Origin of the sequence: Luteibacter yeojuensis (assembly GCF_000964085.1) — a bacterium.
In the GTDB taxonomy this organism is placed as follows: Bacteria; Pseudomonadota; Gammaproteobacteria; order Xanthomonadales; family Rhodanobacteraceae; genus Luteibacter; species Luteibacter yeojuensis_A.
The window spans coordinates 1-57,671 of record NZ_JZRB01000021.1; the positions used below are offsets into that span (position 1 = coordinate 1).

41 protein-coding genes (1 of these 41 running past the window's edge) are annotated in these 57,671 nt (G+C 68.1%); 11 read left to right on the forward strand and 30 right to left on the reverse strand.

Translation table 11 applies throughout. From position 1 onward, the window contains the following. A partial coding sequence (locus VI08_RS10195; protein ID WP_045829480.1) for a DNA ligase LigA-related protein occupies window positions 1–679 on the reverse strand: 679 nt, incomplete at its 3' end. Window positions 680–780: 101 nt separating this feature from the next. On the opposite strand from VI08_RS10195, the gene VI08_RS10200 reads away from it, so the two are divergent. Both VI08_RS10200 and VI08_RS10205 read left to right on the forward strand, forming a co-directional pair. After that, window positions 781–2,232: an MFS transporter gene (locus VI08_RS10200; RefSeq protein WP_045829481.1), complete on the forward strand. Its 1,452-nt coding sequence runs from the start codon at window positions 781–783 to the stop codon at window positions 2,230–2,232. A 54-nt stretch (window positions 2,233–2,286) separates the two neighbouring features. Further along, window positions 2,287–3,465 carry a cation:proton antiporter gene (locus VI08_RS10205; protein ID WP_045829482.1) on the forward strand — a complete coding sequence of 393 codons (1,179 nt, stop codon included), beginning with the start codon at window positions 2,287–2,289 and terminating at the stop codon, window positions 3,463–3,465. Between the two features lie 118 nt (window positions 3,466–3,583). Here VI08_RS10205 and VI08_RS10210 read toward each other — a convergent pair whose 3' ends face one another. Next, on the reverse strand, window positions 3,584–5,005 hold the full coding sequence (locus VI08_RS10210) for a cryptochrome/photolyase family protein (RefSeq protein ID WP_045829483.1): 1,422 nt from the start codon (window positions 5,003–5,005) through the stop codon (window positions 3,584–3,586). A gap of 123 nt (window positions 5,006–5,128) precedes the next feature. Between VI08_RS10210 and VI08_RS10215 the strand changes: the two genes are divergently transcribed. Then, window positions 5,129–5,578: a glycine zipper 2TM domain-containing protein gene (locus tag VI08_RS10215; RefSeq protein ID WP_052697818.1), complete on the forward strand. Its 450-nt coding sequence runs from the start codon at window positions 5,129–5,131 to the stop codon at window positions 5,576–5,578. Between the two features lie 147 nt (window positions 5,579–5,725). Here VI08_RS10215 and lpxK read toward each other — a convergent pair whose 3' ends face one another. The 9 genes from lpxK to VI08_RS10260 form a co-directional block, all read right to left on the reverse strand. Then, window positions 5,726–6,610, reverse strand: coding sequence for a tetraacyldisaccharide 4'-kinase (gene lpxK / locus VI08_RS10220; protein WP_332308630.1), 885 nt, complete (start codon window positions 6,608–6,610; stop codon window positions 5,726–5,728). Window positions 6,611–6,705: 95 nt separating this feature from the next. Beyond that, the gene (gene msbA / locus VI08_RS10225; protein ID WP_045829602.1) at window positions 6,706–8,466 is read right to left on the reverse strand and encodes a lipid A export permease/ATP-binding protein MsbA; all 1,761 of its coding nucleotides are present in this window, start codon (window positions 8,464–8,466) and stop codon (window positions 6,706–6,708) included. A 17-nt stretch (window positions 8,467–8,483) separates the two neighbouring features. After that, window positions 8,484–8,912: an ExbD/TolR family protein gene (locus VI08_RS10230; protein ID WP_045829485.1), complete on the reverse strand. Its 429-nt coding sequence runs from the start codon at window positions 8,910–8,912 to the stop codon at window positions 8,484–8,486. 3 nt (window positions 8,913–8,915) lie between these two features. Beyond that, complete coding sequence (locus tag VI08_RS10235; RefSeq protein WP_045829486.1) at window positions 8,916–9,581, reverse strand: MotA/TolQ/ExbB proton channel family protein; 666 nt, start codon at window positions 9,579–9,581, stop codon at window positions 8,916–8,918. Between the two features lie 185 nt (window positions 9,582–9,766). Then, window positions 9,767–13,120 carry a GH92 family glycosyl hydrolase gene (locus VI08_RS10240; protein WP_045829603.1) on the reverse strand — a complete coding sequence of 1,118 codons (3,354 nt, stop codon included), beginning with the start codon at window positions 13,118–13,120 and terminating at the stop codon, window positions 9,767–9,769. Window positions 13,121–13,227: 107 nt separating this feature from the next. Then, window positions 13,228–15,537 (reverse strand): DNA internalization-related competence protein ComEC/Rec2, encoded by a 2,310-nt coding sequence (locus VI08_RS10245; protein ID WP_232309517.1) that lies wholly within the window; start codon window positions 15,535–15,537, stop codon window positions 13,228–13,230. 99 nt (window positions 15,538–15,636) lie between these two features. Further along, window positions 15,637–16,251, reverse strand: a complete 615-nt coding sequence (locus tag VI08_RS21755) for a hypothetical protein (RefSeq protein ID WP_157006608.1) — start codon at window positions 16,249–16,251, stop codon at window positions 15,637–15,639. 108 nt (window positions 16,252–16,359) lie between these two features. Continuing rightward, complete coding sequence (locus VI08_RS22555; protein WP_157006612.1) at window positions 16,360–17,265, reverse strand: histone H1-like repetitive region-containing protein; 906 nt, start codon at window positions 17,263–17,265, stop codon at window positions 16,360–16,362. 146 nt (window positions 17,266–17,411) lie between these two features. Next, entirely contained in the window at window positions 17,412–18,020 is a 609-nt protein-coding gene (locus VI08_RS10260; RefSeq protein WP_045829488.1) for a rhomboid family intramembrane serine protease, read from the reverse strand. A 96-nt stretch (window positions 18,021–18,116) separates the two neighbouring features. Between VI08_RS10260 and VI08_RS10265 the strand changes: the two genes are divergently transcribed. Then, entirely contained in the window at window positions 18,117–18,992 is an 876-nt protein-coding gene (locus VI08_RS10265) for a PhzF family phenazine biosynthesis protein (RefSeq protein WP_045829489.1), read from the forward strand. 3 nt (window positions 18,993–18,995) lie between these two features. Here VI08_RS10265 and VI08_RS10270 read toward each other — a convergent pair whose 3' ends face one another. The 4 genes from VI08_RS10270 to VI08_RS10285 form a co-directional block, all read right to left on the reverse strand. Continuing rightward, on the reverse strand, window positions 18,996–19,850 hold the full coding sequence (locus VI08_RS10270; RefSeq protein WP_045829490.1) for a dimethylarginine dimethylaminohydrolase family protein: 855 nt from the start codon (window positions 19,848–19,850) through the stop codon (window positions 18,996–18,998). Between the two features lie 62 nt (window positions 19,851–19,912). Continuing rightward, window positions 19,913–20,194: a hypothetical protein gene (locus tag VI08_RS10275; RefSeq protein ID WP_045829491.1), complete on the reverse strand. Its 282-nt coding sequence runs from the start codon at window positions 20,192–20,194 to the stop codon at window positions 19,913–19,915. Window positions 20,195–20,292: 98 nt separating this feature from the next. Then, window positions 20,293–21,171 carry an NAD(P)-dependent oxidoreductase gene (locus VI08_RS10280; RefSeq protein ID WP_045829492.1) on the reverse strand — a complete coding sequence of 293 codons (879 nt, stop codon included), beginning with the start codon at window positions 21,169–21,171 and terminating at the stop codon, window positions 20,293–20,295. Between the two features lie 14 nt (window positions 21,172–21,185). Next, window positions 21,186–22,364 (reverse strand): NAD(P)/FAD-dependent oxidoreductase, encoded by a 1,179-nt coding sequence (locus VI08_RS10285; protein WP_045829493.1) that lies wholly within the window; start codon window positions 22,362–22,364, stop codon window positions 21,186–21,188. Window positions 22,365–22,452: 88 nt separating this feature from the next. On the opposite strand from VI08_RS10285, the gene VI08_RS10290 reads away from it, so the two are divergent. Next, complete coding sequence (locus VI08_RS10290; RefSeq protein WP_045829494.1) at window positions 22,453–22,935, forward strand: YajQ family cyclic di-GMP-binding protein; 483 nt, start codon at window positions 22,453–22,455, stop codon at window positions 22,933–22,935. Between the two features lie 250 nt (window positions 22,936–23,185). After that, window positions 23,186–24,352: a M35 family metallo-endopeptidase gene (locus VI08_RS10295; protein WP_045829495.1), complete on the forward strand. Its 1,167-nt coding sequence runs from the start codon at window positions 23,186–23,188 to the stop codon at window positions 24,350–24,352. Between the two features lie 413 nt (window positions 24,353–24,765). On the opposite strand, the gene VI08_RS10305 is transcribed toward VI08_RS10295, so the two are convergent. From VI08_RS10305 to VI08_RS10325, 5 genes are all read right to left on the reverse strand, one after another. Continuing rightward, window positions 24,766–24,975: a cold-shock protein gene (locus VI08_RS10305; RefSeq protein ID WP_045829497.1), complete on the reverse strand. Its 210-nt coding sequence runs from the start codon at window positions 24,973–24,975 to the stop codon at window positions 24,766–24,768. A gap of 242 nt (window positions 24,976–25,217) precedes the next feature. Beyond that, window positions 25,218–28,316: a ligand-binding sensor domain-containing protein gene (locus VI08_RS10310; protein WP_045829498.1), complete on the reverse strand. Its 3,099-nt coding sequence runs from the start codon at window positions 28,314–28,316 to the stop codon at window positions 25,218–25,220. Then, window positions 28,306–29,850: a putative bifunctional diguanylate cyclase/phosphodiesterase gene (locus VI08_RS10315; RefSeq protein ID WP_052697821.1), complete on the reverse strand. Its 1,545-nt coding sequence runs from the start codon at window positions 29,848–29,850 to the stop codon at window positions 28,306–28,308. The genes VI08_RS10310 and VI08_RS10315 overlap by 11 nt, the downstream gene beginning before the upstream one ends. A gap of 130 nt (window positions 29,851–29,980) precedes the next feature. Next, the gene (locus VI08_RS10320) at window positions 29,981–32,044 is read right to left on the reverse strand and encodes an alpha/beta hydrolase family protein (RefSeq protein WP_045829499.1); all 2,064 of its coding nucleotides are present in this window, start codon (window positions 32,042–32,044) and stop codon (window positions 29,981–29,983) included. A gap of 60 nt (window positions 32,045–32,104) precedes the next feature. After that, complete coding sequence (locus VI08_RS10325; RefSeq protein WP_084621435.1) at window positions 32,105–32,395, reverse strand: GNAT family N-acetyltransferase; 291 nt, start codon at window positions 32,393–32,395, stop codon at window positions 32,105–32,107. A gap of 128 nt (window positions 32,396–32,523) precedes the next feature. Here VI08_RS10325 and VI08_RS10330 point away from each other — a divergent pair, with 128 nt between their 5' ends. The 4 genes from VI08_RS10330 to VI08_RS10345 all read left to right on the forward strand — a co-directional run bounded on the left by VI08_RS10330 (window position 32,524) and on the right by VI08_RS10345 (window position 36,202). Beyond that, on the forward strand, window positions 32,524–32,949 hold the full coding sequence (locus VI08_RS10330; protein ID WP_045829500.1) for an OsmC family protein: 426 nt from the start codon (window positions 32,524–32,526) through the stop codon (window positions 32,947–32,949). Window positions 32,950–33,068: 119 nt separating this feature from the next. Continuing rightward, window positions 33,069–33,974: a CorA family divalent cation transporter gene (locus VI08_RS10335; RefSeq protein WP_045829501.1), complete on the forward strand. Its 906-nt coding sequence runs from the start codon at window positions 33,069–33,071 to the stop codon at window positions 33,972–33,974. Window positions 33,975–33,977: 3 nt separating this feature from the next. Then, complete coding sequence (locus VI08_RS10340; RefSeq protein WP_045829502.1) at window positions 33,978–34,928, forward strand: oxygenase MpaB family protein; 951 nt, start codon at window positions 33,978–33,980, stop codon at window positions 34,926–34,928. A gap of 200 nt (window positions 34,929–35,128) precedes the next feature. Next, window positions 35,129–36,202 (forward strand): GGDEF domain-containing protein, encoded by a 1,074-nt coding sequence (locus VI08_RS10345; RefSeq protein WP_045829503.1) that lies wholly within the window; start codon window positions 35,129–35,131, stop codon window positions 36,200–36,202. Window positions 36,203–36,270: 68 nt separating this feature from the next. Here the strand turns inward: VI08_RS10345 and sodC are convergent, their stop codons facing one another. The 4 genes from sodC to VI08_RS10365 form a co-directional block, all read right to left on the reverse strand. Beyond that, window positions 36,271–36,801: a superoxide dismutase family protein gene (gene sodC, locus VI08_RS10350; protein ID WP_045829504.1), complete on the reverse strand. Its 531-nt coding sequence runs from the start codon at window positions 36,799–36,801 to the stop codon at window positions 36,271–36,273. 199 nt (window positions 36,802–37,000) lie between these two features. Then, window positions 37,001–37,699, reverse strand: coding sequence for a pseudouridine synthase (locus VI08_RS10355; RefSeq protein WP_045829505.1), 699 nt, complete (start codon window positions 37,697–37,699; stop codon window positions 37,001–37,003). Further along, a complete protein-coding gene (locus VI08_RS10360) occupies window positions 37,696–38,817 on the reverse strand; it encodes a class I SAM-dependent methyltransferase (RefSeq protein ID WP_157006615.1) in 1,122 nt (373 codons plus the stop codon). Before VI08_RS10360 ends, VI08_RS10355 begins: the two co-directional genes overlap by 4 nt. Before the next feature lie 144 nt (window positions 38,818–38,961). After that, on the reverse strand, window positions 38,962–40,515 hold the full coding sequence (locus VI08_RS10365) for a protein adenylyltransferase SelO (RefSeq protein ID WP_045829506.1): 1,554 nt from the start codon (window positions 40,513–40,515) through the stop codon (window positions 38,962–38,964). Between the two features lie 121 nt (window positions 40,516–40,636). Here VI08_RS10365 and VI08_RS10370 point away from each other — a divergent pair, with 121 nt between their 5' ends. Beyond that, window positions 40,637–41,260 (forward strand): hypothetical protein, encoded by a 624-nt coding sequence (locus VI08_RS10370; RefSeq protein ID WP_157006618.1) that lies wholly within the window; start codon window positions 40,637–40,639, stop codon window positions 41,258–41,260. On the opposite strand, the gene VI08_RS10375 is transcribed toward VI08_RS10370, so the two are convergent. The 6 genes from VI08_RS10375 to VI08_RS10400 form a co-directional block, all read right to left on the reverse strand. Continuing rightward, complete coding sequence (locus VI08_RS10375; protein ID WP_045829508.1) at window positions 41,245–42,918, reverse strand: putative bifunctional diguanylate cyclase/phosphodiesterase; 1,674 nt, start codon at window positions 42,916–42,918, stop codon at window positions 41,245–41,247. The genes VI08_RS10370 and VI08_RS10375 overlap by 16 nt on opposite strands. A 129-nt stretch (window positions 42,919–43,047) precedes the next feature. Continuing rightward, window positions 43,048–43,974: a general secretion pathway protein GspK gene (locus VI08_RS10380; RefSeq protein ID WP_052697822.1), complete on the reverse strand. Its 927-nt coding sequence runs from the start codon at window positions 43,972–43,974 to the stop codon at window positions 43,048–43,050. Then, window positions 43,971–44,615, reverse strand: a complete 645-nt coding sequence (locus tag VI08_RS10385; RefSeq protein WP_052697823.1) for a prepilin-type N-terminal cleavage/methylation domain-containing protein — start codon at window positions 44,613–44,615, stop codon at window positions 43,971–43,973. The genes VI08_RS10380 and VI08_RS10385 overlap by 4 nt, the downstream gene beginning before the upstream one ends. Then, complete coding sequence (locus VI08_RS10390) at window positions 44,612–45,049, reverse strand: prepilin-type N-terminal cleavage/methylation domain-containing protein (RefSeq protein WP_045829510.1); 438 nt, start codon at window positions 45,047–45,049, stop codon at window positions 44,612–44,614. Before VI08_RS10390 ends, VI08_RS10385 begins: the two co-directional genes overlap by 4 nt. A 100-nt stretch (window positions 45,050–45,149) precedes the next feature. Beyond that, the gene (locus VI08_RS10395; RefSeq protein WP_045829511.1) at window positions 45,150–46,529 is read right to left on the reverse strand and encodes a substrate-binding domain-containing protein; all 1,380 of its coding nucleotides are present in this window, start codon (window positions 46,527–46,529) and stop codon (window positions 45,150–45,152) included. Between the two features lie 190 nt (window positions 46,530–46,719). Next, window positions 46,720–57,671: the 3' portion of a filamentous haemagglutinin family protein gene (locus VI08_RS10400; RefSeq protein WP_045829512.1), read on the reverse strand. Its footprint extends 1,873 nt past the window's final position; 10,952 of the gene's 12,825 nt are visible here — the last part of the coding sequence; its start codon lies beyond the right edge, outside the window — the gene reads right to left on this strand; it ends in the stop codon at window positions 46,720–46,722.

Genomic DNA, 57,671 nt, shown 5'->3' on the forward strand with positions numbered 1-57,671 from the left:
AACCCGCGCAATGGCGCAGCGACCCCGCCGCGCCATTGCGCGGGTTGGCCAGCGGCTTCTCGCCAGCGGCACGGGCCCGCTCGTTGAACGCCTCGAACGCGGCGCGCGGCATGATGACCTCGCCACGCACCTCCAGCACGCGCGGCCAGCCTTCGCCACGCAGGCGCAGCGGTATGGCTTTTACCGTGCGCAGGTTCGCGGTGACGTCCTCGCCCACCGCGCCGTCGCCACGCGTGGCGCCCTGCACGAACACGCCGTCTTCGTAGCGAAGGCTGATGGCGAGGCCATCGAGCTTCGGCTCTACGGAGAACACGGGCTCGCGGCGGCCCAGCGTCTGTTCGATGCGGCGTTCGAAGTCGGCCACTTCGCGATATTTCTCGCGGTCGCCCTCGCCCTCGGTTTCAAACGCGTTGCCCAGTGAGAGCATCGGCACCGCGTGGGTCACTTCCGCGAAACCACCGTGCGCGCGGGCACCGACGCGGCGCGTGGGCGAATCGTCGGTGGCGAGGTCCGCGTACTGGCTTTCCAGCGCCTCGAGCTCGCGCATGAGCTTGTCGTACTCGGCATCCGGTATCTCCGGGTTGTCGAGCACGTGGTAGCGGTAGTTCGCGTCTTCGATGCGGCGGCGCAGCTCGGTGGCACGCGCGATGGCGTCGACGGGGGCGATGGCTTGGGGCATGGGCTGGGTCCGTGGAGGGTGCGCGAGGCGGACGCGACTGCAAAGGGTCGGCCGAAGGCGCGCCAAATGCAACAAGCGGCTTCCGCTATAATGCCCCGGAGATGCCCCTCGCCGACGAAGTCCACGCCCTGCCCACCGATCCGCCGGCGCTCGCCCCGGCCGAGCCCTCCAGCCGCACGCGGTACCGCGGCCTGATCTGGCTGGTGGCGGCGGGCTTCTTCATGCAGGCGCTGGATTCCACCATCGTCAACACGGCCGTGCCCACCATCGCCCGCGCGCTGGAGGTCACCCCGCTGAGCATGCGCACGGCGCTCACCAGCTACGTGCTCACGCTGGCCATCTTCATCCCCATGAGCCCGTGGCTGTGCGATCGCTTCGGCACGCGGCGCGTCTACGGCGGCGCCATCCTCGTATTTGCCCTGGGCTCGCTGCTGTGCGGCATCGCGCAGTCGCTGCCACAGCTGGTCGCCGCCCGCGTCATCCAGGGCCTGGGCGGCGCCGCGCTCATGCCGGTGGGCCGCTACGTGCTGGTGCGCAGCATCGACCGACGCGAATTCGTAAGCGCCATGAGCACGGTCGCCACGTTCGGCCTGCTTGGCTCGGTGTTCGGCCCGCTGCTGGGGGGCGCCATCGTCGAGTACACGCACTGGCGCCTCATCTTCCTCATGAACGTGCCCGTGGGCCTGCTCGGGCTGTGGCTGAACCGCCGCGAGATGCCCGACTACCGCCCCGACCGCGCCAACCCCTTCGATACCGTGGGCTTCCTCCTGTTCGCGGGCGCCTCCGCCATGGCCTTGCTCGTGGCCGAGACCCTGGGTGGCCACGGCAAGCCCCAGTGGATCGCCCTGTGCCTCGTCGGCGCCGTGCTGCTCGCGGTGCTCTATGTCCGGCACAGCCGGCGTACGCCCTACCCCGTCAGCGACCTGGGCCTGCTGAAGGTGCGCAGCGTGTGGGTCTCGCTGGCCGGCAACCTGTTCACCCGGCTGGGTGTGTCGGGCATGTACCTGTTGCTGGTGTTGTTCCTGCAGATCGGCTGTGGCTGGTCGCCCCTGGTCGCCGGCCTCATGATGGTGCCCCAGGCGCTGGGCTCCATCACGGTCAAGCCGTTCATCCACCGCCTGCTCACCGCGTTTGGCTACCGCCGCCTGCTGCTGGGCAACACGATCCTGGTCAGCGTGGTGCTGTGTGCCTTCGCGCTGCTCGACACCGATTCGCCCACCTGGCTCATCGCCGGGTTCGTGTACGTGTACGGCATGGTCATGTCGGTGCAGTACACCTCGATGAACACGCTGGCCTACGTGGACGTGGACGTGAAGCAGGCCTCCATGGCGTCGTCCATGGCATCCACGGCGCAATACCTTTCCATGAGCTTCGGCATCGCCCTCGCCACGCTGCTCATGGCCGGCTTCCTCGGCAGTTCCGCGCACCACCCGTACGTGTGGGCGTTCCGCTGGTCGGTGATCGTGCTGGGCCTCATCACGCTCGCCGCCAGCTGGGTCTTCAGCCGCCTGCGCGATACCCGCGAGCCAAGGGTCGCCACGGCCGCCGGTTGACGCTAGGCTCGTCGGGCCGCGCCTTTCGGCGGCGCTTGATCAGGAACGATCCCCATGCACGACTCCGCCGGCATCCTGCTGACCCTTTTCCTCATCTTCGTCGCCGCGCTGGTCGGCGGCGAAATCGCGCAACGCCTTAAATTACCGGCCGTCGTCGGCGAAATCGCCGCGGGCTGTGCCATCGGCCCGAGCGCCCTGGGCTGGGTCGCGCTGCCGGATATCGCGACCGGCACCCCACTCGATGTGCTCGCGGAAATCGGCGTCATCTTGCTACTTTTCTCAGTGGGTCTGGAAACACGGCTCGATGATCTGAAGAAAGTGGGCGCCAGCGCCTTCCTCGTCGGCGTGCTCGGCGTGTTCATCCCGTTCGGCCTGGGCGCGCTGTGGGCGCACGGTTCGGGCTTCGACTGGCTCCGCTCGATGTTCGTGGCCGCGGCCTTCGTGGCCACGTCGGCGGGCATCACGGCGCGCGTGCTGCAGGAACTGGGCGTGCTGCAACGGCAGGAGGCCCGGATCATCCTCGGCGCCGCGGTGATCGACGACATCCTCGCCATGCTTCTGCTCGGCGTGGTTTCCTCACTGCAGGGCGGCGGCGCGGTGGATATCGCCGGCCTCGCCGGCACGCTGCTCGGCGCGGTGGGTTTCGTCGCGGTCATCGGCTGGGGCGGCACGCGCGTGATGCGCCGCGGCTCGGGCTGGCTCGACAAGCCCAGCAACCCGCTTTCGCCGCTGGCCATCGTGCTGGCGCTGTGCCTGGGCCTGGCCTACCTGTCGATGCGTTTCCACCTCGCGGCCATCATCGGCGCGTTCCTGGCGGGCATGATCGCCTCCGAGACCCGCCAGCGGCACCAGCTGGAGGAACAGGTGGCGCCGCTGCTGGCGTTCCTCACGCCGTTCTTTTTCGTCGTCACGGGCGCGAAGGTGAACCTGGCGGCGCTGGGCTCGGGCGCGGCGCTGTGGTCGCTGCTGGTGGTGACGGTGATTGCCATCGTGTCGAAGCTGGCGGGTGGGTTCCTTGGTGCGCTGAAGCTGGGCCGGCGTGGCGCCACGATCGTGGGTTTCGGCATGGTGCCGCGCGGCGAGGTAGGCGTGGTGATCGCAAGCCTGGGCTTGGCCGCGGGCGTGTTCGACGAGACGATCTACGCGGTGATCGTGGCGATGTCGTTGCTGACGGCGATGGTGACGCCACCCATCCTGGCGTTGTTGTTGCGCGAGCGCTCGTCCCCCGCGTAACCGCCCTTACCGTAGGAGCCCGCTTGCGGGCGACATCTTTTCGCGAAAGAGCCACAGGGCCTGCTGCGATTCGCGAGAAGCCATCGCGCGCAAGCGCGCTCCCACAGGATGGGGCCGGTCAGGATTTGGACTTCTGGTAGGCCAGCAGTGCCTCTTCGCGTGTCGCCTTCAGGTCGACTATGGGCTTCGGGTAACCCGACTTCTTCAGGAACGCCTCGTCTTCCCACGGCGCATGCACCAGCCTGCCCGGTGCATCGCGCAGCTCCGGCACCCATCGCCGTATGTACGCGCCATCCGGATCAAATTTCTCCGACTGCGTCACCGGATTGAAGATGCGGAAATACGGTGCGGCGTCCGCACCACTGCCCGCCACCCACTGCCAGCCCATCGCGTTGTTCGCCAGGTCCGCGTCCACCAGCGTATCCCAGAACCACTTCTCGCCCAGCAGCCAGTGCTGGCGGAGGTTCTTCGTCAGCAGGCTTGCCACCAGCATGCGCACGCGGTTGTGCATCCAGCCGGTGGCCCAGAGCTCGCGCATGCCGGCATCGACGATGGGGATGCCGGTCTTGCCTTGTTTCCAGCGGCGTAGCGCGTGCGCGTCGCGTTTCGCCCATTTGAACGCGTCGAACTTCTTGTTGAAGTTCTTCTTCGGCGTATCAGGAAAATGCCACAGCAGGTGGTGGCCGAACTCGCGCCAGCCCAGCTGGCGCAGGTACGGCTCCAGATCGGGGGCGTTCTTGCGGCGGGCGAAGTGGGCGCGGAGCTGCTGGGCCACCTGCGGGGGCGAGATTTCGCCGAAATGCAGGTGGGGACTCAGGCGTGACGTGCCGTGGCGCGCTGGCAGGTCGCGGCCCTCGCTGTAGTGGCCCACGGCGTCGTCGGCGAAGAGGCCGAGCATGTCGTGGGCACCGCTTTCGCCCGGGGTCCACTCATGGAAACCCTTGTCCCAGTCCAGGGTCGGCAACAGGCCCAGCTTGTCGATCGGCAACGACTTCTTGAGCGCCTGGGGGTGAAGCTTAGGCTCCGCGAGCGGTTCACGCTCGTCGATGCGCGTGCGCAGGTTGCGCCAGAACGGCGTGAACACGCGGTAGGGCTCGTCTTCCTTCGTCGCGATCTCCCACGGATCGCACCACAGGTTGGCGTTGAACGAGGCGACATCCACGCCATCGTCCTCCAGCGCCTTGCGCACCGCGGCATCGCGCTTGCGAATCGCCGGGTCGTACAGCAGGTTGAAATACACCGCCGCCGCACCCGTCTCCCCAACCACCTGCCTGAGCACTTCCAAACTCCCTGTGGGAGCCCGCTCGCGGGCGATAGCCACCTGCAGCCCACCGCGATGTCGCCCCAGCCCCTTATCCAGCGCCACCAGCGAATGATGCAACCACCACCGGCTGGCGGCCCCCGGCGCCCACTCGCCCTCCTCGTCCGGGGCATGGATATAGAGCGGAATCACCTTCTCATGCGCCTCGGCGGCGGCCACGAGGGCGGGGTTGTCGGCAAGGCGAAGGTCGCGGCGGAACCAGACGATGGCGGTAGTCATCCGCCTAGTATCCACGACGTGCGTGAAATGCGAATGCCGTTCAAGACGGTTCAGACGGAATCCTTAGACTGGGGCCCACGCGCGGCTTCCTAGTCCCTGTCGTGCCCGCGAAAAGGAGAATCCATGAATACCAAGACCGTCCTCGCCATCCCCCTGGCCGCCCTGCTCGCCTCCGCCTTCGCCCTGCCGGCGTCGGCCGCCACCCTGACCCGCCCCGACGGCATCTATATCCGCTGCGACCAGTGCGGCGTGGTGCAGAGCATCGAAACCAACATCACCCAGGGCCGTGACCACGGCACGGCGGGTGCCGTCATCGGCGCCATCGCCGGCGGCGTGCTGGGCAACCAGGTCGGCAAGGGCAAGGGCAAGACCCTGGCCACGGTGGGCGGCGCCGTCGGCGGCGGCTTCGCCGGCAATGCCATCGGCAAGGGCGGCGGCGGCGAGAGCTACACCCTGCGCGTGAAGATGGGCACCGGCGGCTATTCCAACGTCACGGTGAAGGATGCTTCGGCCATCCGCCAGGGCGATATCGTCGTCATCGACGACCAGGGTAATGTGCAGCGCGTGCAGTAACGTCTGAGCGTTGGTTGCATCGAGAAGGCCGCGAGTCATCGCGGCCTTTTTTTGTTGCAGCCAGGCCCATCGCCCGCGAGCGGGCTCCCACAGAGCGGTAAGCGGGCGGCATCGCCGTTGTGGGAGCCTGCTTGCAGGCGATGCCCTTCAAGAACCGCGAATCTTGGCGGCAACAGCATCCCAAAACGCATCCGGCATCACGGCCCTTACCGGCACTCGCCACCAGTTGGCCCGCGCGAACTCCCGGCACTTCACGGCGTCCTTATCCGTCATCAACACGGGGCAGCCATCGGCGAAGGTGAAATCGTCGCGAGTGAAGGCGTGGTGGTCGGCGAAGGGGTGGCCGTCGACGGCGATGCCGTGGGCCGCCAGGCTGGCGAAGAAGCGTGCGGGGTTGCCGATGCCGGCGACGGCGTGGGCCGGGCGGCCAGCGAAATCCGACAAGGGTGCGGTGAGCGTCGGGTCGTCCATGTTCACGGCGGTGCCACCTTCCAGGCGCATGGGCACCTCGCTGCCCTGCGGCGTACCGCCATTGACGACGATGAAGTCGACGTCGGCCAGCCTTGAAGCCGGCTCGCGCAGCGGGCCCGCGGGTAGCAGGTGGCCGTTGCCCAGGCGGCGCTCGCCGTCGATGACACAAATCTCGACGTCGCGGCCCAGGCGGTGGTGTTGCAGCCCGTCGTCGGCCAGCACGAGGTCGCAGCCTGCGTCGATCAGCAGCTGCGCGGCTTCAGGGCGCTCGCGGCCGATGGCCACGGGCACGCCGCTCTGGCGGATCAGCGAGGGTTCGTCGCCGACCTTCGACGCAGCGTCGTCTTCCGACAACAGGTAAGGCCCACGCTCGCTGCCACCGTAGCCGCGGCTGACAACGCCCGGCCGGAAACCCCGCTCGGCCATGGCCTGGGCCAGGGCGACGATCAGCGGTGTTTTCCCGGTGCCGCCGATGGTGATGTTGCCCACGACGACGACGGGCACCGGCAGGCGGACGACCTTTGAGGGGTCACGCCGGAAATCGTTGGCACGGCGGCGCACCACGCCGGCATACAGGGCTTCGAGCGGGCGCGCCCACCACGGTGGCCGCCCCCCGCCATACCAACGCCGCTGTAACGACGCGCCCAGGGCCACGCTCAGCCCGCCGCGGCCTGCTCGTGGAACTGCATGCGATGCAGCGCCGCGTACTGGCCGCCGATATCGAGCAGCTCGCGGTGCGTGCCCAGTTCGACCACGCGGCCCTGCTCCATCACGGCGATCTGGTCGGCGTGCTCGATGGTGGAGAGGCGGTGGGCGATGACCAGCGTGGTGCGGTCGCGCATGAGGCGCGTGAGCGCATCCTGGATGAGGCGTTCCGATTCGGTGTCGAGGGCACTGGTGGCCTCGTCGAGCACCAGGATCGGCGCGTTCTTCAGGATGGCGCGGGCGATGGCCAGGCGCTGGCGCTGGCCGCCCGAGAGCGAGTTGCCGCCCTGGCCGATGCGCGTGTTGAGCCCTTCCGGCAGGCGCTCGATGAATTCCATGGCGTTGGCGGCTTCGGCCGCGGCGCGGATATCGGCCTCGGAGGCGCCGGCCATTTCACCGTAGGCGATGTTGGCGGCCACGGTATCGTCGAACAGCACCACGTGCTGGCCCACCCAGGCGATCTGCTTGCGCAGCGACGCCAGCGTGTACTGGGTGTAGTCGCGGCCGTCGATGAGGATGCGGCCCTTCGTCGGCTCGTAGAAGCGCGGCAACAGGCTGACAAGGCTGGATTTGCCGCTGCCCGAGCGGCCCACCAGCGCGGTGACGGTGCCCGGCGCGCAGGCCAGCGTGACGCCGCGCAGCGCGACGTGGTCGTTGCGCTCGTAGGTGAGGTGGATGTCCTCGAAGCGCACATCGCCCTTCGTGCGCTCGAGCACCACGGTGCCGGTATCCACTTCGGCCGGCTGGTCCATGATGTCGAACAGGTCCTCTGCGGCCGACACGCCTTTCTGCAGGCTTGCCTGGATGCCGGCAAGGCGCTTCAGCGACGGCATCATGGCGCCCATGGCGGTGAGCACGGCGGTGAAGATGCCGGGCGAGATGGTGTAGAGGATGTTCGGCCGCGTGGCGAGGAACACCAGGGTAGCGAGCGCCATGGCGCCCACGGTCTGGATGATGGCGCTGGAGGCCGCGCTGGTGGACGACACCTTTAGGTTGAGGTGGCGCTGCCGCTCGGCCACGCCGCCGAACCGCTCGGCCTCGCGGGCCTGCCCGCCGTAGATGCGCACTTCGCGGTTCGCGGCCACGGCCTCTTCCACGGCACTGGTCACCGTGCCCATGTTGCCCTGGATGCGCTTGCTGATCTTGCGGTAACGGCGGCTGATGACCGTCACCAGCGCCACCACGCACGGCACCAGCACGAGCAGGGCCATGGTGAGGTACGGGCTGTAGAACAGCATGACGCCCAGCATGCCGATGACCGTGAAGCCCTCGGTGATGGCCACCTTGAGCGAATCGGCCGACGCCGCCGCCACCTGTTCGCTGGTGTAGGTGACGCGCGAGATCTGCTGGCCCGAGGGTTCCTTCGCGAAGAAAGCCGACGGCAGGCGCAGGTACGCCGCGAACACGTCGATGCGCATGGCCTGCACCACGTTGCGCCCCACGTAGGCGATGCCGTAGTCGGTGATGTACGAGGCCACGCCGCGGACGAGGAAGATGCCGATGATCCAGATCGGCATCCAGAAGATCGTCTCCGGGTTCTTGTCGACGAACAGGTTGTCGATCATCGGCTTCAGCGAGCCGGTGAACACCGACAGGCAGATCGGGTCGATGACCATGCCGACGATGGCGATGTAACCGGCCGTGCGGAAGCGCCTGGTGTAACCCAGCAGGCGCTTGTAGGTTTGCCAGGTGCGGGCATCCCACACCGACACTTTCTTGGGGTTCGCGCTCACTTGCCGCCCGCCATCTCGGTCGGCGTGGTGGCGATGGAGAGCCGCGTGAAGCCTTCCTGCCCCAGGGCATCCATGGCGCGGACGACGTTCTGGTGCGGGGTCATGGCATCGGCACGGATGACGACAAGCCGGTCGCGGTTGTCGCCCGCGCCGCGGGCGATGGCGGCCTTGAGCGGCTCGATGCCCTCGCCCATCACTTCGTCGCTGCCCACGGAATAATGGCCATCGCGGTCGATGACCACGGTGAGCGCGTTATCGGTGGCATCGCGCGCCTCGGCATCGGCCTTGGGAAGGTTCACCTTCAGGCGCGAGTGCTCGATGAAGGTGGTGCTGAGCACGAAGAACATCAGCAGCGTAAGCAGCACATCGATGAGCGAGATGACATTGATCTCGAAATCATCCTCGCGACGGGCACCAATGCGCATGGATCAACCCGCCTGCTTGGCCGGGGCCGGGGCCTGCGCGTCGGTGGTGCGGCGGCGCGACGCCGGGGCGCGGGCCGAGAGATCGTCGAGCAGCGCGGTGGCTTCCTTCTCCATCTGCACCACGTAGCCGCCCACCTTCGAGCGGAAATAACGATGCAGCACATAGGCCGGGATGGAGACGATGAGGCCGAAGGCGGTGCAGATGAGCGCCTCGCCGATGCCGCCGGCCATCTTGGTCGGGTCGCCGATGCCACCCGCCATGACGTTCATGAACATGCGGATGAGGCCGATGACCGTGCCCAGCAGGCCCAGCAACGGGCCGATGAGGGCGATGGTGCCCAGCGTGTTGAGGTAGCGCTCCATGCGGTGGACCACATGGCGGCCGGTATCCTCGATGCGCTCCTTGATGATCTCGCGCGGGCGGTCGCGGACGGCCAGCGCGCCAGCGAACAGCTCGCCCAGCGGCGAGCCTTTCTCGAGGCTGGCAAGGTGGCTGGCATCCAGCTGGGCCGAGCGGGCCCATTCGCGAACTTCCTCGCCCAGGCCCGGCGGCAGCACGGCCGCGCGGCGCAGGGCCCAGAAGCGCTCCAGCACGATGGCCAGGGCGGCAAGGGAGCAGACCAGGATGGGCACGAGGGCCCAGCCGCCGGCAAGAAGGATCTCGAGCACGTGAACCCCGGGGGTACATTCAAGTCAGGGCGGCATGATAGCAGGGCCCGGCCGGGGGACTGCGTCGGCCTTCACATTGGCTGAATCTTCGAGGATAGGCAAAAACCATGTGGGAGCGCGCTTGCGCGCGATGGGGGTCACGGGACGCCCCATCGCGCGCGAGCGCGCTCCCACACACAAAAGAACTATTTTGCGAGCAGTTCCAGCTCGGAGATGGCGGCAGGGCCGGTGCCGTCGAGCGTGATGCGGTAGTGCGCGTAGCTGCCGGGCTGCGCGATGGCGAACGCGCGGGTCTGGTGGTGCCACGGGAAGGTTTCGCCGTGGCGCTCGTCAAGCACCTGCCACTTCTTGCCGTCGGCGGAGCCCTCAACCTTCCAGCCCTGCGGCACGGCGGCCTGGGCGCCGGAACTGAGGGTATACATCGCCACCGTGGCCGGCTTGGCGAGGCGGTCGACGATGACGGCCTTGCCCGTGGGCAGCGCCAGCTCGGTCGTGGAATCGTTATCGACGGCCGGGCCCAGCGTGCTGGCCTTCTTGCCATCGAGCGTGAGGTCGGCCGCCTTCATCACGTCGCGCAACGGCGAGGGCTTGGCGCCATCGGCCGTGATCGACGCCGGCAGCGCGTCGGCACCGGTGCCCCAGTTCGACGGCGTGGCACCCATCGTGAACTCCAGCGTGGCGCCCTTGGCCAGCAGCGCATGCGGCAGCGTGAGCTTGTTCCAGGGCTGGCCGTTGACCTTCAGCGACTGCACGTAGCGGTTCGTGTCACTGACGCCCGGCGCGCGGATATCGAGCGTGGCGCCGTTCTCGAGCTTCACGGTCATGCGCGGGAAGTACGGCGCGCCGATGACGTATTCCGGCGTGCCCATCTGCAGCGGGTAGAAGCCGGCGGCACCGAAGATCCACCACGCCGACATCTCGCCGTTGTCCTCGTCGCCCGGGTAACCCTGGCCGATCTCGCTGCCCACGTAGAGACGCGACATGGCGTCACGCTGCTTGTCCTGGGTCTTCCACGGCTGGCCGGCTTCGTCGTACATCCAGATGATGTGGTGCGACGGCTGGTTCGAGTGGCCGTACTGGCCCATGCGCACGTCGCGGGCCTCGAGCATCTCGTGGATGACGCCGCCGTAATCGCCCGTCTCGAAATTGCCCGGCGCGTTGAAGAACGCATCGAGCTTGGCGCCGAGCTTTTCGCGGCCGCCGTAGAGGCCGGCCAGGCCGGCGCCATCCTGCGGTGCGTCGAAGGCCATGTTCCAGGCGTTGGTTTCGGTGTAATCGCCACCCCAGCGGATGGGGCTGAACTCCTTCGCCGTCCAGCGCCACTTGCCCGCCGTGTTGCGGGCAATGAAGAAACCGGCGTCCTCGTTGAAGAGGTGGGTGTAGCCCACGGCGCGCGAGCGGTACCACTGTGCGTCGTCGGCGTAGTTCTTGTAGCTGCCGCCGTGCGCCGGGTCCTTCGCGAGGGCGGCGGCGAGATTGGCGATGCCGAAGTCGTTGATATAGCCCGCCATCGACCACGACAGGCCTTCCTTCACGTCGTCGTCCACGTAGCCGTTGAACTGCGAACGCTCGATGCCCTTGCGGCCCGCGCCCTTCACGTCATCGCTGCGGGTGGAGGCGTTGCGGATGGCCGACAGGTAGAAATTGGCGACGTCGAAGTTGTGGATGCCCTTCAGCCATGCGTCGGCGAAGGCGACGTCGGAGCTGGTGCCCACCATGAGGTCGGCGTAGCCCGGCGACGTCCAGCGGGCGATCCAGCCGCCGTCGCGGTACTGCTGCACGAAGCCGTCGATCATCTCGCCGGCTTCGGTCGGGGTGAACAGCGCGTACGCCGGCCAGGCCGTGCGGTAGGTGTCCCACAGGCCATTGTTGACGTAGGGCTTGCCGTCGACGATGCGCGCACCCGTGTGGGTATCGGTGTTCTCGCCCGTGGCGGCCGAGAACGGGCTGGCGTACTGATACTTCGGCGCATCCTTGGTGCCGGTGTTTTCCCAGGCCTCGTTCGGGTACATGAAGAGGCGGTAGAGGTTGGAATACAGGATGGTGCGCTCGTCGCGCGATGCGCCTTCGACCTGGAAGCGACCCAGGCGATCGTCCCACGCCTTGCGGGCGCGCTCGCGCACCGTATCGAACGTGTCGCCCTTCGCGATTTCCTGCTCGAGGTTGGCCTTGGCCTGGTCGACGCCGATGAGCGAGGTGGCGATGCGCATCACCACCTGCTTGCCGCCCTTCTTCGCCGTGTCGAAGCCGTACCACGCCGAGGCGTTGTCGCGGTTTTCGCCCGTCAGGCGGCCGTTCTCCGCCACCGGCTTGTCGAACTCGGCGTAGAAGAACAGGCGCGTGGCGCCGGTGGAGAGGCCGCTCTTCACATCCGACCAGCCATGGATGCTGCGGCCGGCCGGGTCGAGCACCACCGAAGCTTTGTCGTTGAGATTGTCGAACACCAGTTGCCCGCGCTTGCCCGTGAAGGTGAAGCGGAACATGGCGGCATGGTCGGTCGGCGTCATCTCGGTGCGGATGCCGTTGTCGAAGTGCACGCCGTAGTAATCCGGGTGCGCCGTTTCTTCGTCATGGCTGAACGAGAGCGCACGCGTCTCGCGCTTCAGCGCGGGCGCGCCGCTGTCGACCTGGGCGGGCATGACCTGGAACGTCTGGCGCTCGCCCATCCACGGGCTGGGCTCGTGCGAGAGGCTGAAGGCCTGGATGCGCGGGCGGTTATCGTCGCCGTTGCTTTCCTGGTACTGGTACAGCCAGTTACCGCCGGCCTTGGTCACCGGGGTCCAGAAGTTGAAACCGTGCGGCAGGGTCACCGCGGGGAAGTTGTTGCCGCGCGAGAAGTTCGGGTTCGCATTGGAACCGCGGCGGGTATCGACGTAATCGACCGGGTGGCTGCTGATGAACGCCGGCTGCGCCGCGATGCGCACGTCATCCACCCAGCCCTCGAATGCCTTGCCGGCGGGGGCATCGGTGCTGAGTTCGATCGACTTCACCTTGCGGCCCTTCGCCAGCGTGCCAAGGTCGACGCTGACGTAGTTCCACTGGTCGGGATACAGCACGCGGCCCTCGCCCTGCCCCTTCGCGGTGGCGGCGATGCGGTGCTGGTCGCGGGCGTCCTTCAGCGTGGAGAGCTTCGAGCCGTCATCGAAGGTGACGTCGATGCTGACGTAGTTCGAGGGGTTGCTGAGGTCGTCGCCGTTGGAACGCGGGAACACCAGCCAGGAGAGCACGGTATCGGCGGCGATGGGCACGTTCACGTCGAACAGCCTGGCGCTCAGCGCCGAGCCGGTGGAGGTGCCCGCGTAATGCAGCGAGTGCGTGCCGGTGAAGCCGACATCGGGCTTGGCGGTGAGCACCACGTCCTTCGACGGGCCGCCGGCGATCTTGACGTCCAGGCCGCCGAACGGGGCCGTGGCCAGCGTGGGGTCGCCCGCTTCGAACGAACTGCGGAAACCCTGCGTGGCGGCCAGGGCACCCGTGGGCGCCACGATGGTCGCAATGGCAAGGGCGAGCGCGGCCCTGCTAAATCCCAGCTTCGTCATGGCCACGTGCTGCTCCCCTGGATGGTATGGATTCCCAATTTAAATCGTTCTAAATCTGCAATGTCAAACCGCAACGCAACACCGCCGACCCACCCATGACCAATGGCCTATTCGCGCCAGTAGCGGCGCGCAGGCCGCCGCCACTCGCGCACGACGCGGGGTGCGCCCGTGGCCGGGACGTCGATGCGCAGCGCCCCGCTGCGGGCGGTGTCGTACACCTCCACGCCCTGCGCCGCGTGCCGGTCGACCACCAGCGGATGCGGATGGCCAAACCGGTTGCGCCAGCCTGTCGATGCCACCGCGATGCGCGGCCGCACCGCGCGCAGCCATGCGGGCGTGGATGAATGCCGGCTGCCGTGGTGCGCGATGGTCGTCACCGTGGGTAGGGGCGAGCGGAGTTCGCCCGCGGCCATGCGCGCCTCGGCCTTGCCGCTGATATCGCCGGTAAGGAGCAGCCGCCCCGCATGCCCTTCCACCGCGAGGACACAGGACTGGTCGTTCGCGCTGGCCTTGCCGCCCGACGGCATCGGCACCGCCATGAAATGAAAGCGCACGCCATCCCAGGCCCACGGGGGCGCACGCGCGCACGCCCCGGCAGGCAGGCGCAGCCGGCCCGGCTCACCCGAGACCACCGGCGCCGCCGGAAAGCGCCGGTGCACGGACGCCGCGCCACCGGCATGGTCGGCATCGCCATGGCTGACGACGAGCAGGTGGGCCGGTGCGATGCCGAGCGCACCCAGCGCGGGCAGCACCGTGCCCGCGCCCGCGTCGCCACCGCCGGCGTATGCCGGGCCGGTGTCGTACACCAGCGTGTGCGAGCGCGTGCGCACGAGCACCGCCAGCCCCTGCCCCACGTCCAGCACCCACGCGCGAAACGCGCCCTCGGCGGGATCGTCGCGGGGCGGGAACACCAGTGGCAGGCACCCGAGCAGCGCGAAGCCGCGTAGCGGCAGGCCACGCGGCGCGAAAGCCCAGGCGGCGCTGGCGGTGGCGAGCATGACCGGCACGAGCCCGGCCTCGGGCACGGTGGCGTGGGCGCCGGGGGCATCCGCCAGCGGCGACAAGACGCGCCACAGCCCGCCCACGAGTAAGGCCGCGCCCTGCAGCATGGGCCCGGACAACGCCGCCACCGGCAACGCCGCGCACCCAAGCAGCGTGAGGGGGATGACCGCGAAGCTGACAAGCGGCGCCGCGACGAGGTTGGCCGGGAAGGACCACAACGACGCGCTGCCGAAACACCAGAACGACAGCGGCAGCAGCGCCACGCTCATCACCGCCTGCGTGCGCAGCATGGCGGCGAGCCGTGCACGCCAGCCCTTGCCAGCCTGCACTACGCACGCCATGAGGAACGCGACGCCCGCGAAGGAGAGCCAGAACCCGGCGGACAACACGGCAAGCGGATCGACGACGAGGACGGCGACAAGCGCCAGCGCAAGCAGTGGCAGGCCGCCCATGCGCCGCCGCGAGGCGGCGGCGGCGACAAGCACCGCCACCATGAGCAGCGTGCGCACCGTGGGCAGCCCCATGCCCGCGAGCATGCCGTACGCGAACGCCACGCCGAGGCCCGCCATGCCCTGGGCGATGCGCCGCGGCAGCCGGGTGGCAAGCCACGGCAGGAGGAGATACAGCGCACGCACGGCGAGCACCCCGCCGCCCGCCGCCACCCCCACGTGGAACCCGGAGATGGCGATGAGGTGCGACGTGCCCGTAGCGCGCGCGATATCCCAGTCGGCCGCGTCGAGGCCACGGGTATCGCCGGTGGCCAGCGCCTTCAGGATGCGCGCGCCCTGCGGACCCAGCTCGGCATCAAGTTGCTGGCCGATGGCATCGCGCCAGCCATCGACGCAATGCCCTGCCGCGAGCCGCGCGTTGCCGGGCGAGGCACGGACATAGCCGGTGGCGGCGATATCGCGCTGGAGCGCGTTGCGTTCCGCATCGAAGCCGCCCGGGTTCACCGCGCCACGCGGGCGGCGCAGGCGCAGCGTGAACCGCCACGATTCGCAGGCCTCCGGCACGCGCGGCGCGCGATACCAGGTGAGGCGCAGGATGCCGCGCACGGGCGGCTCGCCAGCGCGTGGCAGCGGCTGGAACAGGAACGAGACATCGGCGCCCCGCCGGCGTGGCAGGTCGACGACGCGGCCGGTGATGACGACATCGCGCCCCTCCATGCCGGGCGACAGCCGATGCCCCATGCGCTGCGTGGCGTGCAGCGCGCCCCATGCCGCGAACGCAAGCGCCAGCGCCGGCAAGCGCGCCCACGGCCAGCGCTTCATGGCGGCGAGCACCGCCGCCACCGCGAGCGTGATGCCGAGCACGGGCCGCGACGGCAATGCAGGCAGCGCCGTCGCGGCCGCGCACCCCGCGAGCGCGGCGGCCGCGACGGCGCAAAGCGAGAAGGAAGGCGGACGAAGAGGCACGGCGACCGGCATGGACGAGTAGGATCGCCAGCCTAGGTCGCCATGCGCGGACGGTGGCCCTACGCGTCGTGTCGGCGCAGGGCGATACGTGGTGTCAGGTCAATCCGTCGTACTACGGAAACGGCTGCGGTCACGCCCAGAGCCGGCTTGCCCGGGCGATGGCCGCGGACGATCGCCGCCGCTGGACGGCTGCGACGGACGATCGCCGCCGCCGCGTGAGCCACCTGGCGGCGGCGATGGCCGGTCCCCGCCACCGTGCCAGCCGCCTGGCGGCGGCGACGGACGGTCATTACCACGCCAGCCGCCCGGCGGCGGCCGGTGGTCGTCGCCACGATCGCCGCGCCAACCACCCGGCGGCGGCGGGCGGCCATGGCCGTCGCGGTCGCCACGCCAGCCACCCGGCGGCGGCGGACGGCCATGGCCGTCGCGGTCATAGCGACGGTCGTAGCCATCGCGGTAACGGATGGTCGTGATGGGCGCCGCGGAGTAATACCCCGGCCCATAGCCGTAATAGCGATAACCCGGGTCGTCGTAATAGCCGTACCCGCCAACATAGCCGACGCCGCCCGACACCGTGGTGGTGGTCTCTTCCGTTCCGTAATAGGCATCCGCGCCCGTGCCGTTGCGCACGTAGCCGTAATCCGGGTCGTAATAGCAGCCGGTTAACGCGAGGCAGGCCGGCAGGGCCAGCAGTGACAGCGACCAACGACGCATGGTGACCTCGACGGGTGAGTGGTTACCACACTGCGCCGGATTCTTTGAACGCGCGTTAAAAAAGAAAAGGCCGCTCGCGCGGCCCTTCCCTTCCATTCAGCAGCCGACTCAGCCTTTGTTTTTCTGCTGGTCGCCGCGCTCGTGCGAGGCATTGGAGTAACTCGCCTCGGGCGAAGGCACCTTGGGTGCGGCCGTTTCATTGCCAGCCTGCGTGCCGGGGTTGCCATTGCGATCGCCCGAGGGCCACGTCGGCGGCTGGCGGTCGCGTTCTTTCTTGGCCTCGAGCAGCGCCTGGATATGCGCCACGGCCTCTTCCTGCGTGATGTGCGGCACGCTGTCGTCGGCCGGCGCGGCGGGCTTGGGTGCAGGGCGCGGACGCGGCGCGGTGCGCGCGGCCTTCGGTGCCGCGGGCGTGGCGGCCGGTGCCTGCGTGGCGGGTGCCTTGCGGGCGGCGGTCTTGGCGGCGGCGGTCTTCGACGTGGCGCTGACCTTCACCGGTGCCTTGGTGGCGGCCTTGCGCGATGCGGTCTTCGGCGCAGCGCTGACCTTCACGGGAGCCTTCTTCGCGGCCTTGCGGGCGGCGGTCTTCGGCGCGGCGCTGACCTTCACCGGGGCCTTGGCCGCCGTCTTCCGCGCCGCGGTCTTCGGTGCCGCGCGTTTCGCCGGGGCCTTCTTCGCCGCGCCCTTCTTCACCGCGGCGACCTTGCGGCCGGCGGTTTTCGGGGCGGCCTTGCGCGCGGCGGTCTTCGCCGTGGATTTCTTCGCGACGGCCTTTTTAGCGACGGCCTTCTTCGCGACCTTCTTGCTGGCCGCCTTCTTCACCGTGGATTTCTTCGGCGCCGCCTTCTTGACGGCGGCTTTCTTCGCGGCGGCTTTCTTCGGCGCGGCCTTCTTCGCGGCAGCCACCTTCTTCGCCGGGGCTTTCTTCACCGCGGCTTTCCTGGCGGCGGGTTTCTTCGTGGCCGATTTTTTCGCCGTGGACTTCTTCGCGGCAGCCTTACGGGACGTTGCCATGCGCTCACTCCTCCTGCGGTATTAGCCGACGCGAACCGCCCCCCTCCGGGGTAACCCGCGTTGCATGCCGGATGCTCCGGTTAATGCATGATCTAACAGCTTTGGGCGGAAGTCACATCAATTCGAAGAAAAAGTTCAGTTCCGCATCAGAAACCGCGCGGATTGGAAATGGCTTCAAGGAAATGCGGCAAGAGGCCCGGCTGTAGCGCGATGGTGAAAATGACACCGTAGGCCGCGCCCCACAGATGCGCGCCGTGGTTCACGTTATCGCCGCCACGGCGATCCATGTAGATGGAATACACCACGAAAAGAATGGCGTAGAGCACCGCGGGCATGGGGATGATGAAGACCAGGATGCGCGTCCAGGGCGCCACGAGCACGTACGCGAAGAGCACCGCCGACACGGCGCCCGAGGCGCCCAGGCTGGTGTAGCCGGCGTTCTTACGGTTCTGCATGTAGGTGGGCAGGATGGAGACCAGCAGGCCGCCGATGTAGAACGTGACGAAGCCGAGCGGCCCCATGACATTGGTGTAGAGCTGCTCCATGACCCGGCCGAAGAAGAACAGGGTGAGCATGTTGAAGAACAGGTGGCCGAAATCCGCGTGCACCAGGCCGTAGCTGACAAGACGGTAATACTCGCGGCTGCGCGTGATGGCGGGGGGCCACAGCACCAGGTCGTCCATGAGACGACGGTTCTGCAGGGCGACGAACGAGACCACGCAGGTCACGGCGATGATGAGGATGGTGGTAAGCATGCGCGCATCTTGGCGGCATCGCCCCGCCTTGGGAACCCCGCCACGCGGCCGATGGGGGCTATCATTCACGACCCGACCCACCTGGCACCCCGCCCGATGTCCCCGATCCGATACAAGCAACTCGATGTCTTCGCCGCCCGCCATGGCGGTGGCAACCCCCTTGGCGTGGTCATCGATGCCCAGGGCTGGAGCGACGAGCGCATGCAGCGCTTTGCCCACTGGACCAACCTCGTCGAAACCACCTTCCTGCTGCCCGCGCGCGCCGAGGGCGCCGACTACCGCGCGCGCATCTTCACGCCCAGCAAGGAAATCCCCTTCGCGGGCCACCCGACCATCGGCAGCGCGCACGCCGCGCTCGACGCCGGGCTCATTACGCCCGATGCCGCCGGCGTCGTGTGGCAGGAATGCGGCGCGGGCGTGCTGCCCATCCTCGTCGAGGGCACGGGCCCGGCGCGCGAGCTGTTCGTGCAGGCGCCGAAAGCCACCGTCGTCGGCGATGCCTCGAAGGGCGGCGAATGCCTCTCGAGCGTGCTTTACGGCGTGGCACTGGGCGCGCTGCAACCGGCCTGCGTGGAAGGTGGCCGCCGCTGGTGGGTGGCCGAATTCGCTGATGAAGCCGCGCTGCGCGGCTGGCGCCCCGACCACGCGACGATCCGCAAGCTGGCCGTGGCCACCGATACGCTGGGCCTGTGCGTGTTCGCGCGCACCGCCGAGGGCCTGGCCGTGCGCGCATTCCCCGCCGGCGTCGGCATCGTCGAAGACCCGGCCTCGGGCGCCGCCAACGGCCTCATCGCGGCCTACGTGGCCACGCACGACCATACCGGCGCGCTGGCGAAGGGCTACGTCGTGAGCCAGGGCCGCGAAGTGGGCCACGATGCACGCATCATCATCCGCATCGATGGCGGGCACGTGTGGGTGGGCGGCCGCACCAACACCATCATCGACGGCGTGGTGGACTGGCGCGACGCCTGACGCCTACGCGCCCACCGCTTCGTCCAGCCGCAACGTGAGGCATTTCGCGGCGCCGCCGGACTTCATGTATTCATCCAGCGCCACCTCGATGACCATGAACCCGGCGGCCTCCAGCCGCGAACGCAGCCCGGCGCTGGCGCGGTTGAGGATGACGACGCGGCCCAGGTTCACGGCGTTGCAGGCGAATTCCACGGCATCGTGCTCTTCCACGACGATGCGCTCGGCGGGTGGCACGTGGCGCTCGATGGTGGCGAGCGAGGCCGCGTCGAACGCCCCCGGGAAATACAGGGTGTAGCCGTTGGCCAGCGGGCAGAAGCAGGTATCAAGGTGGTAGAAGCGCGGGTCGGCCAACTTCAGCGGCAGCACCTCGATATCGAGCAGCCGCCCCAGCGCCGGCGCCGCCTCGGCATCAGAGCGGTGGCCGTGCCCCATCCATAGCCGGCGGCTGGTGCCGCGATCGAACAGCGCATCGCCGGCACCCTCGAAGAAGATGCCCCCGGGCAGCTCGACGATATCGAAGCCGTGCCGCGCGAACCAGGCATGGTTGTGCGGTTCTTCGCCCTTGCGCTCGTCGTAGCGGAAGCGGCTGGGCACGAAGCTGTTGCCAAACACGAGGCCCGCGTTGGCCGCGAACACCATGTCGGGCTGGCCCGCGGCGGCTGGCTGCACCACGACGTCGGCGTGGCGGGCCACGGTTTCGCGGAGGGCATCCCACTGCCGGCGCGAGCGCTCGGCCGTGGTGTCGTGCACGTGGCCTGTCATCCAGGGGTTGATGACGTAGCTGACCTCGAAATACGTGGGGGCGCACATGAGGACGCGTGGCACCGTGCGCTCGTGGACCGGGGTCGGCTCAGCCATGGACGTTGCGCGCCTTGATGGGGGAACGTGCCCCCATCATGGCAGAAGCGCGCGGTGCACCGTCAAGCGAGGCCCTGGCAGATCGTGTCCACGCTGTTCGGGGTGAAATGCAGTTCCTTCAGGGCCTCGCGGAGCGATTCACGCGAGTTGACCTCGCTTTCCACCTGCTCGCCCACGCTGGCTGGCGAGACGTGGACGAAGGTGTGGCCGTCCTGGTAGGCGATGCCTTCGTCATGGACGGTCTGCTTGGTGAGCACCTTGAACGTGCCGTCGTTCGACTCGCGGACGGTTACCGCCCGGCCCTCGTGCTGGCCTTCGTACACCGTTTTCCAGCTTGCGGTCATATTTGTCGCCTGGGAAGCCGCACAACATCGTGCCGCCCGATTGTCGCCAACCCGGCGGCCTAGCGATTGTGAAGGCGTGCGTAAAAACCGGCTAACGCTCAGCCTTTCAAATGGGCCCGGGCCGCCGCCACGCGGGCCAGGCCGGCCCAGTCGATATCGCCGTCGCCGCGGCCCAGCGACTCCAGTAGCGCATCGTGCAGCACGCTGGCCACCGGCATGGGCACGCGCCTGGCCTCGGCCGCCGCGCGGGCCAGGCCCACGTCCTTGAAGCCCAGGCTGAGCTTGAAGCCGGCCGGCTCGTAGCGATCTTCGGCAATCATGCCGCCGTAGATCTTGTAGACCGGCGCCGAGAACAGCGTGCCCTGCATCACCTCGAGGAAATCGGCCGCGCTGACCCCATGCGCGCGTGTCAGGGCGCTGGCCTCGGCCATGCTCTCGATCGCCGCGCCGATGAGGAAATTGCCGCCGATCTTCACCACCGCGGCGCGGACTGGGTCGTCGCCCATCGGCCATACCTTCGCGGCCAGCAGCTCCAGCAGCGGCTGCACCGCCGCGACATGGGCCGGCTTGCCGGAAGCGATGATGTTGAGGTTGCCCGCAGCCGCCACCTCGGGCCGGCCGAACACCGGCGCCGAGACGAAGCCGATGCCCCTGGCGTCATGCGTTCGCGCCAGTTCCTCGGCCAGCGCCACCGAGATGGTGGCGTGGTTCACGTGGATGGCGCCCGCCGGCAACGCATCGAGCACGCTGCCGAGGATCACCTCGCGCACCGCCGCATCGTTGGCCAGCATGTTGTGCACCACCTCGGCGCCCTGCGCGGCCCCGGCCGCCGTCGCCGCCAGCGTCGCGCCCTGGGCTACCAGGGGCTCGGCCACCGCGGCCGTGCGGTTCCACACGGTGACCTCGTGGCCACCCTTGATGAGGTTCGCGGCCATGCCCGCGCCCATGCTGCCCAGCCCGATAAACGCGATACGCATTGGAACGGCTCCTGTCAGACGGCCTGGCCCGCGGCATTGCCCGAAGCCCAGGCCCATTGGAAGTTGTAGCCACCCAGGTGGCCCGTGACGTCGAGCACTTCGCCGACGAAGAACAGGCCCGGCTGGCGCTTGGACATGAGGGTGGAAGACGACACCTCGTCGGTATCGACGCCGCCCAGGGTCACCTCGGCCGTGCGGTAGCCCTCGGTGCCGCTGGCCACGATGGGCCAGTCCTGCAACTGTGCCGCGATGTCCTTCAATTCCGCGTCACGGTACTGGCGCATGGGCTTGCTCGGCAGCCATACCTCGCACAGGCGCTCGGCCAGGCGCCGCGGCAACAGGCCGGACAGCACCGTGCGGAACTCCGCCGCCGGGCGCTCCTCGCGGCCCTGGCGCAGCGCCTCGCAGGCATCCATGCCCGGCAGCAGGTCGAGGCGCAGGTCGACGCCCGGCTCCCAGTACGACGAGATCTGCAGGATGGCCGGGCCACTGATGCCGCGGTGCGTGAACAGCAACGCATCGCGGAAGTGGCTGCCCCCGGCCCGCGCTTCCACCTCGGGCAGCGCCACGCCCGCCAGGCCGTCGTAACGCTCCTGGTGCTTGCCGCTCAGCGTGAGCGGCACCAGCCCCGCCCGCACCGGCAGCACGGCATGGCCAAACTGCTTCGCCACGTCGTAACCGAAGCCGCTGGCGCCCAGGCTGGGGATGGAAAGCCCGCCGGTGGCGATGACCAGCGAAGGGGCGCTGAACCGGCCCAGCGGCGTATCGCAGCCGAAGCCGCCCTCGCCCGCCCGGATGCGGGTGACCGGCGTGTTCAGCTCCACGCGCACGCCCGAAGCCGCGCATTCATCCAGCAGCATGCGGAGGATGAGCTTGGAGGATTCATCGCAAAACAGTTGGCCGGGGCTTTTCTCGTGGTACTTGATCCGGTGCTTCTCCACCATCTCGATGAAGTGCCACGGGGTGTACCGGGCCAGCGCCGACTTGCAGAAATGCGGGTTGCGGCCGAGGAAATTAGCCGGGGTGGTGTTGGTATTAGTGAAATTGCAGCGGCCACCGCCCGACATCAGGATCTTCTTGCCGGCCTTGTTGGCGTGGTCGAGCACCAGCACCCGCCGGCCCCGCTGGCCGGCCACGATGGCGGTCATGAGGCCGGCGGCGCCTGCGCCAATGACGATGGCATCGAATTCCATGGGTGGGGCTGGCCTGGCGTTGCAAACGCACATGGTACCGCCGTCGCGTAGACTTGTCGGCTGTCAGCCCACCTACCAGGAGACCCCCATGCCTTCCTTTGACATCGTGTCGGAAGTGGACAAGCACGAACTGAGCAACGCCGTCGACCAGGCGAACCGCGAGGTGTCCAACCGTTTTGACCTGAAGGGCACGGGGGCGAAGTTCGAGCTGGAAGAGAACACGATCACGCAGAAGGCGGAAAACGAGTTCCAGGTAAAGCAAATGCACGACATCCTGCGCGCCCGCCTGGCGGCCCGGCAGATCGACCTGCGCGCGCTGGACGTGGGCAAGGTGGAGACGAACCTGGCCGAGGCCCGCCAGAAGGTGACGGTGAAGCAAGGCATCGAGCAGCCCATCGCGAAGAAGATCATCGCGAAGATCAAGGAGGCGAAGCTGAAGGTGGAAGCGCAGATCAACGGCGAGAAGGTGCGGGTGACGGGCAAGAAGCGCGACGACCTGCAGGACGCAATCGCCCTGCTCCGCAAGGCGGATTTCGAACTGCCGCTGCAGTTCGAAAACTTCCGCGACTGATTGACGACCCTTCATAGGCTGCCTGCCTCGCTAGCTGGCTAGCTGCCTGGCTGATTGACTGGCTGACTGGCTCCCACTGTGGGAGCCAGCTTGCTGGCGATGCTCTCAGGGCACCGCTCGCTGGCAGGACTACACGATGTAGGAATTTTTCTGACACGTTTTTCAGACTAGTCGTATATCTCTGCGACAACCTCGTGCATAGATTGACTTCCGATCCGCGCCACGGAGGCGCGGCTTATCGGAGAGTTGAATGCGCCAAACCAAGTTCATACAACGGCTCGTAGGCGGCATGCTCGTTGGCATCGCAAGCCTCTTACCCCTTTCGGCCGCAGCCGAGGGACACCTCGAAGCATCAATGCGTGTCATCAACCCTGAGTTTCCAGGCGGGACCATCGTCTTGACCCTGAAGAACACGGGCGATGCCCCCATTCCCATCATGGTCTGGCATACGCCGTTTGCCCAATCGGGCGGACGGCTTCCAGGCGCTATCTTCAAGGTGACCGATTCCAACGGGAAGGACGTGGCGTACCGCGGCACCTGGCCCTACCTTGGCGCCCTCACGATGCGGGCGTTCCGCACTATCGCGCCAGGAGAGAGCCTTGAGAAGGAGGTGAATCTTGCGATGGAGTACAAGTTCGAACCGTTCCAGCACTACCAGATCGACTACACACTCAACCTGACCCATGAACCGGACCCTCGCGCGACATCGTCCGCCGAACGAGCTACGTTTGTCCGACCCTCACAGACGGAAGCAAAGTCCAACGCGGTCATCATCTATTTCGCTGGCGACATTGCAGCTATCAGAAACGAATTCGTTGACGATGACCTCATGTGTACAAGCGCACAGACCCTGGTGATCGACAAAATGCGCCTCGACGCATCGAGGCGCATCAGCGCTGGCGAACAGTTCATGCGTGAGCGATACGTCTTGTATTACGACAACGGCGAACCACGCTATCGATTTTCTCCGCACCCTCGCTATACGCGGTGGTTCGGGACACACAATGAGAGCGAGCCGCCGCCTTTCGAACCGGGCTGGGGCCTGAATGACAATGCTCGCGCCTACGAAACGGTGGTCGCAACCGCCAACCGTACTCGCGATGGCAAGCTCAACCCTCGTTGCGGATGCCCAGGCTGGGGCCCAGACGTCCCCGCTCACGCGGAGCAAGACTCCCGCTACACGATGTACTTCTGCGATCTTTTTTTTGACCTGCCCGACTTCGCAGCGTTCTCGTCGAAAGTCGGTTCCCTGATGCATGAGTACACCCACTACAACTCGTTCTACCCAGGAACCGCTGACTACCTTTACGGATACGAAAAAGTCCAGGACCTCGCGCGAGAGAACAGGACGAATGCCGTGATGAATGCTGACAATTTCGAGTACTTCTTCACGGATACCACGCCATACGACGAGTAATCGCGGCAAGCACCTGTCGGGAGCCAGCGGGCATGCGCTGGCAAGCTGGTTCCCACGGTGCCATGCCGGCGATCTCAGTTCGCCCCGGCTACTGAAATGCGTGAGCGCCTGCTCTCTTCTCGAATCGACACCTCGTTCCTGCAAAAAGAGGGAGGTCCCTGGCGGGGTCAGCCATCGTCGTCTTGCAGGGGGCGTACGCTCGTGGCGTACCACTGCCCGTCAGGGCCCTCATGGAGATCGAACTCGACGCGTTGCCCGGGTCTGAGCCGCAAGGCACCAGCGGGCATGCGGCGCGGGCCCTCGGCGTCATCGAGCGGTTCTTCCGCCATCAAGGCACTTAACCACGCAGGCACGCCATCGCCGCTCGTCGGATGCATGAGCCGATCCTCCATCGTGGATTCAACGCCGTGGCATCACTCGGGAGTAACGTCCTCGGCCTGCGGGCCCTTTTGCCCCTGAGAGACCGTGAACGACACCTTCTGGCCTTCCTGCAAGGACTTGAAACCGGACCCCGTGATACTGCGGAAGTGGACGAACACATCCGGCCCTTCATCGCGATGGATAAAGCCAAAGCCCTTCGCGTCGTTAAACCACTTCACCGTTCCGCTCACCCTGTCGCTCATGACACACCCTCTTTGCCGGCCAGGACCGACACGCTACGCCGCGCGGCGGGACGGTGGAATGGCGCGACGCGACCATCGCTACGCGGATAGGGCAGCGGTAACGTAACTACATGAATTGCTGCGATTCTACGGCACCACCTATAACGCTTAAAACATGCATTCGCTGTAGCGGATGAACCGATTTAAGGGCATCGCGCGCAAGCGCGCTCCTACAGGAGCAGGTTGCCGATGAGCGGAGCGGGTTAGAGGCTTGCGATGCGGCTGCGGTTGCGGCCGTCGTTCTTGGCTTCGTACAACGCCTCGTCCGCGCGGCCCAGCAGCGAGTTCAGCGACTCCGGGGCGCGCCACATCGCGACGCCCGCGCTCACCGTGATCCGCATGCGGTAATCCCCATGCACGATCACCTGCGATGCCAGCGCGTGCCGCACGCGCTCGGTGATATCCAGCGCATGCTCCGCCAGCGCGCCCGGCAGGCACAGGATGAACTCCTCGCCACCGAAGCGGCCGGCCAGGTCGTCGGCGCGGCACATCGACGAGATCACCCGCATGGTCTCGCGGATCACCGTATCGCCCGCCAGGTGGCCGAACGTATCGTTCACCGTCTTGAAGTCATCGATATCCAGCAACACCATGCTGAACGGGATGCCGTCCTTCGCGGCGCCCTGGCGCACGCGCTCGGCCTGCTCGAGGAAACGGCGGCGGTTCAACGAACCGGTGAGCTCGTCGGTGCCGGCCAGGTGGTCGAGGCGCTCGTTCGCGGCTTTCAGATCGCGCGTTCGGGCTTCCACCTGCGCCTGCAACAGCTCGGCGCGGCGGCGCAGGTACAGCGTGCGCAGGTAGACCAGGCCAAAGAACATCGCCACCGCCAGCGCCACGCCCAGCAGCAGCGTCCACGGGCTCTCGTACCAGCGCGGCACCACGTCGACGCGGATCGATGTCTCGATGGTGCGCGCGTCGAGCCCGCGCATGGTGGCGCGCAGGCGTAGCGTATAGGTGCCGCTGGCGAGGTTGGTGTAGATGGCGCTGGGCGGGATGCCGCGCGCCACTTCGTTCCACGCGGTATCCGCGTCATCCATGCGGTAGGCGTAGTGCGTCTCCTGCGGCGCGCGGTAATCGAGCAGCGCGAAGTCGACGCGCAGGTTGCGGCCATCGCCATCGAGGACGAAACGGCCGCCCTCGCCCGGCAGCTCGGCCAGCGGCACGGAGCGGTCGTTCATGGCGATGTGCGTCACGGCCAGGCGCGGCGTGGCCATCTGCGGTGCCACCCAGTACGGCCGCACCACGGTGAGGCCACCGAGGCCGCCGAACATCAGCTCGCCGCCCGGCGCTTCGGCGGCCGACCGGTGGATATAGCTGGGGATGCGCAGGCCATCGCGGATGCCGAGGTCGAAGACGCGGTGGCTGGCGGCGTCGACCATGGCCACGCCGTTGGCCATCGACGCCCACACGCGGTCGTCGTTGTCGACCAGCAAGGCGTTGATCTTGGTGTTGACCAGGCCCTCGCGGGCACCGATGAGGCCGAAGTGGAACGGGCCGCGCTCCTGGAAATCGTCGAGGTACGCGATGCCGCCGAACGTGCCCAGCCACAGGCGGTGGTGCGAATCGAAGGCCATGGACCCGGTGTAATCCTGTGGCAGGCTCTTCGGATCGGCCGGGTCGTGGCTGATGTTGGTGAAGCCGGGCACGCCGTCGTACTGGATGCTGATGCCGCTGATGGTGGCGAACCACCACGAATGGGCCATGCGCACGATGTGCCGCACCTGGTCGCCCACGATGCTGTGCGGGTCCTTCGGGTCGTGGCGCATCTGGCGCAGCGCGCCGGTGGCCGAGTCGTAGCGGAACAGGCCATCGTACGTGCCGATGAGCAGGTCGTTGCCGTCACGCTGCATCGAGAGGATGAGCCGGCCGTCCAGGCTCGGGATCATCGAACTCTTCAATGCGAACGAATCCGGGTCGATGCGCGACACGCCCTGCGCACCGGCCCAGATGGAACCATCGGGCGCCACCACGAAGGCCTGCACGTCGCGCTCGGCCTGCTCGCCGCCGAGCTGCAGGTGGCGCATGCCGCCGTTGGCCAGGTCCAGGACATCGATGCGGCCCATGCCCAGGCCCAGCCACACGCGGCCACGCGGGTCGACGAACACTGAGTGCACGTTGGCGTTCGAGAGCGTGTGCGCCTGCAGCGGCGAGGGCATCACCGAGAACACCTTGCGGCCGTTCGGGTCGTAGTGCGCGGCGCCCAGCTCGGTGGCCACCCAGATGTTGCCGGTGCGGTCCTGCAGGATGTCGCGGGTGATGTCGCCAGGCAGCGACGACGGCATGGCGGCGTCGTGCGCCAGCGCGCGCAGCTGGCCGTTGTTGAAATCGTAGGTGATGACGCCGGCGCCATCGGTCGCGGCCCACAGCACGTGCTGGGGCGTCTCGCGGAACGCGCGGATGGTGCGGCGGCGCGCCAGGCCCGTCTTGCCTGAGAAGTTGGGCACCGCGTGGGCATGCCAGTCGGGCGTGATGAAGACGGCGCCCGACTGGCCGGTGCCGATCCACATGCGGTCCTTGCTGTCCTGGTACAGCGCCCAGGCCTGGTCGTGCAGGATCGGGTCGATCTCCGGATCGTTCGACACCAGCCGCTCGAAATGGCCGCCCGGCTTGCGCACGAAGATGCCGTTGTCGAGGCCCAGCCACAGGTTGCCCGCGCGGTCCTCGGCCACGACGAACGTGCGCGGCACCATCGACGGGTCGTCGCCTGGCAGGCTGGAGACCCGCGTGATGGCGCCGGTGGAGAGTTGCAGCTTATCGAGGCCGCCCTCGGTGGCGATCCAGAACACATCCGGGTCGCGCGAGCGCGCGATGCTGAAGATCTTGCCGTTCGAGGTGCCGCCCTTGCCCACCGGGTACAGGTGGAAGCGCACGGTCTTCGGGTCGAAGCGCAGCAAGCCGCCGGCGTTGGTGCCTACCAGCAGGCCGCCGTCGTCGAGCGGCATCAGCGCGCGCACGTAGGCATCGGGCAGCACGGCGCCGCCGTACGAATCCGGCTCCTGGCCGAACACCTGCATGCGGTAGCCGTCGTAACGCGCCAGGCCGCCGAACGTGCCGATCCAGATCAGCCCGGCCTTGTCTTGCACTATGGCCGTGGTGGTGGAATGCGGCAGGCCGTCGGCCACGCCCACGGTATCGAACCACGCGGTTTCATACGCGGCCCAGGGGTCGATGCCCACTTTGGGCGCCACGTGGGGCACCTGGGCGGCGGCGCCACCGGCGCCGAGCAGGCAGAGGGCAAGGACGAGGGACGCGGCACGTAGCCACCCGTGGCGGCGTGGCCGGTGCGTACGCTCAGCCTGCATAAGCCATCGATGGGTCGAGGTAGCGGCTGAAGGCCTCGGCCGTCATGGGGCGTGCGAAGAAGTACCCCTGGCCGATGTCGCAGCCGAGATCGCGCAGCCAGTCGGCCTGCGCCGCCGTCTCGACGCCCTCGGCGATGGTGCGCATGTTGAGCTTCCGTGCCAGGCCCACGATGGCTTCGGTGATCTCGCGGTCGGCCAGGTTCGAGTCGCTGCCGCGGACGAAGCTCTGGTCGATCTTGATGGTGCCCACCGGTAGCTCACGCAGGTGGCTGAGGTTCCAGTAGCCAGCGCCGAAATCGTCGATGAGCAGGTCGAACCCGTGCGACCGCAGCTTTACCAGCTGGCGCAGGGTTTCTTCCGGCTCGCGCATGGCCGTGGACTCGGTGAGCTCGAAGCGGATGCGGGTGGGGTCGACCCCGTACGAGCGCACCACGCGGTGCAGGGTCTCGACGAACGCCGGCCGGCTCAGCTCGTGCATCGACAGGTTGATGGCCACGTAATCGACGAAATGCCCGCTCGCGTCCCACGCCTTCAGCTGGGCGAGCACCGCGCGGAGCACGTATTCACCCAGGGCATGGATGAGGCCGGAGCGCTCGGCCACGGCCACGAACACCGAGGGCGGCACCTGGCCGCGCTCGGGGTGGTACCAGCGCGCCAGCGCTTCCACGCCGGCCAGCGTGTTGTCGCGCAGGTGGCGCTTGGGCTGGTAGGCCACGTCGAGCTCGCCGCGCTGCAGGGCTTCGCGCAGCTCCACCGTCAAGGCCAGGCGCTCGCGGGCCTGCTCGAGCATGCCTTCTTCGTAGAAGCGGAAATCGGCCTTGCCGGTTTCCTTCACCGCGTACATGGCGGCGTCGGCGTTGCGGATGAGCACCTCGGCCTCGCGGCCATCCTGCGGCGCGATGCTGACGCCGATGGAGGGGCTGACCGCGACCAGCTGGCCCGCGACGCTGACCGGCTGGGAGACCAGGTCGAGCACCTTGCGGCACACGCGCACCAGGTTCTCCATGCCACCGTACGCGTTGACGACCACGACGAACTCGTCGCCACCGAAGCGCGACACCACGTCGCGCTCGCGGACGCTGCTGCGCAGGCTGGTGGCGACGGCACGCAGGAACGAATCGCCCGCCTCGTGGCCCAGGCTGTCGTTGATGGACTTGAACCCGTCGAGGTCGATGAACATGACCGCGAGCTGGGTATCGCGCGGCTCCTTCAGGGCTTCTTCCAGTTCGTGCATGAGGAACGCACGGTTGGGCAGGCCCGTGAGGGTGTCGTGGTAGGCATGGAACGCCAGCGCGCGGCGCGCTTCCTCGCGGGGATCTTTCAGGCGCGCGCTGAGCTTGCGGCGCTGGGCCATCAGCAACGAGATGATGACCGAGGCCACCGCGAACACGACGACGAGCGAAACCAGCCAGCCGAAGCCGGCGCCGCTGGTGCTGAAGCGCGAGCAGCCGACTTCGCCCGGCCCGATGAAGGGCCAGCGGGCGCACTTCGAGACGGCATGGTGGATGCCTGTATCGACGCTAATTGTCAGCACGCCTTGCTCCGGCCCGGCTCTGCCGGGCGCTGGGACCATTCCAAGATGTTCGTGTGCCCTGCCTCGCCGGGGGAAGGCGGAGGCAAGTTACGGCTAATCCCCCCGGTATCGGCCGCAGGCCCACGCAACTTTAGCGCCCTTTGGCCGCCGGTGGCTCGCCCAGGTACTGGTCGAACCACGCAAGGGCCCGCGCCAGCACGTCGCGACGGCTGGCATCGCGGGCGAAACCGTGGCCCTCGCCCGGGTACACGACCAGGGAGGTGGGCACGCCCTGGGCCCGCAGCGCGTGCCAGAACTCGAACGATTGCGGTGCCGGGGTCTCGGCATCGCGCTCGCCCACCACCACGAGCGTGGGCGTCTTCACGTTTTTGATGAAATTGATGGCCGAGCTCTTCGCGTAGACGTTCGGGTCGTCGTACACCGAGGCGCCGAAGAACGGCTTCATCCATTGGTCGATGAGGTTCTGGCCGTAGTAGCTCTGCCAGTTGGAAATGCCCGCGCCGGCCACGGCGGCCTTGAAGCGCGTGGTCTGGGTGACGGCGAACATGGTCATGAAGCCGCCGTAGCTCCAGCCGGTGAGGCCGAGGCGCTTGTCGTCCACCGGGTGGGTCTTCTCGATGGCGTCGACGCCGGCCAGCGCATCGCGCAGGTCGCCGTAGCCGAAATCCTTGCGATTGGCCTGCACGAAGGCCTCGCCCTGGCCGTAGCTGCCACGCGGATTCGGCATGAAAACGAAGTAACCCAGCGCCGACAAAGGCGCGGCGCCGTAGCCGGCCGCCGGCCGGCGCGGCAGCACCGCGGCGGCGGGGCCGCCGTGGATGGAGACGATGAGGCCGTATTTCTTCTTCGCGTCGTAGTTGGCCGGGTACAGCAGCCAGCCCTGCACGTCGTGGCCTTCGTTCTTCCAGGTGATGGATTCGGCCTTGCCCCACGAGGGCTTGAGCGCCGCATTGAACGACGTGACGGCGACGGGGGCCGCCCTGGCGCCCAGGTCGGCCACGTAGGCCTCGTAGCCCTTGTCGAAGCTGCTGGCGATGAAGGCGGCCTTGCTAAAGTCCTGGCCCAGCGAGAGTGACATGGAGAGGCGGCCATCGCCCAGCGCCATGGGCAGGTCGAACAGCGTGGTGGGCGTGGCGCTGCCCTCGGCAGGCAGCGCGTAGCTGGCGACGCGGCTGGCGCCGGCCACCTGCTCGGAGACCACGAGGCGATCGTTGGCGGCCCAGGCCAGCCACACCGGCGTGGTGGGCGTGCCCGGGGTGACGTCGACCGGCGCGCCACCGCGGGACGGCACCACCCAGATATCGCCGCCGGTGGAGCCCTGGTCGCTCATCAGGCCGCCGATGAAGGCGATGCGCGAGCCATCGGGCGAGAAGCGCGGCACGGCCACCTGCAGGTCTTTCAATGCGCCCTTCAGCGCGTTGGTGTCGACGATGACATCGCCCTTCGCGCCCGCGGTGGCATCCTGCACGTAGAGCTTGGCGATCCACCAGTTGTTGTCGCCCGGCGGCTGCGCGGCGACGTAGGCCAGCCGCTTGCCGTCGGCGGAAAGCGCGTATTCGTACACATGCAGGCCGGCGGGCGTGAGCGTGCGCACGGCGCCGCCGGTGGCATCCACCGTGGCCACCTGCTGCACCTCGATGCCCTCGACGCCAATCTCGCCCAACTGCGGCTTGGCGGCAGCGGTGGCGCTGGCGCGGCGCGTTGCGTTGGGCACGTACAGGAAGGCGAGCTGCTTGCCGTCGGGGGCCCACTCCAGGCCGCTGACGTACCCGGTGAGGTGGGTGATGCGCTTCGCCGGCGCCTTGGTGGTGGTGTCGACGATGCTGATGTCGTCCTGCTTGCCCTCTTCCACGCCCGGCGCCTTGCCGGCGCAATCGGAGAGGAACGCCAGCCGCTTCGAATCCGGTGCCCATGCCACGCTGGTCTCGCCGCAGCCCTTCGTCGCGGTGACGCGGCGCGCGTTGCGGCCATCGGCGTCCGCCACCTCCACCACCGGCTTGCCGTTGGTCTTCACGGCCCAGGCGAGGTGCCGGCCATCGGGCGAGAGCGCCACCGATTCGATGGTGCGCACCTTGCCAAGGTTCTCGAGGATGGCGGCGATGCGCGGATCTTCGGCTTTCGGGGCGGCGTTTTCGGCCTGGGCGGTGGTGGCGCAGGCTAGCGCGACGGCGGCGGCGATCCAGGTGGTGCGCATCGATTTGGCTCACGGTGTGCAGGAAGCGTGAAACCTAGCACACCCCGCGCGCCACCGGGATCAGGCGAGCAGGTTCTTGTACTCGGGGTTCCGCTCGAACCAGCGCACCGCGTAGGAACACGCGGGCCGGATCTTCCAGCCCTGGGCCTCGGCCACCTGCACCGCGAAGCGCGTGAGCAGGTTGGCGATGCCGCGGCCGGCCACCGGCTCGGGCACGCCGGTGTGGGTGATGATCATGGTCTTGCCATCGAGCCGGTAGTCGAGCTCGCACTCCTGGCCGTCGACCACCGCCATGAACAAGGTGTTGCCCCGGTCATGGGTGATTTCCAGCGGTTTCGCGTTCGCACTCATCGATCGATACCTCCAAGCCAGCGGCGGCGCTGCTTTCGCATTCTGTCGATGGACAGGGCGTTAGCGTCGTCGATGGCCAAGCATGCGCGCCTTCACGGCCACAATCCATCACCCACCGGAGAACCACCATGCAGAAATGGGGCAAAGCCGCCTGGACCGGCACCATCAAGGAAGGCCAGGGCCTGATCTCGACGCAGACGGGCGTGCTGAAAGACGCACCCTACGGCTTCAAGTCGCGGTTCGAGGACGGCCCCGGCAGCAACCCGGAGGAACTGCTGGGCGCGGCGCACGCGGCCTGCTTCACCATGGCGCTGTCGCTGATGCTGGGCAACAACGGCCTCACGGCCGAGCGCATCGAGACCCGGGCCGACGTCACCCTGGCGAAGGACGGCGAAGGGTTCTCCATCACCAAGGTGCACCTCACCACGACGGCGAAGATCCCCGGTACCGACCAGGCCACCTTCGAAGGCATCGCGAAGCAGGCGAAGGAAGGCTGCCCGGTATCGAAGGTGCTCAACGCCGAGATCACCATGGACGCCACGCTGGAGGCGTAAACTGCCACGCGCCGCCGGCCCCACCGGCGGCGCGCCCCAGGCAGCCAAGGACCCTACCCCGCGTGCTAATCGTCCACGAACACGGCCAACACGAGACCCCTACCGTCTGGGCGCCGGGGATGGGCCGCCCGAAGTCGCCGATCTGGATCGACCTGCTCGAGCCCACGGAACAGGAACGCGAGTGCGCCGCCGGGATCACTGGCCTGCGCGTGCCCGAGCGCTCCGACATCGTGAACCTCGCGCTCTCCAGCCGCATCCGCACCGACGACGATGCGATGTACCTGTCGATACCCTATTTCGCCGATACCAACAACGGCCATGCCGCGCAGCCGGTGGGCATCGTCGTGACCAACCACGTGCTGATGACGCTGCGCTTCGCCGAGTCGCCCGCGTTCGACCTGGCCAACGAGAGCTGCGAGCACCAGCGCTGGGAATCCAGCGCCGACGTGCTGGCCACCCTCATCGAGGCGATCGTGAACCTCGGCGCGCAGCGCATGGAGGATGTGTCGGCCGAGCTGAAGAAGCTCTCCGACCGGGTCTTCACGCCCGAGCGCCTGGGCACCCCCGTGCTGCGCGCCATCATGCTCGACGTGGGCCGGCTCGAAGGCATGCAGGCGCGCAACCGCTCGTCGATGCTGGGCGTGCAGCGCATCGTCTCGTTCGTGCGCGCCAAGAAGCTCGACTGGATTTCCGACTCGGTGGAGATCCGCCTGCGCGTGGTGGAGCACGACCTGCGCACGCTCGATGAATTCGACGACCAGCTCACCAACAAGCTGCAGTTCCTGCTCGACGCCACGCTCGGCTTCATCAGCACCGACCAGAACCACGTCATGAAGGTGCTGACGGTGACCTCGGTGGCCACCATCCCCCCGGTGATCCTGGCCGGCATCTGGGGCATGAACTTCAAGAACATGCCCGAGCTCGACTGGCCGTGGGGTTACCCCATGGCGCTCGCTGCCATCGTCATCAGCATGATCCTGCCGGTGTGGTTCTTTAAGTGGCGCGGCTGGTGGTCGGGGGATTAGGCCATGCTGCGCCGCCTGCTCGCGCCGGCCTCCGCACCCATCAAGCGATGGGTGCTCACGGCGTTCCCGAAACCCGCCACGGGGGCCATCGAGTACGAGCACCCCGCGGGTGACCCGGGCCTGTTCGGGCCCGATACCGTCACGTGGCGCGTCCACAACGATTTCTGCGGCATGCTCGCCGGCGGCCTTTGCGCCCTCTACCTGCAGACGCTGCACCCGCGCGCCCTGGCCGGCGTCTGGGACCACTCCAACTTCCGCGAGGACCTTGTCGGCCGGCTGCGCCGCACCACCAACTTCGTAGGCGCCACCACCTATGCGCCCACGGCGGCGGCGCGCGGGCTCATCGAGCGGGTGAAGCAGATCCATGCCCATGTGCGTGGCGTCGACGAAAGCGGGCAGCCATACGCCGCGGACGACCCCGAGCTGCTGACCTGGGTGCACGTGAGCGAGATGGCCAGCTTCCTGGCCGGCTTCCGCGCCTATGGCCCCATCGGCGTGCCCGACGCGGCCGCCGATGCCTATTTCAACGAGACCCGCCGGGTGGCCGAGGCACTGGGCGCCCGCGACGTGCCTGGCTCGGTCGCCGCGCTGGACGCCTATGTGGCCGGCGTGGTGCCCACCCTCGCCTACACCGACCGTACCCGCGTGGTGCTCGAGGTGCTGGCCGACCTTGACCTGCCCGTGCCGCTGGCCGGGCTCTCGCGCGACGTGTTCCTGCACGCGGGCGCGTACCTGCTGCCGCCGTGGGCGGCCTCGCTGCTGCGGCGCACGCCCGCCGACCAGGTGAAAGCGCGCGTGGCCGCCGCGACGCTGCGTGGCATGGCGCCGCTGTTCCGCGCGGCCCTAACCGATGGCGTGGCCATCCGCTCGTGCCGGCGCGTGGGCGTCGATCGCCAGCTGCTCACGGCATGGCCCGCCCGCTTCGCCAGCCCTAGCGCGAAACGCGCCGGGTAAGTAACCCCTCCGTGTGGGATGGGCTTCACATTTCTCACACCTGCGCGAGAATTTGCCCTAAAGTTCGTGGCTATCCGGTCGTTAACCAGTCAAGGGAGCCCTCCACGGGGCTGCCGAGGGCACGCGATCACTAGGCCCAACAGGGGGCCTTCTCGGGGGAGGATGGGTTCGGTGCGACGTCATGACTTGAAGGTGCACCCGTGAGGGCGCCGTGGGTTTCGCTGGCCGGCGGCATGCCGGAGTCGAGGCTGCTGGCGTCCGTGGCGGAGTTCACCCACCACCGCGACATCGATGCGCTCGACCACAGCCTCGTCCTCTCCATGGCCGAACTGGTGGCCGTGAAGAGCGTCACCCTGTGCAAGCGCGGCGACAGCCTCGCCCACCCCGTCGAATCACTCACCGTCTGCACGCGCAACGACGAAGGCCGTTGCGTGGTAGAAGCCGTGGAGCCGATGCGCGACGGCGACCCCATCGACACCATCGTCTGCGCGATGGAAACGCTGGAAGTCATCTCCGATGTCACCGACGACGGCCGTTGCCGCCTGGTGGTGCCGGTGATCCGCGACCATGCGGCCATCGGCGCGCTGATGCTCGAGGCCGACGACACGCTCGATAGCGTGCGCACCCTGGTCGAGGGGTTCGCGCGCATCTATTCGAATTACATCGCCCTGCTGAACGAGAGCGAGCGCGACAAGCTCACCGGCCTGTATAACCGCCGCAGCTTCGAACAGCGCCTGCAGCGCCTGCTGAAGCTGCAGCGCCAGCGCGCCCGCGCCGCCAAGCGCCAGGACGAGGAGCGCCGCCATCTGGCCCAGGACGACGTGGCGCAGATTTACCTGGCCATCCTCGACATCGACCACTTCAAGCGCATCAACGACACCTGGGGGCATGTGTACGGCGACGAGGTGATCCTGATGCTCGCGCAGCAGATGCGCGCCTGCTTCCGCCAGAACGACGTGTTGTTCCGCTTCGGCGGCGAAGAGTTCGTCATGCTCATCGCCTCGGAAGACGAAGGCGCGGCGGCCGGTGCGCTGGAACGTTTCCGCCAGCACATCGCCGACTGGGTGTTCCCGCAGGTGGGCCACGTCACGGTCAGCATCGGCTACGCCCGCATCAGCGAGAACGACTACCCCGAGATCGTCCTCGACCGCGCTGACAAGGCGCTGTACTACGCCAAGCAGAACGGCCGCAACAGCGTGCAGGGCTTCGAATCGCTTACCGCCCGCGGCGAACTGGGTGCGCCGGTGGCGTTGGGTAGCATCGATTTGTTCTGAGCGACACGAGCATCGCGCGCAAGCGCGCTCCTACACGTAGGAGCGCGCTTGCGCGCGACCGCTTTTGTTTATTTCACGACGCCACAGGCGATCCGGTCCCCGCCACCGCCCAGCGGCTTCGGCTGGTCGGCGTAATTATCGCCACCCGCGTGGATCATCAACGCATGCCCCTTCAGCGTGGCCAGGCTCTTCAGCCGCGGCGCGGTGACGGCGGTGGTGTCGGTACCGTCGGCGGCCACCGTGATCTTGGGCAGGTCGCCTTCGTGGCCCGCGGCGGAATCAGGGCCCTCGTGCTTGCCGGTATGCGCCGGGTCGAAGTGGCCACCGGCGGCCAGGGCCGCGCCCTTCTTGCCATCCTTCTCGCCCGGGGCGCAGCTGGGCTTCTCGTGCAGGTGGAAGCCGTGCTCGCCCGGCGGCAGGCCCTTGAGGTTCGGGGTGAAGACGAGGCCGCCCGCGCTTTCGCTGACGACGACGCTACCCACCGAGGTGCCCGTGCCATCCGTCGACACCATGGTCATCGGCACGGTGACGCTCGTGTCGGCCGCCTGCGCCGCGCCACACACCAGCAACCCGGCCGCTACGATTGCGATCTTTCTCATCTTCCGCTCCCAGCATTGATCAGAGGTAACCCGGGATACTGCACCGGGCGTGCACGCGGCGTCCACATGTGGGAGCGCGCTTGCGCGCGATGGTTCTTGCGGCAAGCGGGTGGTAGGAGCCCACACCGGTGGGCGACAGCTTTTCGCGGGGAGCTGTCGCCCACGGGTGTGGGCTCCTACGGGAAGAGCGGGCACCCGGTCAGGCAAACAGCTGCGCGATATCGGCGTCGGTGAGCAACCGCCATGTCCCCGGTTCCAGCCCGCCCAGCGTCAGGCCACCCAGGGCCACGCGCTCCAGCGTCTCGACGTGGTTGCCCACCGCGGCGAACATGCGCCGCACCTGGTGGTAGCGGCCCTCGGTGATCGAAAGGCGCACGTGGCGCGGCCCGAGGACCTCCAGCGTGGCCGGCTCGAGGGGCTCGGTCTCGCCGTCGAGCATCAGCGTGCCCGCGGCGAACAGCGCGCCTTCCCCACCCTTCAGGTCGTCCGCAAGCGTCGCCTCGTACACCTTCGCCAAGGCGCTCTTCGGCGAGATGATCCTGTGCAGCAGCTGCCCATCGTCGGTGAACAGCAGCAGGCCCGAGGTATCGCGGTCGAGGCGGCCGACGGTGGACAGCACCGGGTTGCGGACGCCGAAGCGCGGCGGCAGCAGATCGTAGACCAGACGGCCCACGTCCTTGCGCGAGCAGGTGTAGCCGGTGGGCTTGTGCAGCATCACCACCAGGCCCTGCGGCGGGTCGAGCGGCTCGCCGTCGAAGCGGACATCGGCGTGGTCGACCTTGTCGTCGGCGTAGAGCACGTCCCCGTTCGCGTCGGTGACGGCACCCTCGCGGAACAGCTGGGCCACTTGCTTGCGGCTGCCGTAGCCAAGGTTGGCGAGGAGGCGTACGAGTTTCATGGGCGGGGATCCTTCGCTTCGATCACCTTGAAGCCATCGCGCTCGACCACGGTGCGCACCTGCCCGAAGCAGGCGGCAAGCGTGGCCTCGTACGCGAGGTGGCGGTTGGCGACCATCCAGAAGCGGCCGCGCGGCACGAGGGCGCGGGCGGCGGTGGTGATGAAGGCGCGACCGAGCGTGGGGTCGTCGGCGCGGCCCTGGTGGAAAGGCGGGTTGGACACGATGGCGTCGTAACGCCCGTCGACGCCGAGCGTGACGTCATGCCACTCGACGCGCGTGGCGATGTCGCGCCCCGTGCGTGCGACCGCCGCGGCGAGGTTCAGGCGCGCGGGTTCGATCGCGCGGCCTTCGGCCTCGAACAGGTCGACGCCGGTGATCCCGGGGTTGCGTGCGAGCGCTTCGCAGGCCAGGTAACCGAAGCCGGCGCCGAGATCGGCAACGTGGCCATGGAGGTCATCGGGCAACACGCCAATGAGCAGCTTCGATGCCGTATCGATGCGGTCCCATGCGAACAGGCCACGGCGGCTGGTGTAGCGCCCCTCGTCGATCGGCAACGGCGCGTCGAAAGCGAGCCACGCCCGCCACAACGCGGCGTCGGGTGCCACGCCGGGGCGGGTCCAGAAGACGCGGCACTTATGCTTCGACAACTGCGCCACCCCGCCGGCCAGGGCGACGAGGTCGGCTTCGGCGGTCTTCGCGCCTTCGGCGTTGGGAACGCTGGCGACGACAACGCCGGTGGGCGAGACCAGGGCCATCGCCCGAGCGAACAGGGCGCGGGTTTCCTCGCGCTGGCGGGTGGGGAGGACGAGGACGAACTCGAAGGTTTCCGGGTGGCCCATCGCGCGCAAGCGCGCTCCCACCGCCCCTCCATCCTCCGCATCGCCAAGGTCGTCGATCGTCGCGTAATGGTGGCGGGCCAGCGCGTTGGTGGCCGGGGCGAACGATTGCTGCAGCAGCCAGCCGGGGCGGATGTGTTCGCGCAGCGCGATGCCTTCGCGCGCGCGCAGCACCAGCACGCCACCCTGCGCCGGAAACGTCAGCTCACCGGCGTCGAAGGGAACGAACAAGGCATCGAGGGCAGCGTCGGAGGCGGTACCGGCGGACACGGTGCAGGGCATCCCTGGGCGGTTGCGAGACCCACCATTCTAGCCCCACCCTGTAGGAGCGCGCTCGCGCGCGACATCTTTTCGCGAGAGGGCAGCAGGCCCTGTTACGTGGTCGCGAAACGATGTCGCCCACGGAGTGGGCTCCTACGCCAGCGGTTAGCTGCTGCAGGAGAGCATCGAGCAGCCGACGCGGTCGCGGGCCCAGTCGGGGCGGCGCCCGGCCAGGTGGTCGCGGCCCGGTTGCTCGTCGTAAGGGCGGCGCAGCGTTTCGAGGAGTTCGACAACGCCGCTGTTATCCCCCAGGGTAGCCTTGTCGATGGCCTGCTGCGCCAGGTAGTTGCGCAACACGTAGCGCGGATTGCTGGCGTGCATGAGCGCGAGGCGCTCGCCTTCCGTTGCTTCGTCGTCGCGCACCCGGGCGGCGTAGCGGACCAGCCATGCATCGAGCGCGTCGGCGACGCCCAACCGTTCTTGCTCGCTATAGAACGAAGCGCCCAACACGCCGGCGTGGGGTGCGCGCACGTCCAGCAAGGCAAGGTCGCGGTAGAAGAGCGTCATGTCCATGCCGCCCGCGGTGAGCACGCCGCGCAGGTCGGCCACGAGCTCGTCATCACCGCCACGCCCATGCAGCAGGCCAAGCTTCGCTAGCGAGTACGCAGCGTCGGTGGCCTCGAACACCTGCACGTAGGCGTCCAGGCCCGCCTGCAGGGCATCGTTGCCGTCGAACAAGGGCGACAGGGCCTGGGCCAGCGCCTGCAGGTTCCAGTAGCCGATGCGCGGCTGGTGGCCGAAGCGGTAGCGCCGGTGCATGCGGTCGGTGGTGTTGGGTGTCCAGTCGGGGTCGAAGTTATCGACCCAGCCGTACGGGCCGTAATCGATCGTGAGGCCCAGGATCGACAGGTTGTCGGTGTTCATCACGCCATGGACGAAGCCCACGCGCATCCATTCGGCCATGAGGCGCGCGGTGCGCTCCGCCACCTCGCGGAAGAAGGCCGCGTGGCGCTCGCCCGCCGGCAACGCCTGCACCGCGGGGACGTGCGTGCGGATGGTGAAGTCGACGAGCTGCCGCAGCAGCGCGGTGTCCCCGCGCGACGCGGGCAGCTGGTAATTGCCAAAGCGCAGGAAGCTCGGCGCCACGCGGCAGACGATGGCACCCGGCTCGGCGGCCGGGTGGCCGTCGTACAGGATGTCGCGCACCACCTCGTCACCCGTGGCCACCACGGACAGCGCGCGCGTCGTCGGCACGCCCAGGTGGTGCATGGCCTCGCTGCACAGGAACTCGCGGATCGACGAACGCAGCACCGCGCGACCGTCGGCACCGCGCGAATACGGGGTGCGCCCGGCACCCTTCAGCTGCAGTTCCTGGCGGCCGTGCCGCGCCGTCAGCACCTCGCCCAGGCCAATGGCCCGGCCATCGCCCAGTTGCCCCGCCCACTGCCCGAACTGGTGGCCGCCGTAGGCCATGGCGTAGCCCGTCATGCCGGGGATGGTGCCGTTGCCGGCGAAGACCTCGGCGAAATCGGGGCGCGCCGGGTCGATGCCCAGCATGGCGGCCACGTCACCGGCCACGGCCACCACGCGCGGGGCCTGCACGGGTGTCGGTTCAGCCCACGAAAACGCGGCGCCGAGCACCTGGCGAGGGGCCAGGTGGGTATCGGGGTCGGCGGGCAATTCGCGGGTGAAGGCGTTGTCGAAGTGGAGGTCTGTCATCGGTACGGGGGCCTGGGCGTTCACACCCGATATCCGGCCGTGCGTGCCTGATACCAACCCCTTTTCTTTGCGCGGGCAAAAACGGGCACACTAGCGCCCCCTGCCCCCGTCGATGGCCCCGATGCGCCTGCCTGCCGCTACCGCCCTGCTCGCCGCGCTCGCCGTCGCCCCGGTGCAGGCCGCCGTGCCGCCGCGCAGCGACAAGAGCCTGGTGGAACTCATCGACGGCACCATGGGCACGCTGCCCAACGCGGTGGACCAGCTCTCGGCCCGGGTGCCCGGCGGCCTGCATGCGACCCTCGACGCCCCGTCGCAGATCGTCCGCAGCACCTCGTTCATCACCCGCGACGGGTACCGTGTGTCGGCGCTCGAAGTGCGCGGCTTCAACGAGGGTGGCGATGTGCCCATGGCCCGCTTTACCTCGATCCAGCTCGAGCAACGGCCTTGCTTCACCCGCCAGGCCATGGCCGAGCACTTCCATGTGGCCAGCACCGAGACCAACCTGCCGGGCGCCCCGTCCATGCTGCCGAACCGCTACACCACGATGCAGATGCCGTGGGGCCGGTTGTCGGTGGGCACCTCGCAAGAAAGCGGTGGCTGCATCATCGCCATCGTCGGCGACGCGACCGGCGGCCTGGCCGGCGTGCAGATGCCCCTGCCCCTGCCCCAGCCCACCTCGGTGCCCGGCATGCCCGACCTGCGACGCACGTGGCCGATGCCCGCCGGCGCCTACCCCGCCGAATGAGCCGGTAGCGGCGCCAGCATGCCGCTCACGCGCTCGATGCGGTCCTCGGGCACCGCCGCCGAGAAAAGGTAGCCCTGTAGCTCATCGCAGCCGGCATCGCGCAGGAACTGCCGCTGTGCTTCGGTCTCCACGCCCTCGGCCACCACGCACAGGCCCAGGGCCGAGCCGAGGTTCGAGACGGCACGGACGATCGCTGCCGAATCCTCCGCCAGGGGCGCCATCTGCACGAACGAGCGGTCGATCTTCACCTTGTCCACGTCCAGGTCCTTCAGCAACGTGAGGCTCGAATAGCCGGTGCCGAAGTCATCCAGCGAGATGCGTACGCCCGCCTGGCGCAGGCGTTTCAGCAAGCGCGTGGCGGCGCCATCCGCGTGGACGATGGCCGTTTCGGTGATCTCCAGCTCAAGCCGCCGCGGCGGCAAATGCGTCTCCGCCAGGATCGAAAGCACCCGGTCGGCGAAACGGTCGTCGCGCAGCTGCACGGCGCTGACGTTCACCGCGATGAACAGGTCATCGACCCCTTTCATCCGCGCACACGCGGTGCGCAACACCCACTCGCCGAGCGGGCCGATGAGGCCGGTTTCTTCGGCCACCGCCACGAACTGGACGGGCGGCACCACGCCCAGCGTCGGGTGGCGCCAGCGCGCCAGTGCCTCGAGGCCGATCACCTTCCCATCGGTGGCGCGCACCATGGGCTGGTAGTGGCAGCTCAGGCCCTCGCCGGTGCGCAGTGCCTGCGCCAGGGCGTTTTCGATCTCGCGCCGATGCGCGAGCGACGCATCCAGCGCGTTGGTGTAGACCACGTACCGGTTGCGCGACTTCTTCGCCTCGTAAAGGGCGCTGTCGGCCTTGCGCGCCGTCTCGCCCGATGACGTGGCGTCGGTGGTGATCGGTACGACGCCGATCGACGTGCCGATGAAAGCCTGCGCCGCCAGGACATCGAAGGGCGCGGACGCCAGCGCAAGCATGGCATCGGCCACGCCGTCGAGGTCGAGGTCGCCGCTATCCTCGACGAGCACGGCGAACTCATCGCCGCCGATGCGCGCTACGACATCGTTGGGCCCCACGGTAAGGCGCAGGCGCTTGCCGAACTGCACCAGCAGCTCGTCGCCCACCAGGTGCCCGTAGGTATCGTTGACCTTCTTGAACCCGTCCAGGTCGAGGTAGTACAGCGCCGCCTTGCCTTTGTTTTCGGCCGCGCGGCCCACGGCCGCGTCGATGCGGGAAAACAGGGCCGTGCGGTTCGACAGGCCAGTCAGCGCGTCGTGGCAGGCCAGCCAGCGCACGTGGGCCTCGGATTCGCGCAGCTCGGTGATGTCGGTGACCGAGGCCAGTACGTGCGGCTTGCCGTCGAGCTCGATGCAGGTCTTGCGCGTCAGCAGCGTCCGCGACTTGCCCAGCAGGTCGTAGACGGCCTCTTCGGACTCCACCACTTCGTGGCCGCGCAACACGGCGTCATCGCCGCGGGCGAAGCGCTCGGCCTGGTCGGGTGGGAACAGCTCGGCATCGGTGCGGCCGAGGACGGCATCGGGCTCGATGCCGAAGTAGTCGCAGGCGATGCGATTGACGAACACCCAGCGATGCGACGCATCCCGCACGAACATGGCCGTGGGCATCAATTCCAGCACTTTCGACCAGCCGGCAAGATCCTGGATCACGCGCGCCCCCGCTGTCCTGTGTCACGCCCAACATGCGACCCGCGTCGTGACGCGGGTGTGTGCAGTTACGTTTATGTGCGCGTCGGCGGTCGCGGTATGCACTAACTCGGCAAGAGGCGGTGCCAGCGGTCAACTGGCGGGGCCATCGCGCCAGCGGACGATGGTGTAGAGCGGTTGCCCTGGTACGCGCTCGCTCGCCGCAAGCGCGAAGACGACCGTCGCCTCCACGGTAGCGCGCCCGCCATGCCCATCATCCGCGGCGGCGCTAAACGTGAAGGCGTTGCCTGGCAACGGATCACCCAGGCTGATGCCACCAGGCAGGTCATGCAGGACCGTGCCCGGCGGTGCGCTGTCACGGGCCATGACGATCGCGCGCGCCTGCGCGAGATCGACACCGCGCAGGGTCGCCAACGCGAGCAGCGGGGCAAAGCGTGGCTCGGGTGCGGTCTGGCCAGACCAGACCGTGACGGCAGGCGCGATGCGCACGAACAGCTCCGCATCCATGCCCGGCAGCGCCTGCAGCTCCTCGATGGCGGCGAACGAAACGTAGCGGCCGGCCGTGGCCGCCGGCCTCGCGATCGCGCGCGGCGCGCCATCATCGCCGACCGGGCCCGGCACGGGGCCGCGCCATCGCTCCACCTGATCCTTCAGCGCCGCAGCGCGAGGCGCACCGCAACCGGCCGCCAGGAACAGGGCCTCCAGCGTTCGCGAATCCGCCCTGTTGATATCCACCTTGCCTGTCTCGTCGACGATGCCCACCGCCACATGCATGTCCTCGAAATCCAGGGCCAGCGCGCGCCCATCACCAGGCAAGCGGGCCGGTGGTGTCGCTTCGGTGGGTGCGAGCACGGCCTGGCGCCGCCGCGCATCGGTAGCCGCGATCGCCTGCATGATGCCCGCCTCGGCCGCATAGCGTGCGCGTTGCTGGGCCAGCGTGAAGCGCGTCTGCAACGCTTCCACGCGGGCGATGCTGGCGAAGCCACCCACGACGATCGCCAGCAGCGTGCATGCCCAGAGCACCACCAGCAGGGCCACGCCGCGCTGTGGCCGGTTCATTCGCCGGTACCCGGCAGCCGGCCGGTGGCCGCGCGCACATTCACCGCCCCCGGGTCCTGCCATGGCGAGACGACCAGCGGCGGCCATGCCGGTGCGCCCTCCTCCGGCACCACGGTGATCTCGATGCTGCCCGGCAGCTCCATCGGCATCGCCCACTGTTCCTGCCACGCGGACGTGCCATGCGCGGCGTAACGAACGCGCAGCGAGCGCACCCTCGCCAGCAACAGATCCCGCGCACCGGCCGCCACGTTCGACCGGCTACCTGGCAACGGTGCGAAGTGGGCTTCCAGCGCGTGGCCCTGCGCCTCGTCCACCAGCAGCACTTCGATCACTTGCGGCCCCAGCTTGCCCAGGTAGCCCGGCAGCGTGGATACGAAGCGAAGGTGCGTGGCGTCGCCTTCGAAAACCGTGGGAATGCCCTCGCCCGCCCACTTCCACGGCAGTGCTGTCGCCGATGCCAGTTGCCGGCGGAGGAACTCACGCGCGCCGCGCACCTCGTCCATGCGCGCGATGGCAGCCGACCCATGGCTCGTGCTGAGCGTCGTGGAGCGGACGCCGGAATAAACGCCCAGCAGCAGGATGGCCAACAGGGCCAACGCCGCCAGGACCTCGAGCAGGCTGAAGCCTCGCGGCGCGTTCATCGCGCGGCGACCGTGGGCGCCGCGGCGGGCGCCGGCTCATCCTGCAGGCGCAGGGTGGCGAAGTGCGCCCTGCGTTCCGAGCCACCATCGCGCCATAGGATGTCCAGGTCGATTCGGTAAAGGTGCAGGTCCGGCGTCCTCGCCGGAAACGCGTCGTTACGACGCGTGGTGAGTTGCCACCGGTAGCGGCTGTCGTACCAACCCCGCTGCACGCCCTCGCGCAACGCATCGCGTTTGCCCACGCTGGCCAACGTCTCGTCGGCGAACATCGCGACGCGGTTCAATTCGCGCGCGTGGCTGGTCAGGTTCGTCGCCGCACCCGCGACATGCATCACCGCCCCGAAGGCCAAGGCAAGGAGGAGGATCGCCGCAATCGTCTCAAGCAGGCTGAAACCTGCTTGGCGGCGCTTACATGTGGATACGCATGGGGCCATGGCGCGAGGCTTGCACCGGTGTGTTGCAGGCAAGAGTCGGAAAGCGCGGAAAGGGGCGGCCGAAGCCGCCCCCATGTCCGTCCTGGACAACGCGCGTGGATCAGTTGATGCAGGCGTTGATGCGAGCCTGGATACCGGTGGTGGCGTTCGTGCTGTCGAGCACGGCGCTGCCCGTGGCATCCTTCAGCCACGCGTAGCCGGTATTGACGCGGCCGATGCGGGTCACCGACGAGCGGTTGGGCGCGTTCGTGTAGACCGAGCCCAGCAGCGTACGGATGGCCGCGGCCTTCGTGCCATTGGACGACTGGTTACCAAGCAGGTTGGTGATGGCAAGGATCGGGTAGGTCGTGCTACCCGACGCCGAACCAAGGTTCGAGTAGGTCTTCGGGTCAACGATGGCCACGCACTGCGTGGACGTCGAGAGGGCACCAAGCACCGGACGACCGGCCGAATCAACGCCGGTGATGGCCTGGCCGAAGGTCAGCGTCACCGGGATAGCGGTGGGGCCAAAACCCGTCTGCGGGTTGACCGTGTTGCCAGCGGTGTTCTTCACCGAGGCAAAACGCGTCGGGGCGTTGATCGGGTAAGCCGCTTCGGCGTAGCCGATGGAACCGTCGGTGGCCTTCACCGCGTCCGTGACGCCCTGGTTACCGGTCTTGGCAGCCGAGCCGGCGCTGTACAGGCCCACATAGGAAGCCGCGCCCACCGTACCGAAAGCCTGGTCGGTCTTGAAGGCATTCTGCGCCGTCAGCGACTTGCCCGTCGCGACCTGCGAACGGCAGACGTCGGTGAGATGGTTCAGCAGCGAGAACGACGTGCCGCTGCCATCCTGGCGATAAAACACGGTGATGTTACCCGTGGTGCCCGACGGGACGGTGCCGGCGAGCGCCGGATCGTTCCAGGTCTTGATCTGGCCCGAGAAGATACCGCAGATCTGCCCTTCGCTCAGCGCCAGGCTCGTGACACCCGTCTTGTTGAACGCAATGGCGATGGCACCAGCGACAGCCGGGAACTGTTCCGGCAGCGCGCCGCCATGGCCTGTCTTATAGGCATCAAACTCGCTCGTCGACAGCGGGGCATCGGAACCCGCGAAATCGGCCTGGGTGATCGCAGCCGCGCCGGTCTTCTGGAACCCGGTCGGGTTGACACCGCTCAGGCACGCAGCGTTCGGCGTTTCCACCGACGGGTTGTTGTTGGCAAGGATGCGCTTGCCGGCGCCGCTGCCGGTCGGGCAGTAGGTGATCGTGTTGGTGGTGGCGGCGGTGTAAACCGCGAACAGCGAGCCGCTACCCGACGCGGCGACCAGCGGGTTACCCGCCGTTGCCGCACCGGCGCTCTGGTTGAGGTAGCCGTAGGTCGGCAGCGTGGCGCCGCCACCGACGAGGCTGGTCGCCGCGTTGGCATACGAGGCGAGGCTGAACAGAACAGCACCCGCGATGAACTTCATGCGGGTGTTTCCCATCGAAAGCGTGCAACGCATGGTGTATCCCCTTGCAGTGAAGCCCCCCGATTGGAGGCCTTGCAAGCATCACCCCACTGCGTTTCCCCTTCGTGCCATTGCGGTGTCGACAAATATGTTCGTCGCGTGACCGCGGCTCGCGTAAACCGTGCACGCGTCACGATCATGCTCGAACGGACATGTGCGCTGTCATCAAACCGCTCAAGAAAGGCTACATCCGGCGAAGCGCACGGCGTTCCGCATCCGTCAGCTTCGCGTTGGCTTCGGAACCCCCCAGCACCTGCACGGGTGACGCATTGTCATAGGCGGAGCCGGGGGCAACGCTCGACGTGTTGTCGCCGTCGCGGAGCACGCGCACCGATATCTCCGACGGCGCCTTGTCGCGCGCATCGCTCTGCTGCTTGCGCACCACGTCTTCGGCGGCCTGAGACGCCGCGGTGGCGGCGGCGCTTGCTGCGTTCAGTGCGCCGATGTTCACCGCCGCGGTCACGGGGATGCCGATGGCGTCGCCCTTCACCTGGATGTTGTCGGCGTTGGCGACGCGCGCCGCCGCGATCACCAGGTTGCCGGAGACGCGAATACCCGCATCACCGGCATCCACGGTACCGCGCGGCGCGACGAGGTAGGCATTGCCCGGGGGTGCGCCTTCCACGGTTTGCAACGTCGCGATGCCGGCGCCGCTGACCTGGCCACGCGCATCGACGCGACACCACGCATCGATGTCGCACAGGAACGTGGGCGGCGGTATCTCACTGCTGGTCTTCGCGCCCTGCCCAGCGTTGATGTCACCGTTGGAACTCCAGACCGTGACATCGCCGCCGCGCTCGGTGAGCACGCGGCTTTGCGCAAGCAGCAGGCTGCGGTCGGTGAACACGTTGATATCGCCATTCTCCAACGTGAGCAGGCCCATGGAGTTCGGCCCGGCAAGCACGTTGCCCTGCGCATCGACATAGCGCGCCGGCGCCGCGGTGCTACCGATCAATGCCTGGCCGCCCGGGCCAAGCAAGGTCACGTTGCCGCCTTGCTGCGTCTGGATCGTCGAACTACGGATATCCAGGTCACCGGTATTTACCGTATCGGCGGTACCGTTGAGGCCGCCCTGCCCCGCGCCATTGGCGGTGTAGCCAAGTGACGCGGGGAACATGCTGCCCAGCGCGGCGTATCCGCGGGCGTATTGCCCGGCATAAGGACTCGACGCATCGTTGTAGTCGGCACCGACCTGCGCGAGCAGCTTGAACAGCTCCGTCTGCGCGAACAGCCGTTGCACGATCTCCGGTTCGCTCGCGAACAACGCACGCGCTTCCGCGGGCGAGAGCGGCGCGACAGTGTCGTCGGTGGCGTGCCCCGTCGCGGTCGCCTGCCCCGCGATGCGCTTCTGCATGAAGGCGACCAGGTCCGGCACCAGCGATGGCAGGCCGTCCACGCCATCCATGTAGCGCGCGACAAAGCTGGCGGTATCCACGCCAGGCCCGACGCCGAAGTTGACCAGCACATCGGCGCTTTCATGCGGCAGGTAGGGGTTATAAAGATTACCGATGGCCTGGATGCCTGTCGGGTACGACTGGCCATTGCCGCCCAGCGGTGCCACGTCGGCCTGGCTCGTGAAGGGGCCGATATCACGCCCCGCGTCCACGACCAACGTGCCCGGGCCGCCCAGCAAGAGCGATGGGGCGATGGTGGTCTGCCACGGATACCGCTGGACTACCGCCAGGGCGTAAGGCGCGTCGTAGATGTCGCGGCCCGCCGAGATGTGGGTGATGTCGTCACGGCGGGCGTGCTGGCCCACCAGCGACAGGTTGACGATGTCGCGCCCCGCGCGGATATCCGCCTGCTTCGGCAGGAACAGCGTCACCTCGTTGGTGAAGAACGCGCCTACCCCGTTTTCGCCGTTGACGATGTCGCCACCCAGGGCATACAGGCGGATCGGCGTGGTGTCATCGGCATGCAGGGCGTCCGGCTCGTGGAACGCGGCATTTTCCTGCTGCCGGGTATCGGTGCCCACCCACGGGATCGGTCCCTGTGGCATGGGTGCCAGCAGCGACGGCATCTGGTCCGGCGCACTATCGATCAAGCCAAAATACGGCGTAGGCCCATCCTGTCCCCACGAATCGGCGCTGCTGGCATTGAAGGCGAGGCGGTCAGCCGCCAGGAGCGTGAGGTTACCCGTGGGCGAGGGGAAGAGAAGCCCGGCGTTGCGCACCTCGACACTTCCGCCCAGGGCCGACAGGCCCAGGGTCGCCGGGAGCACCGGCCCCGCGATGCCTGCCGCCGCGAACGGCACGTTGCCGGAAAACAGATAGCCGGCGGCGAACAGGCTCGCGAAGATGACATCGCCTGACGCCGAGGTGGCCTGGAACGACGATGTGGTGGAGTACGGCTGGCTGTCGGTTACTGCCAGGCGGTTCACGCCCAAGCGGAAGTACGATGGATCGTACACACCACCGATATCGATCCCCTGCCGGGCACTGACGCTGACGCGACCATCTTGCATCGCGAACAACGGGGCCACCGCCATCGTCAGATCGCCTGTGCCTGTGTCGTAGCCGGCGTCGACGTGGGACATCGCAGGCGACGCCGCCAGCGCGCCGTCGGCACGAATATCACCCGTGCCCCTGGCTACCAGGTAGGTGCCGCTCAGGATGTCGCCCCCCGCATGCACCGAGAGGTCGCCTCCTCCCACCGTGGTCACCGAAGCCAGGCTGGCATCCTTGTACGAGGTGGTCGGCAATGACACCGACAGTTCGCTGATGTTACCGCCCGCGTCCACGCTGACGTCACCGCCGGCGCTCATCACGCCCTGGCGGAAGTTCGCGAAAGCGATGGATGAGCGGGAACCGTCAGCCGCGTTGCCGACCTGCAGCCATTGCCACCAATATTGCGATACCGCATCGCCCGGGCGATCCTTCGTCTGCGAGCCGTCGGCGTCCACCAGGGTCTGGATGCCCTCGATATCGCCACCCGCGCGCAGGCGGATATCGCCGGCGTGGTCGGGGTTCACCAGATCGTTCACCAGCATGTCCAGCTGGTACCGTGTTGGTTCGTCGCTGGCTGCCTCAGCGGGCCGCAGCACGCGAACGTTCGTGCCCGCGTCCGTCCCGGGGGCGGGCTCGCCGGCGGTGTACAGCGTGGCAGGCGCAGCGGTATCCAGCCAGCGGATATCGCCCGCCGATGCCACGTCGATGCTGCCCGTGCCCGTGCGTACCGTCGTCGGCATCAACAGCGTCTTGCCGGTCAACGGGCCGTTCGGCGTCACGACGGCAGGGTCGGTCACCGTATCCTTCACCGCGAAATGCCCATCCAGCGTCACCTGGGCCTGCGAGGCCAGCGACGTGCCAAGGGGATCGACGCCGCCGGCATCGGCGCCGGCGACCAGCCGGTACGACGTGCTGGGGCCGCCAAGCAGGGTGGCCGATGCCAGCGAGGTCGCATTGCCGTAGGTCGGCATGTTCGATGGGGTGTTGTTGGGCCCGGGCTTGCCATAGGCGATGGCCGGCGGCGCGGAGGTGTCCGCATCGTTGCGCGGCGCGAATGGCGCATAGAAAAGCGCCGTGCCACCCGACGGGCTGGCCGTGGAGAACAGCACGTTGAGGAAATAGTTCAGGTGGCCATTGATGTAGGTATCGTAGTTGGCCGACCAGGCCGCGTAATCGGTATCCACCGGCAGCAGCAGCGGCGATGGCGTGTCGGTGGGGTGCGCGCCGAAGCCGAAGTTGCCCAGCAGCCAGTTGCTGTAGTCGTTGCTGTAATCGGTGTAGTTGGCGTACCCCGCCGGCTGGGGCGCCGCGGGGATATCCGCCGATAACGGGTGGATGGCCAGGAACCCAGGGCCGCTGTTCTGCTGCACGAAGTAGAACGCCCAGAGGCCCGTCTGGTCGTCGCCCACTTCGTTGATGTACTTCTGGTAGTTCGTGTAGTACTGGTCCGTTTGTTTCAGCGCCGGCGCGACCAGGGGCTGGTAGTACGGGTCCTTGCTGATATCGGCCACGCCGCCACCCGGGGTGTCGCCGTTGGCGGCATCGCCGTCGGAGAGCTTGATGGTGCCGTTCCACGCACTGTTGGCGTCCAGGTAAACCTGCGCCTTCTGGTAGCCCGCCAGCGCGGCCGCGTAGGCAGGGTTGGTCGGCGTCGTCGGCCTGGGCGAAAGCTTCGGCGCATAGGGCGCGTAGAACAGCGCCGTACCGCCCGAGGGGCTCACCGTGGAGAACAACACGTTGAGGAAGTAGTTGAGGTGCCCGCTGAGGTAGGTGGTGTAGTTCGTCGTCCAGGCGGCGTAATTCGCATCCACCGGTGCGAGCAACGGTGACGGCGTATCAGTCGGGTGGTTACCAAAGCCGAAGTTACCCAGCAGCCAGTTGGTGTACTCGTTGTTGTAGTCGTCGTAGCTGCCGAAATCGGCGGGCTGTGGTGCCGGTGGGATATCGGCGGATAGCGGGTGCGGCGCCAGGAACCCCGGGCCGCTGTTCTGCTGCACGAAATAAAACGCCCACAGGCCCGTCTGGTCAGTACCGACCTCGTTGATATAGCCCTGGTAGTTGACGTAGTAGTTGTCTTCCTGCGCCTTGGCCGGCGCCGTCACCGGCTGGTAGAACGGATCCTTGCTGATATCGGCCGTTCCGCCACCCGGTGTATCGCCATTGGCGGCATCACCTTCGGAAAGCTTGATGGTGCCGTTCCAAGCGGCGTTGGCGTCGAGGTACGCCTGCACGGCCTGGTAACTGGCCAGCGCCGCATCGTATTGCGGATCATCCGGTGCGCCGCCGCCGTCGTCGTCCTTCGGCGGATCATTGAGCTGGGCGCCATTGTTTTGCTGGTAGAAGCCGTCGGTGATACTCGCCTTCAGGTCGAGGTTGCCGCTGGCCCGCACGGTGAGGATCGGCGCCTCGCCGTTGAAGCGGTAGGCAAGCCGAGGCTTGCCATCGGCATCGGTGGTGCCGGCACCGAGGTTCCAGTTGGTGACCACCTCGATGTCGCCGCGGTTGGTGCCATCGGCGGGGTTGCGCAACTCGATGCCCGGCCGTACGTGCACATTGGCGATACCCGCGAAGCGGTCGCCGAAGGTGAAGCCCGGCTGCCCGACGAAGCCCATGAGCGTACCCGGGCCGTTGGCGGCGTCACCGCCCGCGTAGCCGAAGAACCCGGCATGGTCGGTATTGATGGCATCCGGCGTGAAGTAGTAGCGGGTAAGGTAGTCCGCCTGTTGCGCAAGGTCGGCGGGCGCCGGCAAGGCCGCGCCCTTCTCGTCCGTCCACGTGCCCGGCACCATCGTGGTGCCATCGGCGGCGAACCAGCCGGCGGGATCGATCACGCCATCGAAATGCCTTGCCGCGTCCGTCGGTGCATCGGTCGTGCTCCACACCGCGTAAGGCTCGACCGTCACGTCACGCGCGCCGCGGATGGATTCCGGGTTATCGATGGTAACGGGGACGTCGCCGTCGGCCAGCAGCGGCGCACGCAGGCTTACCTTGCCGCCCGCGAACTCGGTATCCGCGCCGCCGGCGACATTGATCACCGCAGCCGGCCCGACATGGATATAGCCCGCATCACCGCGCGCCACCTGCTCGTAGCCATAGACCGGATCGAGCGCGCCCGTCGTGGTGCCCGTCGTGCCCAGAACCACGTCACCACCGCGCTGCTCGGGCGTGGTGACGTGCGCATCGAGCGTGCCGGCGATATCGACACCCTGGCGGCCCCATACCTCGATGTGGCTGCCCGCGGGTGAGGAAGCATCGACGGTGCCAGCGATGCGCGCCGTGCCGCCATTGGCGTACAGGTAGACCTTGCCGGCCTTCAACACGTGGCCCGCCGACAGGGCAAGATCGCCCTGCCCGCTCGTGATATCGACGAGGCCCGTGGCGCCGCTGGCCGCGGCAAGGCTGGCAACCGCATCGAGATCGAGCGCGCCGCCGGTGCCCAGCGTGAGGTAGCCACCGCGGTAGCCCTGCGCGGCACGGCCATCGTAGGTGCCGCCCAGGCGCAGGTTCCCGCCCGCGACGGCGCTGAAGGCACCCGCGTCGCCCGCATCGGCGGCGCCGGCGTAGCGGATGGATGCGCCTTCGTCGATGGCGATATCGCCGGTGGCCACGATGCCGATGCGGCCGCCCGGTGCATAGGCCGCCGTATCGAAGAACTGCTTCGCGACGCCGGCCGCATCGAGCGTCGCGCCGCTTGCGACGTGCACGCCACCCTGGGTCGCAGCGAACGAAAGGGCACCCGCCGGTGCCTTCAGATCCATGCCCACGTCGATGTCAGCCGCGCGCAGGGCGAGTGAGCCACCCAGGCCATCGCGCGTAAGCGCGGCACCCGCGCCGCCTTGCAGGCGCATGGCGCCCGTGGTGGCCAGCGTGGTCGCCGCGCCGCCGTCGGCGACGAACACCGGCGCGACCAGGTTCACGGCCGCGTTGCCAAAATCGATGCCGCCCTGGGCTGTGCCGACGAAGCCGGTGGTGGCCGATGCATCGAAGGCGTCGAAGCCGCGTAGCGTGGCCGTGCCCTGGCCAAAATCGATCTCGGACGCGTCGATGCGCAACGTGCCGGCGCCCCCGAGGGCCTCGCCCGCGGCGGCGCCGAGCTCGTTGCCGAAGGCCACGGTGCCTGCGTGGATGCCGATATCGCTGCCATCGCCACGCAGCGCGCCCGCGCTGAGGGTGAGCCGGTTATCGATGTCGATAGCCTGCGTACCGAGGAAATCGATGCTGCCGCGGCTGCGCAACGACACCGTATCGGCCCCGCGCCACTGCGCGAGTGTCGTGGGGCCGATCGCCAGGCCATCGTCCGGGCCTGCCGCACCCGCGCCGACGAAGGCGATGCGGCTCGCGGTGGCGTCGATCGCGTTGCCGGACAGGACAGCGCTCTCATCCGCACGCACACGCCCTGTCGCATCGAGCGTCAGTGCCGCGCCACCGGCCACCGTCGCGCCCGCGCCGATGGTGAGCGCGCCACCGGTCGGTGCGGCGGGTAGGCCCAGGCGCGTAACGCTGGCCGCGCCGTTCTGCGAAACGCGCAACAGCGCGCCGCTGCCATCCAGCGCCGCTACCGCGTTGCCGCTTGCGTCGGTGCCGGCATCGCGGCCAAACACGAGGGGCTGGCTCGCCACCGGGTTGCCATCGCCACGCGCGGCGACAACGCTGCCATCCTCCAGCGTGATGCCGTCGCCACCGGCACCCGTGACCAGGATGATTTCCTGGCCGGCGAGCGGGTGGCTGGCGTCGTTCGAGACGAGGATGCCCTGTGCCGAGACATCGACGTGGGCGCCGTCGGCAGCGTCGTGCCGCGCACCACCGATGAGCAGGCTGCCCGCCCCGAGGGTGGAAAGGCCGTCCGCGGCGATCCCGAGGTAGCCATCGCGTGCGGTGTCGCTGGCGCCCAGGATCTGGATGGCCTGCCCCGCGATATCCACCTGCGACGTACGCCCGCCTGTAGCCGGCGTGGCGTCCAGCGTCGCGCCCAGCACAAGTGCCTGGCTGGCGCTGATCTGCAGGCGCCCGGCATCCACCGGTAGCGGTGGCGTCACCTGCCCCTTCTTGGCGGCGGCTGCGCTGAAGAACGTGCCCGAATCCGTCAGCCGGTACTGCGAGTATTGCTGCCATACCGGAGCCGACTGCACCACGAAGGTGGTGGTGCGCGCGTCGCGCGCACCCGTCAGCGCATCGCCGTAGTAACCGCCCACGGCATAGCTGCCATCGGCGAATGCCGCGACCCGGCCGGGCAAGGCATCGCGCGAGGTGGTGTCCTGGTAGATGCGCATCGCGCCCGGCAACGTCGCATACCGCGCCGGCAGCAAGGTGTAGTAGCCCGCGGCGAGGCCGGGGACGCCATCGAGGTACACCTGGCGGCCGGCGCCCGGCATCGCGGTGCCGCTGGCCTGCATGGAGATGTCGTTGGCCGCGAGCTTGCCCTGCGGGCCCGGCAGGATGGCGTACGCCGTGGCACCGTTGGGGGCCGTCGCCAGCAGGTCCCGCGTACCGCCAACGCCTGGCACGAACTCCGACGCCTGCAACCCGCCGCCGCCATGCAGGTCGATCGTCGCGCCCGCATCCAGCGCCACCGCGCTGCCTTGCACTGCCACCTGCTTGCCGGGCGGCGCGCTGACAACTGGCGCGGTCTGGTTGGATACGACGGCATAACGCCAGTCCACGCCGTCCACGGTGTTGCCGTAGGGCACGGTCACGCCGTCGAGCGACACCGACGTAACGCTGCCCGTGGCCAGATGCACGCTCCGGGTCGATGCCAGGGCGGGCAAGCCTGTCGCCAGGCCAAAGGCAGCGGCGTCGGCCGAGGGGTCGGCCGTGCCGAGCACCAGCGAGCCCGACGGGACGCGCAGCGTGCCCTGTTGCACGATGTGGTCGGCGCTGACCAGCAGGCTGCCACCCGCCGACAGCGGCGGCGGCAAGGCCGTCCCAGCCGGCAGGAACGTGACGTGGGTTTCCCAGCCGTTGCCATCGGCGTCGGTGAACCCCGATGCATTGGCGTCGATGGCAAAGCGGTAGGCGCTTGCGGGGTACACCTGCCCCGCGGCGAAGGTAAGATCGCCCGTGGAGAAGAGCATGCCCGCGGGTGCCTGCGCGCCATCGGGCGGCAGGTAAGGCGGGAAGGTGAAGCGCAGGTCGTCGTCGGCCTGGAACCTGGCCTGCTTCCAGCCTTGCAGGTTGACCATGCCGCCCAGGTCGATATTGGCGGCCGCCACATCCAGGATACCAGCGCCGGCCAGCGCCACCGGGGACGGCGAGACACCGGTCAGTTGGACATAGGGTGCGCGGATGCTCACATGCCCTGCGCCCTGCACATAGTTGGCGGGCGCGGTCATCCCCGTCGCACCGGCTGGCAGCGCAAGCACGCTGGCTGCATTGATCGCCACCTGGCGGCTGGCCTCGATGGCCACGTCCCCACTGAACGCGACGGGCAGGATCGCGTCGTATGTGCCCAGTGGACCGGCTTCGGGGCCAAGCAGTAGCGAGCTGATGCCCGAGCCATCAAGCACATCGGCAGCAAAGGCCAGCGTGCCATCGGCATCGCCGGGCATATCGACCGACGAGGCGAACGATGGCTTCGCCCCCGCGGACTGGTTGACCAGGATGCCTCGGGGCCGGACCACGGCTGAGGGATCGTCGCGGTTGAGCGCGAGCACCTGCAGCGAGCCACCCTCCGCCTCCACCGCGCCGCCGTGCGCCTGCAGCGCGGCCCCCAGGTAGAGGCCTGCCGATGCGCCGAGCCTGATGCTACCCGCGTCGCTCCAGACGCTCGTTGGCACCACGCTGCCTGTATCGCCATTGAGGCGCTGCGACGCGACAGGCAGGTCGAACGTCGCGGACGCGCCCGCGACGTCGATGCGCGAGCCGTCGTCAGCCACGATGAAGGTTTCATCCGGGCCGGCCATCGAGACGGTGCCACCCGCAAGCACTTCACCCGTTCGCGGCACCACGCGGCCGCTGGCGCTGTTGGCAGCCGCGGCGTGCGTGTCGACGAGCGCGGTGCCGCTGACATCGAGGCTGCCAGCCGCGCCAAGGCGCAGCCACGAGGCAAGGCCGGTATCGGCGAACGGTTCATTCGTCGAGAGCGCGATGGTGCCACCATGCGTGGCCAGGCTGCCATCCACGATGACGTTGTGGTACGACGAAAGGTCGATGATACCTGCCGCGTCCACGTCCACCGTGGCACCGGCACCGATCAAAACGGTGCCCGACACGCCCGGCACCACGCGCGGGCCCGAACTGGCGCTTTCGCTGATGGCCCAGTTGATGTAGTCACCCGCCTTCAGCGTGAGGCCAGGCAGCGCGGCCGCCGCCGTGCCACGCGTGGCCCAGCGCTGCCAGTCGTCGAGGTAGCCTGCGCCGGCGACGCCCGGAGCCACGTAGAGGTCGCTGTCCGATGGCAGCGTGCGGAGCGCATCGATATCGCCCAACAGGTTTGCCTGCTTCACCACGACATGCTCACCCGCGGCGACGGACACATCGGTCACGCCGTCGAGGTTGTAACGGCTGAAGCCTTGCCCGGTGAAGAACGACGCGGGTAACCAGAGCCCGTTCGCCAGTGGCAGCGCTGACGGGTCGCCACCCACCTGGATATCGATGGCGCGCAGGGTCAACGCGCCACCCCCGGCAAAGCCGAAGCCACTCACGGTGCCATCCAGGGCGATCCGCGCATGGTCGAACGCCGGCGGTACCGGGCGCCATGCAAACTCGTTCTGGCCATACAGGTAAAGCTGCAGCGACACATCGCCGCCTCGCCCCGCCGGTACGCCATGGTCAAGGAGCACATTGCCATGGGTATCGACATACCCGCCGCCGCTGACATCGATGGTGCTGCCCGCGTCGAGGCGGATGGAGCCTGTGTCGTCGTCGACCGCCGAGACATGATTGTCGGTCTGCGTGCCGATCGACACGGTACCGCCATCGATCCAGCGCGAGCCACGCAGCTGCGTCGCATCCGCACCGGTATCGTTGACCCACTGCCCGCGCGCGCTGACCACGGCGCCATCGTGCAGCCACACACCCGGCTGGGCGAGGGTGTTGAAGCCACTGGTGTTGGCCGCCTGCAGCGATACCGTGCCCGCGGGGGCTGCGATACCGCCAAAGACATCGATGCCACCGGCCGTGATCGATACGCCGCCACCAGGCCCCACCGCGAGCGTCGTACCCGCGGTTTCCTCGAATGCCGCGCCCGGGACCGAGATATTGACGACATCGAAGCCCGCGTTCCGCAGCTTGTCGGCGCTGACCACCATCCATGGCGCATCCGCGCCGGCGGCCACGTCGAGGTCGCTCCACGACGTGTCGCGGTCGAAGCCAGGTAAAAGGGATTCAAGGGTCTGCGCGCTCTGCTGCAGGCGAACGCCGGCGCCGAAGCCCGGCGGCGTGCTGGTGGTGAGGTGGTCAAGGATGAAGATGCCCCCACCCGGCTGCGTGCCGTCGCTGGTCTGCTGCGTGCCCGGCGTGGCCGCGGCGGTCACTTCCCCATCCATCGCCATCGACTGCGCGTGCACGGTGAGGGTGCCGGCGTGTGCACCCTTTACGAAGCCTTCCTGGTATCGCCGCGCCCCGCCCAGGAGCGGTGAGTTATAGGTCTGGCTGACACCCCAACGGGCGTGATCGGCGGTAAATTGGCCCGCGAAGCCTACGTAGGCCACGTCAGGGTCGGCCGATGCGATGTTGTAGATGCGCCCGTCGG

Excerpts from the sequence above, each read along its gene's own strand:
- VI08_RS10265 (WP_045829489.1), top strand. The coding sequence starts at position 18,117 with ATGTCCCCGATCCGATACAAGCAACTCGATGTCTTCGCCGCCCGCCAT.
- VI08_RS22555 (WP_157006612.1), bottom strand. The coding sequence starts at position 17,265 with ATGGCAACGTCCCGTAAGGCTGCCGCGAAGAAGTCCACGGCGAAAAAA.
- VI08_RS10360 (WP_157006615.1), bottom strand. The coding sequence starts at position 38,817 with ATGCCCTGCACCGTGTCCGCCGGTACCGCCTCCGACGCTGCCCTCGAT.
- VI08_RS10385 (WP_052697823.1), bottom strand. The coding sequence starts at position 44,615 with ATGAACGCGCCGCGAGGCTTCAGCCTGCTCGAGGTCCTGGCGGCGTTG.
- VI08_RS10380 (WP_052697822.1), bottom strand. The coding sequence starts at position 43,974 with ATGAACCGGCCACAGCGCGGCGTGGCCCTGCTGGTGGTGCTCTGGGCA.
- VI08_RS10210 (WP_045829483.1), bottom strand. The coding sequence starts at position 5,005 with ATGACTACCGCCATCGTCTGGTTCCGCCGCGACCTTCGCCTTGCCGAC.
- VI08_RS10260 (WP_045829488.1), bottom strand. The coding sequence starts at position 18,020 with ATGCTTACCACCATCCTCATCATCGCCGTGACCTGCGTGGTCTCGTTC.
- VI08_RS10205 (WP_045829482.1), top strand. The coding sequence starts at position 2,287 with ATGCACGACTCCGCCGGCATCCTGCTGACCCTTTTCCTCATCTTCGTC.
- VI08_RS10290 (WP_045829494.1), top strand. The coding sequence starts at position 22,453 with ATGCCTTCCTTTGACATCGTGTCGGAAGTGGACAAGCACGAACTGAGC.
- VI08_RS21755 (WP_157006608.1), bottom strand. The coding sequence starts at position 16,251 with ATGCGTCGTTGGTCGCTGTCACTGCTGGCCCTGCCGGCCTGCCTCGCG.
- VI08_RS10340 (WP_045829502.1), top strand. The coding sequence starts at position 33,978 with ATGCTGCGCCGCCTGCTCGCGCCGGCCTCCGCACCCATCAAGCGATGG.
- VI08_RS10305 (WP_045829497.1), bottom strand. The coding sequence starts at position 24,975 with ATGAGCGACAGGGTGAGCGGAACGGTGAAGTGGTTTAACGACGCGAAG.
- VI08_RS10390 (WP_045829510.1), bottom strand. The coding sequence starts at position 45,049 with ATGGCCCCATGCGTATCCACATGTAAGCGCCGCCAAGCAGGTTTCAGC.
- VI08_RS10240 (WP_045829603.1), bottom strand. The coding sequence starts at position 13,120 with ATGACGAAGCTGGGATTTAGCAGGGCCGCGCTCGCCCTTGCCATTGCG.
- VI08_RS10280 (WP_045829492.1), bottom strand. The coding sequence starts at position 21,171 with ATGCGTATCGCGTTTATCGGGCTGGGCAGCATGGGCGCGGGCATGGCC.
- VI08_RS10200 (WP_045829481.1), top strand. The coding sequence starts at position 781 with ATGCCCCTCGCCGACGAAGTCCACGCCCTGCCCACCGATCCGCCGGCG.
- VI08_RS10355 (WP_045829505.1), bottom strand. The coding sequence starts at position 37,699 with ATGAAACTCGTACGCCTCCTCGCCAACCTTGGCTACGGCAGCCGCAAG.
- sodC (WP_045829504.1), bottom strand. The coding sequence starts at position 36,801 with ATGAGAAAGATCGCAATCGTAGCGGCCGGGTTGCTGGTGTGTGGCGCG.
- VI08_RS10330 (WP_045829500.1), top strand. The coding sequence starts at position 32,524 with ATGCAGAAATGGGGCAAAGCCGCCTGGACCGGCACCATCAAGGAAGGC.
- VI08_RS10365 (WP_045829506.1), bottom strand. The coding sequence starts at position 40,515 with ATGACAGACCTCCACTTCGACAACGCCTTCACCCGCGAATTGCCCGCC.
- VI08_RS10285 (WP_045829493.1), bottom strand. The coding sequence starts at position 22,364 with ATGGAATTCGATGCCATCGTCATTGGCGCAGGCGCCGCCGGCCTCATG.
- VI08_RS10310 (WP_045829498.1), bottom strand. The coding sequence starts at position 28,316 with ATGCAGGCTGAGCGTACGCACCGGCCACGCCGCCACGGGTGGCTACGT.
- VI08_RS10325 (WP_084621435.1), bottom strand. The coding sequence starts at position 32,395 with ATGAGTGCGAACGCGAAACCGCTGGAAATCACCCATGACCGGGGCAAC.
- VI08_RS10370 (WP_157006618.1), top strand. The coding sequence starts at position 40,637 with ATGCGCCTGCCTGCCGCTACCGCCCTGCTCGCCGCGCTCGCCGTCGCC.
- VI08_RS10320 (WP_045829499.1), bottom strand. The coding sequence starts at position 32,044 with ATGCGCACCACCTGGATCGCCGCCGCCGTCGCGCTAGCCTGCGCCACC.
- VI08_RS10215 (WP_052697818.1), top strand. The coding sequence starts at position 5,129 with ATGAATACCAAGACCGTCCTCGCCATCCCCCTGGCCGCCCTGCTCGCC.
- VI08_RS10395 (WP_045829511.1), bottom strand. The coding sequence starts at position 46,529 with ATGCGTTGCACGCTTTCGATGGGAAACACCCGCATGAAGTTCATCGCG.
- VI08_RS10270 (WP_045829490.1), bottom strand. The coding sequence starts at position 19,850 with ATGGCTGAGCCGACCCCGGTCCACGAGCGCACGGTGCCACGCGTCCTC.
- VI08_RS10295 (WP_045829495.1), top strand. The coding sequence starts at position 23,186 with ATGCGCCAAACCAAGTTCATACAACGGCTCGTAGGCGGCATGCTCGTT.
- VI08_RS10230 (WP_045829485.1), bottom strand. The coding sequence starts at position 8,912 with ATGCGCATTGGTGCCCGTCGCGAGGATGATTTCGAGATCAATGTCATC.
- VI08_RS10275 (WP_045829491.1), bottom strand. The coding sequence starts at position 20,194 with ATGACCGCAAGCTGGAAAACGGTGTACGAAGGCCAGCACGAGGGCCGG.
- VI08_RS10335 (WP_045829501.1), top strand. The coding sequence starts at position 33,069 with ATGGGCCGCCCGAAGTCGCCGATCTGGATCGACCTGCTCGAGCCCACG.